The sequence below is a fragment of the Bradyrhizobium sp. IC4060 genome (genome assembly GCF_020193715.1).
GTDB lineage: Bacteria > Pseudomonadota > Alphaproteobacteria > Rhizobiales > Xanthobacteraceae > Bradyrhizobium > Bradyrhizobium yuanmingense.
The window spans coordinates 901,962-957,773 of the sequence record NZ_JADYVJ010000002.1 but is presented as its reverse complement, the minus strand read 5'-3'; the positions used below and the strand labels follow the sequence as shown (position 1 = coordinate 957,773).

Here is a 55,812-nt window from a genome sequence, read left to right as displayed (position 1 = left end):
GACGACGAGCAGCAATTCCGCTTCACCATGCGCATCAAGGATCCCCTGAAGCAGTGGAAGCTGAGCCCGATGGACGTCGAGTCCCGCAGTCGCTGGGAGGCGTACACCAAGGCCAAGGAGACGATGCTGGAGCACACGCATCTGCCGGATAGCCCGTGGTGGATCGTCGATGCCGTGGACAAGAAGCGCGCCCGGCTCAACTGCATCGCACACCTATTGACTCAGATCCCGTACCAGGAGGTCGTGCGGGCTCCGGTGACGCTGCCGCCGCGCGTGCGACATCCCGACTATCAGCGAGGCCCGGTCCCGCCGGAGATGTACGTGCCGGCGAAATATTGACACTCCTACCGCCACGGCTGCACGATGATCTTGGTGTGGGCTTCGGGGTTGGCGAGATCGGCGAAGGCCTTTGCGACGCCGTCGAGGCCGACTTCGGCGGTGACCATCGCGGCCGCGTCCACCTGCCCTTCGGCGATCAGGCGCAGCGACGCAGCAAACTCCTCCGGGGTGTAGCCGAGCACGTATTGGACGTTGAGCTCCTTCATGATGCCGAGCATGGGCTCGCTTCTGTCGCTCTCCATGCAGACGCCGACCACGACGATGCGTGCATCGCGCGGGGCACCCTCGAACACCTGTTGCAACAGGCCGGGCACGCCGACGCATTCGAAGATGATCGCGGGCTTCAGCGCGGGCAGCATGGCCTGGAACGGCGGCCGCGCCGCCTTCTCAGCCTCCGACATCTGCGCGTGCTCAGCCCAGGTCGCGTAAGGCTGCGACGTGCGGGGATCGACGACGATGTCGGCACCGAGCTTTGCGGCGAGCGCGCGCCGCGCCGGCGAATAGTCGGCCGCGACGATCGGATGCAGCCGTTTGAGCTTCAGCGCGGCGATCACCGCGAGTCCGACCGGGCCGCAGCCGATCACGAGCGGCACCTCGCCGCCACGGATATTGGCTTTGGCGACGGCATGAACGCCGACGGCGAGCGGCTCGGTCAGCGCGGCATGCTCCGGCGCGGGGCCGTTGGGCACTTCGAGCAGCAGCGCTTCGCTCAGCAGCATCGCCTCGGCATAGCCACCGACATTGTCGTTGGAATAGCCGATCCCTTCGATGCCCTGCGGCGTCACCAGCGCGGGAAGCGAGCAGACCTGGGTTCCCGGCTTCAGCTTGCGCGATGTGCCGGGGCCGTAATCGACGATCTCACAGCAGAATTCGTGGCCGAACACGACGTCGCGGCTGAGGTCCATCGGCTTGCGCCCGGTCTTCCGCGCCATCTCCACCATGCGATGGGCGTGCTGGCGCGCGTGCAGGTCGGAGCCGCAGATGCCGCAGGCGAGCGTCTTGACCAGAACCTGGCCGGGGCCCGGCGTCGGCTCGGCCATCCGACCTACGACAATCTCACCGTTCCTGAAAATCGCGGCGCGCATCCGGCTCCTCCCCTTTGGAGCGAGTGATAGCACGAAGCAGGACGTGCAAACTTGCGTCAGGGGTTCGGGGACCGCTCTTCCAGCACCAGCAGCTGGGCGCGGCGCACCCGCTCGCGATGGGCGATATAAAGACCGCTGGCGACGATGAAGGCGGCGCCGACGACCGTCCAGATATCCGGGACCTCGCCGAAGATGAAGAAGCCCAGAATGCTGACCCAGAGCAACTGCGTATAGGAGAACGGCGCCAGCACCGAGGCATCGCCGTAGCGATAGGCCAGCACGATGATCCACTGGCCCACGGTCGAGGCGACGCCGATCACGATGCCCAGCCCGATCGCGGTCCAGCTCGGCGTGACCCAGACGAACGGCACCATGACGCTGAGGATCGCAACGCCGGTCAGCGCGGAATAGGCCATGGTGGTGAGCACCGCTTCGCGACCGCTCATCATCCGCGTCAGGATCAGCGCGGCGGCCCAGCAGAACGCCGAGATGATCGGGAAGAATGCGGCGGCATGGAACGCGCTCGTGCCGGGCCTCAGGATGATCAGAACGCCCGTCAAGCCGATCGCGGTCGCGATCCAGCGCCGCATGCCGACCTTCTCGCTCAGGAAGATGATCGACAGTGCGGTGACGAATAGCGGCGAGACGAAGCCGGTGGCGGAGGCTTCGGCGATGGGCAGAAATGCAAGGCCGGTGATGAAGAACAGCGACGAGCCGAGCAGTGCGGCGCCGCGCATCAATTGCAGACCGAGCCGCTCGGTGCGCATCGCATGCAGTGGCGAGCCCGGCAGCATCACGGGCGTGAATAGCAGCGCGAACGTGACGAAGCGGATCCAGGTGATCTCGATCGAAGGCAGGCTGGTCGACAGATATTTCGCGGTGACGTCGGAGCAGCCGAGGAAGATCGTCGAGAGCAACACCAGCGCAATGCCCTTGAAGGGATGATCGACGCGCGCAGGCGCGCGGCGAGCCTGCTGCTTCTTCTCCGGAACGGGCATGGGAATACTGTCGAGCCTTGCGGCTGCGGCGGGCGGCGGTGTCACGGCTGGAACCCGGGCAAAATGCGAATCGAGAACAGCCGTAAAAAACGACATCTGCTCCGCATTCACAACTTCCGAAAACAGGATGCCGATATGCGCGAGCCGCCGCGCGCGTCAATGCTCCGTTAATCTTGCCCGTTGTGCACTACAGCATGGGCAGGCCGCGTGGCTTCGGCCCGCGCGGAAACGCCGCGTCGAGCGCGGCAATCTCGTCCTTCGTCAGCACGAGGTCGCCTGCCGCCGCATTCTCGCCGGCATGTTCCGCAGACGAGGCCTTCGGAATGGCGAACACCGTAGTCGCACGGGTGAGGAAGCTCAGCGCGACCTGACGCGGCGTCGCACGATGCGCTTCTGCGATGCGCGCCAGCACGGCACCGCCCTTGCTGCTGCCTGCGGGGAAATCGTCGTGGCCGAAAGGGGAGTAGGCAACGACGGCAACATTATGCCGTTCACACCACGGGATCACCGCATGCTCGATCGCGCGTTCTTTCAGGTGGTAGAGCACCTGGTTGCAGGCGATCCGCCCCTCGCCGGAGACGTCGAGAATCTCATCGAGATCGTCGGCATCGAAATTGGAGACGCCCCAGGACTTGATCTTGCCTGATTGCACCAGCTCCTCGAACGCAGCGACGGTGTCCTCCAGCGGATAGGAGCCGCGCCAGTGCAACAGATAACAGTCGAGCCGGTCGGTCTTCAGCCGCTTCAGCGAGCGCTCGCAGGCGGTGATGGTGCCGCGGCGCGAGGCGTTGCTGGGCAGCACTTTCGAAACGAGGAACACTTCATCGCGCCGGCCTGCGATCGCATCCGCAATGACGAGCTCGGCATCGCCGTACATCTCGGCGGTGTCGATGTGGGTCATGCCAAGATCGAGCCCGCGCTGCAGCGCCGCGATCGCGCGCTTGCGGTCGCCGTGGTCGAGATACCAGGTGCCCTGCCCGATGACGGAGACGCTGGCGCCGATCTTGCCGAAGGGTTTCTTGTTCATGGTCGCTCCGATCTCCGCTGTTATTTTTCCCTCTCCCCGTTCTTACGGGGCCGCGACGAGCTTCGCTCGCGCTGAGAGGGTCGGGGTGAGGGGCTGCTTCCGCAAACTCGATAGCAAAGAGACTCGCGGAGGCCCCCCTCACCCGCCGCGCTTTGCGCGTCGGCCTCTCCCCGCAAGCGGGGAGAGGCGAAGAGTCCGCGCTACAATCCCCCGATATCCGCCACCAGCACGCTGCCGGTCGCGGACTCCGTGATATAGAGCCGATCCTTGTTTTCGCCACCGATCGCGACATTGGTGCAGTTCGGTCCCGCGCACGATTTGATGCGCGCGATCAGTTCCCCGTTCGGCGCGAACACGAAGACGTGGCCGAGCGAGGGGTGGCCGACGAACAGGCGGCCCTTGGCATCCATGGTCAAGCCGTCGGGGCCGCTGGTGCCGAACAGCGAGCAGAAGCGGCCGACCTTGGACACGCTGCCGTCCTTCATGAACGGCAGCCGCCACACCGCGTTGTCGCGCGTCATCGCGACGAACAGCACGGTTTCGGCTGGGTCGAGCACCAGGCCGTTCGGACTGATGCCGGTGTCGAGCAGGCAGTCGAGCCGGCCGTTCGATCCCAGCCGATAGACCCGGCCACTTGGATCGTGCAGGCCGGTCTGGCCCTGATCGGTGAAATAGATATCGCCGTTTGAGGCGAGATGCAGATCGTTGCAGCCGCGGAACGATTCCGAATTGCGCCCGGTCACGACCGGCTTGACGCGGCCGGCTTCGGCATCGAGCTCCATGATGCCATGCCTGTAGTCGGCGACCAGAATGCGTCCGTCGGATGCGATCTTCAGCCCGTTCGGCCAGCCCTCATATTCGATCACGAGCGACCATTCGCCATGGGGCGCGATGCGAAAGATGCGGCCGAACGGAATGTCGACGATATAGAGATTACCGTCCTTGTCGAATGACGGCCCCTCGATGAAGCTCTCGGTCGGTATGTTCGGCCGATTGGCATCGGCCCAATCGGTTCGCACGCCCTTGCGGCGAAACTTTTCGGGCATGGCGGTGAACAGCCTGGTCTCGATCAGGCGCGGCGGCGTTTCCAGGTACATCATGGTTGTTGTGGATGTTGAAAGGAGCGCGGCACCATACGGCACATTAGCCGGCGCGTCGATTGGGGTGGTCCACATTGCAATGGTGCGGGCGCTGCGTAGGGTGGGTTAGCCCCGGGGCTGCGCGAAGCGCAGTCCCTTGGCGTAACCCACCTCTTTCGCTTCCGCATTGACGAAGAGTGGTGGGTTACGCTGCGCTAACCCACCCTACGAGACCTATCCCGCCGCGCTCGCGACCTCCGCCTGCTGTGCAGGCACTTCCGTCATCGCAATCAAGCGTTTCAGCTCGGGAATGCAGGAGCCGCAATTGGTGCCGGCCTTGAGCTTGGCGCCGATGTCGGCGGTCGTGCGCGCGCCGCCAGCGATGCTGTCGCAGATGGTGCCGCGGCCGACGCCGAAGCAGGCGCAGACGATCGGGCCGGTCGAGGCCGCGCCTTCACAGGATTTGCCCGACAGCAGCATGCGGCGCTGTTCGTCCGTGACCTGATCGGCCACGAACAGGCTCTTCACCACCTCCCAGTCGCCGGCATCATGCGCGGGGCCGACGAACAGGCAGGTCTCGATGCGATCGCCTACGAACGAAGCTGCGCGAAAAACCCCGCCGCCGAAATCGCGATATTCGGCAACGTCCTCGCCGGCGACGCTCTCGAGCCAGGCGGGCCAGCGGGCGAGATCGGCATTGTCGGCGAAGAGATAGCCGAAGCCGCCGCTGACGGTCACGCGCGTCCACAACAGGTTCTGCGGCAGATCGAGCGGCTTGCGCGACAATGCAAAGCCGCGGAAGACGAATTCGTAAGGCGCGATCGCGGCCGGCGTCGCCTTGGCTTCCGGCTGTCCCGAGAACGGATCGGTGAACGGTGCTACCATCGCCCCGACGCGGCCGTGCGAGGCGTTCATCGCGCTCCAGTGGATCGGCACGAACAGCGTGCCGCGCTGCTGCCACTCGCTGACGACGACTTTCAGGATGCACTGGCCGTAATCGGTGGTGATGCGGGCATAGCCGTCATGGACGATGCCGTATTTGCCGGCGTCGTCGGGATGGATCTCGACGAAAGGCTCGGGCAGATGCGCGCCCAGGCGCTGGCTCAGGCCGGTGCGCGTCATGGTGTGCCACTGGTCGCGGATGCGCCCGGTGTTCAGCCTTAAGGGGCGCGACGGACCGGTCTCGCCGCGCAGCGCCGGCACCTCCGGCGCAACGAAGCGGCCCTTGCCGTCATTGGTGAAGAAGCCGCCAGCAGCGAAGAAGCGCTCGCCGGGCGTCCCGCCCTCGCGCACCGGCCATTGCACCGGCTTCAAACCATCGAAGGCATCGTCCGACAGCGAGGTCAGCGCGCCGATGTCGAAATCGCGGCTGCCATTGTTCTCGAACGCCGAGAGCGCGGCATGCTCGCGGAAGATATCGGCGGCCGATTTGTAATTGAAGCTGTCGCCGAAGCCGAGGCGCTTTGCGGTCTCGCTCAGGATCCACCAGTCAGGACGCGCTTCGCCCGGCGCCGGCAGGAACGCGCGCTGGCGCGAGATGCGCCGCTCCGAATTGGTCACCGTGCCCGACTTCTCGCCCCAGGCCAGCGCCGGCAGCAGCACGTGCGGGCCGGCCGCGACGGTGTCGTTGGAGAGCACGTTCTCGGACACCACGAACAGCTCGAGCTTCTTCAGGGCATCGCGCACCATGTCGGCATCGGGCAGCGACACCGCGGGGTTGGTGCCCATCACCCAGAGCGCCTTGACCTCGCCGCGATTGATCGCCTCGAACAGCTGCACCGCCTTCAGGCCTTCATGGGTGGCGATGCGCGGCGCCTTCCAGAACCGTCTGACGCGGTCAATGTCGGGCGGCGTGAAGCCCATATGGGCGGCGAGCATGTTGGCGAGGCCGCCGACCTCGCGGCCGCCCATCGCGTTGGGCTGGCCGGTCAGCGAGAACGGCGAGGCGCCCGGCTTGCCGATGCGCCCCGTGGCGAGATGGCAGTTCAGGATGGCGTTGACCTTGTCGGTGCCCTGCGCCGACTGGTTGACCCCTTGCGAATAGAGCGTGACGACCTTCTCGGTGTCGCGGAACATCCTGAAGAAGGCGGCGACGTCCTGCTCGGAGAGGCCCGTGGCGAGCGCGGTCGCAGTGACGCTGCCGGCGATGCTGCGCGCGCGCGCCAGCGCTTCGTCGAAGCCAGACGTGTTCTGCGCGATGTAATCCTGGTCCAGCACGCTATTGTCGGCGAGATGCACGAACAGGCCGGAGAACAGCGCGGTGTCGGTTCCGGGCTTGAGGCCGAGGAACAGGTCGACATCGCTGGCGGTATCGGTGCGGCGCGGATCGATCACGATCATGCGGGCGCCGCGCTCCTGCCTGTTCTTCAGCATGCGCTGGAACAGCACCGGATGACACCAGGCCGCGTTCGAGCCGACGAAGACGAGCAGATCGGCCTGGTCGAGATCCTCATAGCAGCCAGGCACCGTGTCGGCGCCGAAAGCGCGGCGATGGCCCGCAACCGAGGACGACATGCAGAGCCGGGAATTGGTGTCGACATTGGCGGTGCCGACAAACCCCTTCATCAGCTTGTTGGCAACGTAATAGTCCTCGGTCAGCAGCTGACCGGAGAGATAGAACGCGACTGCGTCCGCGCCGTCGCGCGCGACGATGTGCTGCATGCGGTGGGCGACGTGGTCCAGCGCATCGCTCCAGGCGACCCGCTCCAGCACGCCCTTGCAGCGGATCATCGGATAGAGCAGCCGCCCTTCCAGCCCGACGGTCTCGCCGAGCGCGGAGCCCTTTGAGCACAGCCGGCCGAAATTGGCGGGATGATCGGGGTCGCCCGCGATCGCCGCGCCGCCCTTGCCGTCGGGCGTCGCCAGGACGCCGCAGCCGACGCCGCAATAGGGACAGGTGGTCTTGGTGGTGCGGAGATTTGGATCGATCGCCGTCATATCACGCCGCTTTCGAAGGCTGCGCCAGCGCGCGGCCGAACATCATGTCGGTGCGGATCGAAGCGACCTTGTCGCGATTGCGGATCAGCTCGAGGTACCAGAGCGCATCGATCGTATCGCCGATCAGCACCGCCCCGGTGAGCCGACCGTCGGCGATGACGAGCTTCTTGTAAGTGCCGCGCCTGCGATCCGACAGCACGAGGCTCTCGCTGCCCTCCCCGCCCATGAAGTCGCCGGCGGAGAACACGCTGACGCCGGAGACCTTCAGATTGGTCGAGACCACGCTGCCCTGATAGGCGGCGGGCCGGCCGGCCAGATGCCGCGCCAGCACGCGCGCCTGCTCGTAGGCGGGCTCGACCAAGCCATAGCAGGTGCCGCGATGCTCGGCGCATTCGCCAAGCGCAAAGATGTCGGACGCGGAGGTCTGCATCACGTCGTTGACGACGACGCCGCGGTTGACCGCGATCCCCGCCTCTTTCGCCAGCGCGACGTTCGGCTTGATTCCGGCGGCGAAGATCACCGCATCGGCCTCGATGCGGCTGCCATCGGCGAGCTCGACGGCCTGGACTTGGCCCTCGCCGTGGATGCGGGCCGTCGCGGCATTGAGCATGACGCGGATACCCTTGCGCTCGACCAGCGTCTTGAGCAGGTCGGCCGCGGGCGCGTCGAGCTGACGCTCCATCAGTCGATCCATCAGATGCAGCAGCGTCACCGGCGCGCCGGCCTTGGCGAGACCGTAGGCCGCTTCCAGCCCGAGCAGGCCGCCGCCGACCACGACGACGCGCTTCCTGGCCGCGGCCAGTGTCAGCAGCAGGTCGACGTCGCGGGTGTCGCGAAACGTGTGCACGCCGGCAAGATCGGCGCCTGGCACGTTGAGCCGCAGCGGCGTCGATCCCGTGGCGAGCACGAGCTTGGAATATTCCATGCTCTCCTCGCCCGCGATCTTGAGCTCACGGCGGCCGACATCGATCTCGCTGACGCGATAGCCGTAGCGCACCGTGACGCCGCGGTCTCGCCACCAACCGGCCGGCCGCAGCTCGATCTCGTGCGAGCCGGTCTCGCCCGCCAGCACGGAGGAGAGGAGCACGCGATTGTAAGCGAGCCGCGGCTCTTCGCCGATCACGGCGACCGCATAGCGGCCGAGCGCGGTCTTGGCGAGCTCGTCGACCAGACGCGCGGCCGCCATACCGTTGCCGACGATGACCAGCGGTTCACTCACAACGCATCTCCTATTCGGCGGCCTGCGCTTGCGCGCCGTAGGCCTCGGACATCATGTAGCCGGACAGCACGCCATAGGCGTCGGTCCAGGCTGCGGCGAGTTCAGGCGTCCAGGCTTCGCCAAGGCCCTTCTCGAGGGTCCACAGCAAGGTGGCGCCGACCACGGGGTAGTGCTCGGCCTTGGCGCCATAATCGACGTGACGCTTGGCGAGCGCGGAGGCCGCGGGAAGAATCGATTCCAGGTTCGACAAGCCGCCGACTACGGCGGCGAGCATGCCCATCAGCTTCTTGCGCTGCTCGGTCATGTCCTCGGGAAACATCGCGCGCACGGACGGCGCCACCTCGAACAGTCGGTCGTAGAACAGCACCGCGGCGGCTTCCGAAATCGGGGCGACCTTGGCGAAGCTCTGCTGAATGAGAGTAATCTGCTCGGGCGTCATAATGTTCTCCTGTCTGTTTCGGTCTGCCTTCGTCCGCGCCATTGCGGACAAAGTTCATGGATCAAACGTCATCAGAGAGACTTCTCCCCGCGTACGGGGAGAAGCGACATTCGTGCCAGTTTGTCGTGCTCACACACGCGCCTCGGCGAGGCTTGGCGCGCCTTCGCCCTGCGGGCTGCGACGCAGGTAGAACCACCAGGTCAGAGCGAGGCAGGAGGCGTAGAAGGCGAGATAGACCACGAGCGCGAGCTGCGGCCCGCCGGTCATGGCGATCGACTTGCCGAAGCCGCTCGGGATCAGATAGCCGCCGACGGCACCGACCGCGCCGATGAAGCCGACCGCCGCGCCGCTCTCGATGCTCGCGGTCTTCAGGGCAGCGCTGCGTGCCGCATCGCCCTTGCCGCGCACCTTGAACAGGTTCTCCTCGCGGAAGATCGAGGGGATCATGCGGTAGGTCGAGCCGTTGCCGATGCCCGTCGTCACGAACAGGATCAGGAACATCGACAGGAAGCCGATGAAATCCTTGTGTCCGACGAAATAGAGCGCGCCGACCGTGGCGCCCGCCATCACGATGAAATTCCAGAACGTGATGATGGAGCCGCCGACCCGGTCTGCGAGCCAGCCGCCGAGCGGACGCGACAGCGAGCCGACCAGCGGGCCGAGGAAGGCGATCGAGATCGTCACGGTGGGGAATTGCGTCTTCAGCAGCAGCGGAAACGCCGCCGAATAGCCGATGAAGGACCCGAACGTGCCGATATAAAGATACGCCATGATCCAGGTGTGCTTGCGCTTGACGATCGCGAGCTGGTTCTTCACCGACGATTTCGCCGTGGTGAGGTTGTTCATGAAGAACACCGCGCCGAACACCGCGATGCCGATCGGCAGCACCCACATCAGGCCGGCATTCTGCAGGAAGATGCCGTCGACGGGCGTCGCCTGATATAGGTTGAAGACGGCGAGCGTCATCAGGATCGGGGTCAGGAGCTGCACGCTGGAGACACCGATATTGCCGCCGGCCGCGTTGAGGCCGAGCGCCCATCCCTTCATCCGGTCGGGAAAGAAGAAGGAGATGTTGGTCATGCTGGAGGCGAAGTTGCCGCCGCCGAGACCCGCGGTCGAGGCGACCAGCAGCATGAGCCAGAACGGCGTGTCGGGCTGGCTGACGAAATAGGCGAGCGACAAGGTCGGGATGAACAGGATCGCCGCGCTGAAGATGGTCCAGTTGCGGCCGCCGAACGTCGTCACCGCGAAAGTGTAGGGAAAGCGCATGAAGGCGCCGATCAGGCCCGGCACGGCGACGAGCTGGAACAGCTGGTCGGTGGTGTAGTGGAAGCCGGCCTGCGGCAGCTTGGTGGTGACGATGCTCCAAATCAGCCAGACCGAGAAGCCGATATGTTCGGCTACGATCGACCAGATCAGGTTGCGCCGCGCGATCGACTTGCCGGTCGTGTTCCAGAACGCCTCATCCTCGGGACGCCAGTCTGAAATCCAGCTGGAGTTCGGGGTCGGATTCTTCGTCATTGCGTATCCCTTCCAGGCTCACCGCTGCGTCGTTGCAGGCTCTGCCTCCGGTCACAGAGGCGCGCTCCGAGGCTTCACCCCCGGTGGCGAGATCACGATGCTGATTGATGATGTTGAGGGACGTCGTCGTTGGCGTCGCGCAAAGACGTTTCAATTTCCGTGCCAGTTGCGCGCATACGGGAAACACAGGGATTTCAGGATGTTATTCGTATTGCCCGAATTGTTTGCAGGGCTTTTCCGCACGCAAAATTTGCGTTTCGCTCAATCCCTGTGCGACGCACAAGGATTGAGCTTGATGTCGATTAATTGGGCGCGGGCAGATCTCGCGTGAACGCGTGACTTACGCGGCTTCGACGAAGCGATGACGCTCGTAGAGGAATTCGAGCACGCGCTGGCGACACTTCAGATATGTGGCGTTGGTCGCGAGGTCGAGCCGCTTGCGCGGCCGCGCCAGCGGCACTTCCAGCACCTCGCCGATGCGCGCGCTCGGTCCGTTGGTCATCATCACGATGCGGTCGGACAACAGCACGGCCTCGTCGACGTCGTGGGTGATCATCAGGATGGTGTTGCCGAGCTTCTGATGCAGCGCCATCACCGAATCCTGCAAGTGGGCGCGGGTCAGCGCGTCGAGCGCGCCGAACGGCTCGTCCAGCAGCAGCACCTTCGGCTCCATGGCCAGCGCCCGCGCGATGCCGACGCGCTGCTTCATGCCGCCGGAGATCTCCGATGGACGCTTGTCCCTGGCATGGGCCATCTGCACGAGGTTGAGATTGTGCATCACCCAGGCGTCGCGCTCGGCACGGGACTTGGTCTTGGCGAAGACCTTGTCGACGCCAAGCCTGACGTTTTCGTAGACGGTCAGCCACGGCAGCAGGCTGTGGTTCTGGAACACCACGGCACGATCGGGCCCTGGCGAGTTCACCTCGCGGTTTTCCAGCAGCACGCCCCCCATCGTGGCGCCGGTCAGCCCTGCGATGATGTTGAGCAGGGTCGACTTGCCGCAGCCGGAATGGCCGATGATCGAGACGTATTCGCCTTTCTCGATCGTCAGATTGATGTCCTTGAGCACCTCCGTGGTGGCGGTGCCGCGGGTGAAGACCTTGTCGATGTGGTCGAGTTTCAGGTAGGCGGTCATGTCCCCTCTCCTCAGTTCTGCGCGGTGCCGCGGGTGACGACCTTGCCGAGCCCCGCGATCAGGCGGTCAAGCACGAAGCCGATGATGCCGACATAGAACAGCGCCAGGATGATCTCGCTGATATGCGAGGAGTTCCAGGCGTCCCAGATGAAGAAGCCGATGCCGACGCCGCCGATCAGCATTTCGGCGGCGACGATCGCGAGCCACGACAGGCCGATGCCGATGCGCAGGCCCGTGAAGATGTAGGGCGCCGCCGCCGGGATCATGATCTTTGCGAAGAATTCCAGCGGATTGAGCTGCACCACCGCGGCGACGTTGCGATAGTCCTGGGGGATGTTGCGGATGCCGACCGCGGTGTTGATGATGATCGGCCAGATCGATGTGATGAAGATGACGAAGATCGCGCTAGGCTGGCCGTCGCGGAAGGCAGCGAGCGAGAGCGGCAACCAAGCCAGCGGCGGAATCGTGCGCAGCACCTGGAACAGCGGATCGAGCCCGCGCATCGCCCAGACCGACTGCCCGACCAGCACGCCGAGCGCGATGCCGGCGATCGCCGAGAGCGAATAGCCGAAGGCGACGCGCTGGAGACTGGCGGACAGATGCCAGAACAGGCCCTTGTCGATGCCGCCACGGTCGAAGAACGGATCGAAGATCAGCTCCTTGGTATCCGCAAACACTTTTGAGGGCGGCGGCAGCGCCGAGCCGGCTCGGCGGCAGACCAGCTCCCACACCAGCGTCAGCAGAGCGATCACGACCAGCGGCGGGATCACGCGCACGGCGGTCTCGCGTGCCATGCGTGCGTAAGCCTCAGTACGCGGGGGACGCTTCGGCGTCAGCGTGACGACCGGCGCAATCGTTGCAGCAGGCGTCGCGGTCTCAACCTCGATCTTCGTGGCAGTCATGTTCATCGCTATCTCTCTCCGGCGTGGCAGGGACGATGCGGCCGCCCCTAAAGGCGGCCGCAGGGCTCCATCAGACTTCGACGCGCTTGATCGCGAGCGACTTCAGATAGGCGGCCGGATTTTCGGGGTCGAACACCTTGCCGTCGAAGAAGGTCTCCTTTCCGCGCGAGGTGGTCGCCGGAATGTCGGCGGCGGCGACGCCGAGGGTCTTGGCCGCATCGCGCCACATGTCCTCGCGGTTGACCTTGGCAATCAGCGCCTTGGTATCGAAGTTCGGCTCATACTTGCCCCAGCGGATGTCCTCGGTGAGGAACCAGAGATCGTGGCTCTGGAACGGATAGGAGGCATGATCGCGCCAGTACTTCATGACGTGCGGCGAGTTCTCGACCACCTTGCCGGGGATGCCATAGTCGAACTTGCCGGCGGTGCGATCGTAGACGTCCTCGACCGGGCAGTTGATCCACTGCCGCTTGGCCATTATGGCGGCCAGCTCCTGCTTGTTTTCCGCCTTGTCGGCCCATTGCTGGGCTTCCAGCACGGCCATTAGGATCGCCTTGCTGGCCTTCGGGTATTTGTCGACGAAGGCCGCGCGCATGCCGAAGGACTTCTCCGGATGCTTATTCCAGATCTCGCCGGTGTTGACGGCGGTGTAGCCGATGCCCTGGTGGATGAGCTGGAGATTCCAGGGCTCGCCGACGCAGAAGCAGTCCATGGTGCCGACCTTCATATTCGCCACCATCTGCGGCGGCGGCACCACGATGGTCTCGATGTCCTTGTCGGGATCGATGCCGCCGGCGGCGAGCCAGTAGCGGATCCACAGATCGTGGGTACCGCCGGGGAAGGTCATCGCAGCCTTCACGGCCTTGCCGGACGCCTTCTTCTTCTCAAGCGCCGCCTTGAACGGCGCCGCATCGGTGCCGAGCTTGAGGTCGGCATATTCCTTGGCGACCGAGATGCACTGCGCATCGAGATTGAGCCGCGCCAGGATGTACATCGGCGTCGGCTGGTTGTTCTGCGTCACCTTGCCGGCCGAGATCAGGTACGGCATCGGGGTGAGGATGTGCGCGCCGTCGATGCCGTTGCCTTCGGAGCCGAGCACGAGGTTGTCGCGCGTGGTGCCCCAGGACGCCTGCTTCTGCACGTCGGTGTCAGGCACGCCGTGCTTGGCGAACAGGCCCTTGTCCTTGGCGACGAACAGCGGGCCGGCATCGGAGAGCGCAATGAAACCGAGCTTGGCTCCCTTGACCTCGGGGCCTGCGTCCTGCGCGAAGGCGCCGGCGGGGAAATTCAGCTTGGCGGCGGCGAGCAGTGCGGCGGTCGAGCCGGTGGCTTTCAACAATTGACGGCGGCTGAGGCCAGTCTCGGAGGGCCGGCGAATGCGCTTGGTCATAGGTCGTGTCGTCCTTTTGCGTCGTTGCGGAATGATTGCGTCAGTGCGCACGAGCAGCCCGTCCGTCCGTGACGCCAGAAAAAGGCGCATGCGAACGCGCGACGGGGAGACCCCGTTTGGGTGCGTCAGCAATTCGGATGAGAAGTCTCGCGGGACGGCTTCAATGGCGTCGGCCTGGAACTATTCAAGCTTCATGCCAAGCCTGCCACCGCCAAAAATGATGGATAATCAGATGCTTGGTAATTCCGCGTCTGACTAACGCAGCCCTGTTCCGCACGCGAAGTTTGCGATCTGCTCAATCCTTGTGCGCCGCACAAACGTTGTGCAGTCGCTCAAGCAAGAGGCGGCGCAGTTCTGCCAATCATCCCCCTGCAGCTGACATCCAGCTGAATTTGCTCGCTTTTTCGATCGACGCACCACGGCACACAAATTGCTTCTAAGGTTGCGTCAACGACGACTGCGGCTTGGCCGCATTGATGCAGCCTCTGGCGGCTGCATCCCGGAAGCTCACCTGCTTCGCGGTCTCCGGCTTCAGAGTCCTCGTGACGCGATTCCCAAGGCTTCCAGACTTTCCATAGCCCTCGTGCGCGGCAGGCTGCCCGCACGGCCGATGACGTTCAGCCGCGCCCTCGTCGGGGGCGTGTCGATCTCACTTACCAAGCAAAAGGAACCATTGATGTCGTATCTCGCGCCTTCGGAATTCGTCACCAAGATGGTGGATGCGGGCGAGTCCAAGATCTTCATGTCCACCCGGGATACCATCATCCGCGCCTACATGGCCGGCGCGATCCTGGCCCTCGCAGCCTGGTTTGCCGTCACGATCACCGTGAACACCGGCCAGCCGCTGGTCGGCGCGCTCTTGTTCCCGGTCGGCTTCGTCATGCTCTATCTCCTGGGCTTCGACCTCCTGACCGGCGTGTTCGTGCTCTCGCCGCTCGCGCTGATCGACAAGCGCCCGGGCGTTACGCTCAACGGCGTGCTGCGCAATTGGGGTCTCGTCTTCGTCGGCAATTTCGCCGGCGCCTTCACCGTCGCCTTCATGATGGCCTTCGTCACGACCTTCGGCTTCACGCAGGCGCCCGACAAGGTCGGCGCCGCCATCGGCAATATTGGCGAGGGCCGAACCCTTGGCTATGCCGCGCACGGTGCGGCCGGCATGGCGACGCTGTTCCTGCGCGGCATGCTCTGCAACTGGATGGTCTCGACCGGCGTCGTCGGCGCCATGATCTCGACTTCCGTCCCCGGCAAGGTCATCGCGATGTGGATGCCGATCCTGGTGTTCTTCTACATGGTGTTCGAGCATTCCGTCGTGAACATGTTCCTGTTCCCGTCGGGCCTGCTGCTCGGCGCGAAGTTCTCGATCATGGATTATCTGATCTGGAACGAGATCCCGACCGTGCTCGGCAACCTCGTCGGCGGCCTCGCCTTCACCGGCATGACCCTCTATGCCACCCACGTCATGACCCTGCCGAAGCGACAGGCGGAGAAGCCCGCGAAGCCCCGCGTCGCGGCCTGATCGAATAGGTATCGACAGGGGAGCCTCGCCCAAGCACGGTGAGGCTCCCCTCTCCCGGTGATGACGATGCCCCGCGGACTCCAGATCTCGGTCGGCCAGCATTCCGACAAGGGTCGCAAGCCCATCAACCAGGACTTTCACGGCGTCCTGATTCCGGAAGAGCCGCTGCTCAGCTTGAAGGGCATCGCGGCCGTTCTCGCCGACGGAATTTCCTCGAGCACGGTAAGCCAGATCGCCAGCGAGTCGGCGGTCAAGAGCTTCCTGATGGATTATTACTGCACATCGGAATCGTGGACGGTGAAGACCTCCGCCCGCCGCGTGCTGGAGGCGACCAATTCCTGGCTGCATGCGCAGACGCGCAAGAGCCAATATGCCTATGACCGCGACAAGGGCTATGTCTGCACGCTCAGCGCCATGGTCATCAAGGCAACCACCGCGCACATCTTCCATGTCGGCGATTGCCGCGTCTATCGCGTCGCCGGCAAGGCGCTGGAGCAACTGACCGACGATCACCGCATCATCGTCTCGTCCGAGCAGACCTATCTCGGCCGCGCGCTCGGCATCAATCCGCAGCTCGAGATCGACTATCAGGCGATCGAAATCGAGGCCGGCGACACCTTCCTGCTGGCAACCGACGGTGCGTACGAGTTCGTCGATGCGCGTTTCGTCACGAGTGCAATCGACGAGCACGCAGCCGAGCTGGACGGGGCGGCGAAGGCGATCGTGGAGGAAGCCTATCGGCGCGGCAGCGACGACAACATCACCGTGCAGATCCTGCGGATCGATGCGGTGCCGCAGCGCGATCCGGCCGGCATCTTCAATCAGAGCTCGGAATTGCCGCTGCCGACGCTGCCGGAGCCGCGGGCGATCTTCGACGGCTACCGGATCGTCCGCGAGATCCACGGCAGCAGCCGCAGCCATATCTACCTCGCCGTCGACACCGAGACCGAGCAGCCGGTCGCGCTCAAGCTGCCGTCGGTCGACCTACGCGACAACGCCGCCTATCTCAAGCGCTTCTTGATGGAAGAATGGATCGCACGCCGGATCGACAGCCCGCATGTGCTCAAGCCGCTGTCGCAGTCGCGGCGACGCGGCTATCTCTACGTCGCGACAGAGTTCGTCGAGGGGCAGACCTTGAAGCAGTGGATGACCGACAATCCGCGGCCCGATCTCGAAACCGTGCGCGGCCTCATCGAGCAGATCGCCGCGGGCCTGCGCGCCTTCCATCGCATGGAGATGCTGCATCAAGACCTCAGGCCCGACAACATCCTGATCGACAAGACCGGCACCGCCAAGATCATCGACTTCGGATCGGTCAGGGTCGCCGGCGTGGCCGAGGCGGCGCCGCCAGGGGAGGCCGACGAAATCCTGGGCACCGTCCAGTACACGGCGCCGGAATATTTCCTGGGGCATGGCGGCTCGCCGCGCTCCGACATGTTTTCGCTGGCCGTGATCTGCTACCAGATGCTGACGGGAAAGCTGCCCTACGGCACCCAAATCGCCAAAATCCGGCGCAAGGCGGATGTGCGAAAGCTTAAATATCGCGCCGCCGACGATGACCGCAACGTTCCTGCCTGGGTCGACGGCGCGCTCCGGCGCGCGCTCCATCCCGATCCCTACAAGCGGCACGAGGATCTCTCGGAATTCATCTTCGAGCTTCGCACGCCCAACCCGGCCTATCTCGACACGCGCATCACACCGCTCCTGGAGCGCAGCCCGCTGATGTTCTGGAAGCTGACAACGGCGGCGCTCGCCTGCGCCGTCGTCGTGCTGCTGGCCTTGCTGCATGCGCGCTGATCGAGATTGCCGCTCGCCACATGATTAATAGCGAGCGGCGCAGCCAGCCCGCCTGCGCTTCTGCTCTGGCAAGCCTCAAACGGGGGCCGCGATCTCGGCGACGAAGTCGCGATAGGAGCGCAAGGGACGGCCCAGCATGCCGGTCAGACGCTCGACGTCGCCGGGCTCAGGGATCATTCCCTCGGTGAGGAAACGCTCGCCCATCACCCGCATGTCGAAAGCCATCCAGGGCGGCATGAACTGCCTGAGGTTCTTCTCGAACCCCGCGGTGTCGTCTCCGCCGTAGGCGATCGCGCGGCCGAGCACCTCCGACCAGATCGCGGCGGCCTTCGCGCCAGTGAGTGTCTCAGGGCCAACAAGATTGATGCGTTCGAGCGGAAGCGGCGCTGCGGATGTCTCGCGGCGGATCAGTTCGATCGCAGCAATCTCGCCGATGTCGCGCGCGTCGATCATCGCAAGGCCCTTGCTGCCGATCGGCATCGGGTAGACGCCATATCCGGTCACGGCATCCTTGATCATGAGTTCGTTGTTCATGAAATAGGCGGGCCGCAGGATGGTCGCCTTGAAGCCCATCTGCTCGATCATGCGCTCGACCCCGAACTTGCCGGCGAAGTGCGGCACATTCACGTAGAGGTCGCTGTGAATGACCGACAGATAGACGAACCGCTCAATGCCGGCTTCGCGGGCAAGGTTGAGCGCAGTCAGCGCCTGAGTGAATTCGTCCGGCACCACGGCGTTGAGCAGGAACAGCGTCGAGACGCCCGAAAACGCAGTGCGCACGGAATCGACGTCCAGCAAGTCGCCCTGGGCGACGGCAACACCTGCCGGAAGGTTGGCCTTCTCGGGATTTCGGACGAGTGCGCGCACATCGGCGCCGCGCTTGACGAGTTGCTCGACGACGTTGCGGCCGATGGTGCCGGTGGCGCCGGTAACGAGGATGGTCATGGGATCACTCCGGTTGGGTATTGGAAGACACCCGGAAACTAATGATCCACATGCGAGCCGATAGGCGTTATATTTGGACAGACCGTCTCATTGGTGGAACAGATGGATTTGCTTGCGCTCGCCGATTTCAATCTCGTCGCCCGTCACGGAGGGTTCGGAAAGGCCGCGCGAGCAGCGGGGCGTCCGAAAGCGACCTTGTCTCGACGTGTGTCCGAACTGGAGAGCAGTCTTGATCTGCGTCTGTTCGAGCGCGGCGGGCGCACGCTCAAGCTCACCCAGGAAGGGCGCGCGCTCTATGAGCGGACGGGCGCACTCCTCACCGAGCTCGACGAGACCGCGGCCGCGATCGCCTCGGGCGGGGACAAGCCAAAGGGCAGGTTGCGGATCAGCGCACCCCTGCTCTTCTCGCAAACCGCGATGGGCCGTCTCGCGGCCGGCTTCGCCCTTCGGCATCCGCAAGTCCGCCTCGAAGTTACGACCGATGACCGCTACGTCGACATGATCGAGGAAGGCTTTGATCTCGTGATCCGGGTCAATCCCGATCCGGATGAAAGCCTGGTCGGCCGCATCTTCTTGCGCGACCGAATGCTGGTCGTCGCCAGCCCCGCTCTGAAGCACCCGAGAGGAAACCTCGCCGTTCCGGCCATCGTGCGCGGCGATGACAAAGCTGCGGTTTGGGACATCAGACGGCCAAGCGGCCCATCGCGCATCGCGATCGATCCCGTGCTTCGACTGTCATCCCTGATGATGGTTCGCGATGCCGTGAGAGCCGGTATCGGCGCCGCGAGGCTGCCGCTGTCGCTCGTCAGCCACGATCTTGCCGCCGGCACGCTCGTTCGCTGGGGCGACGTCGAGGGAGCCGACATCGCCCTATGGACGCTCTATCCCTCGCGGCGATTGCTCAGTGCGCGCGTCTCCGCTTTCCTCGATCATCTGAAAGACGCCTTTCCAAAGGGTACGCCCGACGAGTTGGCAGCCTATATCGGGGGATGACTGAGATTTCGCATCCTCACGCCGGCTCGGTCGCCTTCATCCCGAGCGGCTTCGGCGCCATGCCGCCGCCCGGCTTGAGGTGGAATTCGTAAGTCATCAAATGCCACCGCCCGTTCGCCGTGGTGCCGTCGGGCATCTCAAGGTCGTTGCGCGGCTCGACCTTGGCGACGAGGTCGTCCTTCACGCCGAACACCACGTCGGAGTCGAGATATTTGTCACCGTCCATGAAGACGTGCGTGATCAGCGGCTCATAGCCTCTGGCATTGACCAGGAAGTGCACATGCGCCGGGCGCATCGGGTGGCGGCCGGTCTGCACGATCATCTCGCCGACCGGACCATCGGTCGGGATCGGATAGCTGCACGGCAGGATGGTGCGGAAGAAGAAGCGGCCATCGTCATCGGTGATGAAGCGCGCCCGCGCCGAGGCGCCGACCTCATCGTAGTTCGGCTTCTGGGAATCGTAGAAGCCGTCGTCATCGGCGTGCCAGACGTCGACGGGAACGCCGGCGAGCGGCTTGCCCGCGAGATCGGTGACGCGGCTCTGCACGAACATCCGCTCGCCGGTCTGGTTGTTCGGCGAGATGTCGGTGCCGTGCGCAGTCACCTTGTGCTCGCCGACATAGAACGGACCGAGCACTGTGGTCTCCGTGGCGCCGTCGCGATCCCTGTGATTGACGGCGTCGACGAGCATGGAGACGCCGAGCACGTCGGACAAGAGGATGAATTCCTGGCGGGTGTCGGTGCATTTCTGCCCGGTCCGGGTCAGGAAATCGATGGCATATTCCCATTCCGCGAAGGTGAGACCGGTCTTGCTCACGTAATCGTGCAGCGAGCTCACCAATTCCTGCAGCAGAAATTTCGCGCGCGTATCGGGCGTGTGGTCGAAGCTCCTGACGACGGCTTCGGTGAGTTCGGTCTCGGTGAACTGAGTCATGGTGCGTTTGCCCTCGCGTTCTTCTCGTTGGCCCTGGCGGGCTCTTTGCGTTCCGAGCCCGAGTCTACACCAGCCGGCCCGGCCTCGTTAAGCGCAACCGGCTTGGAATGCGGCCGTCATTTCGGTATCAACTTTCCGACAAAACGCCCCGGAGGAACTGATGCTCGCCCCCACCCCCGCTTCGCCCGAATCCGTCGGCATGTCCAAGGCCGCGCTCTACCGTGTCGATGCGCATCTCAAGCGGCGGTACATCGATGCCGGCCGTTTCCCGGGCACGCATCTTCTGGTCTACCGCCGCGGCAAGGTCGCGCACAGCTCGGTGCAGGGCTTTGCCGATGTCGAGCGCAAGGTGCCGGTGAAGGACGATACGATCTATCGCATCTATTCCATGACCAAGCCGCTCACCAGCGTCGCCTTCATGATGCTGGTCGAGGAAGGCCTCGTCGCCATCGACGAGCCCGTCGCGAAATATATTCCGGAGTGGAAGGACCTCGGCGTGTTCGTCGCCGGCACCTATCCGGCGTTCCTGACCCGGCCGCCGTCGCGGCCGATGCTGATCGTCGACCTCTTGCGCCACACCTCCGGCCTAACCTATGGCTTCCAGCAACGCTCCAACGTCGATGCCGCCTACCGCAGTGAAAAGATCGGCGAGGTCGAAAAATCAGGCACACTCCAGACCATGGTCGAGGGCCTGGCCAAGATCCCGCTGGAGTTTTCGCCGGGCGAGGCCTGGAATTACTCCGTTGCAACCGACGTGATCGGCTATCTCATTGGCAAGATCTCCGGCATGCCGTTCGAGCAGTTCCTGAAACAGCGCATCCTCGATCCACTTGGCATGACCGACACCGACTTCCACGTCCCGGCCTCGAAGGCGCATCGCTTCGCCGCCTGCTATTCCGCCGATCCCGGCGGCGGCATGACCTTCCATGCGGGCCAGCGCCGCGAGGGGCTGACGCTCCAGGACGACCCGGCAACGAGCTCGTTCCTGTCGCCGCCCTCGTTCATCTCCGGCGGCGGCGGGCTGTGCTCGACCGTTGCCGACTATCTGACCTTCTGCCGTGCGCTGCTCAATGGCGGCGAGCTCGGCGGCGTCAGGCTGATCGGGCCGAAGACGCTGGCGCTGATGACCACCAACCACATTCCGGGCGGCCGTGCGCTGCCGGACGTCTCGCGCTCGCTGTTCTCGGAAGCGACCTATAACGGCATCGGCTTCGGTCTCGGCTTCGCCGTGACCATGCGCCCGGCTGAGACATTGATCGCCGGCAGCCCCGGCGAATACAATTGGGGCGGCGCCGCCACGACCTCGTTCTGGATCGATCCGGCCGAGGACCTGATCGCGATCTTCATGACGCAAGTGCTGCCGTCGAGCGCCTATCCGATCCGCCGCGAGCTGCGCAGCATGGTCTACGCCGCGATCACTGAAAGCAATCTGTAGCCCACCGCGACGACCCCGCGGCCGTCGGCCGCGGCAGCACGATCGCATATGACTCGCTGCGGCGGCCTGCGAGCACGCCTCGTCCTTCGAGACGGCGCTTACGCGCCTCCTCAGGATGAGGCTAATCGGCGTCAGTGCCCGTTTCGACTGCTGCCGCACACTTCGTCCTCATCCTGAGGAGCCCGCCTAAAGCGGGCGTCTCGAAGGATGGCCACGGGGAAAATCCCTCAGATGCGATAGCCCTGCCCGGCTGCGGGGTCCTCCTATCAGGCGGTCACTTGAGCATTTCCGGCACGATCAGGCGCGGCAGGAACAGCGACACGCTGGGCCAAATGATCACCGCCGCCAGCACGAGTAGCATCGGGATCAGCATGATGACCGTGTCCTTCAGGGCATAGCGCAGCCGCACGCCCGCGATCGAACAGGCGATCATCAGACAGAGGCCATAGGGCGGCGTCACCAATCCGAAGGCCAGCGAGACGATGGAGATGATCGCGAACTGGACCGGATGCAGATCGACGGACCTGGCGAGCGGCTCCAGCACGGTGCCGACGATGATGATCGCGGGGATGGCGTCGAGAAAGCAGCCCACCACCAGAAAGCAGAAGGCGATGAAGAAGCCGGCCGCGACGGGACCCATGCCCCATGTCGAAACGTTCGCCAGCAGTTCTTGCGGGATCTTGTAATAGGCCAGCAGCCAGCCGAACGCACTGGCGGTGCCGACGCAGAACAGCGCCACGCCGGCGAGGCGCCCAGTGTCGAGCAAGGCTCTGTACAATTCACGGATTCCCGTCTCGCGGTAGAAGAACGCCGAGAGCACGACGGAATAGAGCACGGCAACGCAGGCGGACTCGGTCGCGGTGAACCAGCCGAGCAGAATGCCGCCGACGATGATGAACGGCGTTATTAACGCGGGTATCGACCGCCAGATGGCGCATCGCATGTCGACCCAGGTCGACTTCGGATAGGTCGGGTAGCCGCGGCGCACCGCATAGACGTGCACCGTCGCCATCTGCGCGCCCGCGATCAGCAGCCCGGGCACGATACCGGCCAGATACATCGCCGCTATCGAGGTCGAGATCAGACCGCCCCACACGATCATCAGGATCGAGGGCGGAATGACGACCGCAAGAACCGCGGAGGCCGCCGTGATGGCAATGGAAAACGAGAGGTCGTAGCCCTCCTTGGTCTGCGCATCGATGAAGATCTTCGATTGGCTCGCCGCATCCGCAGTGGAGGAGCCGGAGATGCCGGCAAAGAACACCGACAGCACGACGTTGATCTGCGCCAGCGACCCCGGCCAGTGCCCGACCATCGAGCGCGACAGCGCCACCAGGCGATCCGTGATACCGCCGATACTCATCAGGTTCGCCGTCAACAGAAAGAACGGCACCGCGAGCAGGATGAACGAGTTGTACGCGTTGAAAGTCTCCTGCGCGAGCGTCATCAGCGACAGGCGCGGCTCGATCAGAAGGATCGGCACGCAGGCAAGGCCCAGCGCGAAGGCGACCGGCACGCGCACGATCAGCAGGCCGACGAAGACCCCGAACAGCACCATGGCGGCCTGTCCGGCAGAAAGTACAGTGCCGTTCATTGCTGTGCCCCGACCAGAACGCGCAGTTCATCGAGTATCTGTTCGCCCGCAAACACGATCCAGGTCACGCCGGCCACCGGCCAGGCAACGTGGATCAGCCAGAGCGGCAGATCGGCCAGCTCCGACGTCCTGTTCCAGGCGAAGCGTGTGAATTCGATGCCGGCCGACACGAACACGAGGGCCAGTGCCAGCACGCCGATCCGCGCGATGATCCGCACTGCGGCCTCCGACCGCCGCGACAAATCGGGCCACACGTCGACCTCGAAATGCTGAGCCTCGCGGATGCCGACCATGGCGCCGATCATGATCGTCCAGATGAACAGGAATCGCGCCATCTCCTCGGTCCAGATGTAGGAGGGAATGAACGGCGTGTAGCGCGAGACGATCTGCAATGTGACGGGGATGACCAGGATGCCGACGCAGGCGGCAAGCAGGAATTCCAACAATTTCGCATAGGCCGCGGTGACGCGACGCCACAGCGACGGTGTGGACGGGACGTGCATTTCGGACATTGGAGCTCCGTACGGCGCTCATCCGCCATGTCCGGGCAGGAAGCGGGGCCTGCCCGGAATGCTGTCGGCGGACAGGGCGGCCTCAGACGACGTTGATCTTCTCGAAAATGCCCTCCGCGCCGATCTCCTTGGCGTAGGTGGCCATCACGGGGTCGGCGAGCTTCTTCATGGCGTCCCGCTCCTCGAACGGAACGCGCTTGAGCTTGCCGGCCTTCTCCAGCGTGTCGAGCTTGACGACCTCCTCGCTCGACTCGAGCTGGCGGCCGTAATCGCCGGCCTCCTTGCCCGCTTTCATGATCGCGTCCTGCAGATCCTTCGGCAGGGTCTTCAGCGTCTTGACGGAAAAGCAGATCGGCCGGATCGACACGGCGTGCTGGGTCAGGTTGAGATGCGGCGCCACTTCATAGAACTTCATCGCCTCGACGCCGGCCGCTTCGTTCTCGCCGGCTGATATCACCCCGTTCTGGATCGCGTTGTAGACTTCGTTATAGGCGATCACCGTGGGGCTCATGCCAACGGCCGCAAAGGTCTTCGACCAGATCGGCGCGCCCTGCACGCGCACCTTGAGGCCCTTGAGGTCGGCGAGGTTCTTGAGCGGCTTGTTGGCGAAGATGTTGCGGATGCCGCCGCCGGCATAACCGATCAGAACCACGTCCGCCTTGGCCGCGACCTCGTCGGCGACTGGCGCCAGGATATTGGCTTCGACCACCTTGTTCATGTGCTCGATGCCCTTGAACACGAAGGGCGCATCGATGAACGGGGCGGCCTTGGCGAAGGTCGACATGTGAGCCGGCGAGACGATGCCGTAATCGACTGCCTTGCCTTGCGACATGTACTCGAAATACTGCTTCTCGAGGCCGAGCGAGGAGTTCCTGTGCAGGGTGAAGTTGACGGGCTTGCCGTAATATTTCTTCACCAGCTCCTCGAACCGCAGCAGGGCCCGATTGAAGGCATGGTCGTCATTGAACTGCACGGCACCGTTCAGTGTGATCGGGGCTTGCGCCCTCAGGATCGACGGCATGCCGATGGCAGCTGCCGCAGTGGTTGCACCGATCCCAGCGAGAAATGACCTTCGCTTCATCGTCTCCCCTCCCTTTGATGCTCCGGCCCTGTCGCCGGGCCGTGAGCGCAGCCGTTATGCGGCTTGCGAGAGGCAAGCGTATGAAAAACCTCGGCGGGACGGAAGTCATTTCGCGTGGGCTGGAGCTACCCCTTCGTCGCAGGACTGCACGTAAGCGCCTGCTGCACTGCAACTCGCCGCTTCGGTATGCGGCGGAGGCGCGAGGTCTCCGGCGATCAGGAGCGCGCTGGACGGACAGCGAAAATTCGTGGCGCAGCACAATTCCTGCGCCTATGGTCTCTTCAAAATCATTGTCCGGTGCTGCCGCGCTGGAACCGGGACGCCTGCGTTCGCCAAAGCTTACCTTGCCCGTTCGGCTCGCCTCCTTGTCGCCGGAACGACGCTACCGCTGATCGTTTTCGCGGTGGGCCTTGCCTGCTACAACTACCATCAGGATCGCAGCGAGGCTGCGCGCCGTTTGCTGGAGCGGTGCGTAGCATGCGCATGGTGCTCGATGCCGAGGTGCAGCGGATCACGGGGGCTTGCCCCTGCCGCGCGGCGTCGTCTGCACTGTGACCTGCACGCTGGAGGAGACGCTTTGATCCGCGGTCCACGCGCATATCGCAACGCAACACGGGGTGTGCTGCGACAATTGCGCTTGCCCTCATCCATTCATCCGATGTTAAACATCCGATGATTGCAGCTGCCGGGGCGTGGCAGCCAAATACAAACGAACCAGCCGCGACAGGCCGGACGGGAGAAACGTACGAGTGGCAAGAGCGCGCCCGAGCCCCGTCGACAAGCCGATCAAGCCCGGCCGCATTCGCGCCGTGCTGACGACGCTCGGCCGGGAGATCGCGCAGGATCTCATTCCGGTCGGGACAGCCCTGCCGCCGGAACCTGAGCTCGAAGCCCGCTTCGGAGTCGGGCGCGGCGTGGTGCGCGAAGCCATCAAGACGCTCGCCGCTAAAGGTCTGGTCAGCGTGCGGCCGCGCCACGGCACGCACGTGCTGCCGCGCCACGAATGGAGCCTGCTCGACCGCGACGTGCTAAGCTGGCTGGTCGGTCAGGACGAGCCGGATCGGGACCTTCTGCTGGCAATCCAGGAGGTGCGCTCGATCATCGAGCCCGCTGCCGCAGCGCTTGCGGCCGAGCGTGCAACAAAGAACGACCGCTGGCGGATCGACACGGCCCTGGCGGCGATGCAGACTGCAAAGGACCAGGCCAGCGCCCTCGCTGCCGACAAGGCTTTCCATCTCGCCATCCTGGACGCGACCCACAATCCGGTCCTCCAGGGCTTTCGCGGGGCGATCGATACCATTCTGGGCACCGTCTTCACCGTTGCCGTCGGCGGCCCCGGCGGCTGGTTCAAGGACAATCTGCCGAACCACGTCATAGCGGCGCGGGCCATCGAGAGCGGCAACCCGGAGAAGGCGCGCGCCGCGATGGAACGGCTGCTGGGCTACACCCGATCGAAGCTGTCGAACCGAAAGACCATTATCGCCGCGGCGGCTCGCAAGGCGGATGGATCGACCCTGCGCGCCGTCAGGAAGCCGAGCCTCAACCGCAAGAGAAAGCGCCATGCACCGTGACATGAGGGGGCTCGGCCCGGATCCCCGCTCCGCGCGGATCGCGAGGAGGGTCGCAACCGATACAGATATGCGATTGCGCGAGACGCGGCTACGATACCAGCAATGATCAGTGGGAAATGCCGGTACAGGCATAGCTGAGCGTCAGGGAGGTCGAATGCAGCTGACGGGCAGTCTGAAAGGCCGATCGTCGCGGCTGATGCGCAGCGTCAACTCTCTGGCCGGCGCTGCAATGTTCGTCGCGCCGCTGCTTGCGCTGGTCGCGGTCTGGGCCGCCGTGGTCCCGCTGTTCAACGTCAATCCCCGCGTGTTTCCCTCGGTCGGCGCGGTCGGCACCGCCGCGCTTGACTCGATCCGGGACGGCACGTTGTTCGCGCATGTCGGCGCCAGTCTTTTGCGCGTCGGCCTGGGCACACTGATCGGCATCGCCACCGCGGTGCCGCTCGGTATCGCCATGGGCGTCAGCCCGACGGTCGCGGCCTTTCTCACGCCGCTGTTCCGGTTCTTCTCGGTGCTCGCCGGCATTGCCTGGATCCCGATCGCGACGCTGTGGTTCGGTTACGGTTTCGGCGCGATCGTCTTCGTGATCTTCAACGCCGTATTCTTCGTCGTCGCCTACAACACGCTTCTCGGCGTCAGGACCATCCCGCACACGCTGCGCAACGCTGCCGCCTCGCTCGGCGCCGGCCGCTGGGCGCTGCTGACCGAAGTACTGCTGCCGGGCGCGCTGCCCAATATCGTCACCGGCATTCGCACCGGCCTGGGCTTTGCCTGGCGCGGCCTGATCGCCGCGGAGATGATCGCGACCAATGTCGGGCTCGGCTACATGCTGTTCGTCGCGCGCGATTTCTACCGCACCGAGGTGATCGTGTTCGGCATGATCGTGATCGGCGTGCTCTGGCTTCTGATCGACCGTTTGCTGCTGGTCCCGCTGGAACGCGCGACCATCGAGCGCTGGGGCATGGTGAGGCGCGCATGAACGTCCTGCTGCAAATCTGGGCCGGCTATGCCCGCCTGACCCGGCGCTGGCCGGGCATCGCCGCGATCATTCCCTTCATCCCGGTGCTGGCGCTGTGGACCGCGGTCAGCGAGGCCGGGCTGTTTCCACGCGCGTTCTTCCCCGGCCCGGCCGACGTCATCCGCGCATTCTTCACGCTGACCTACAAGGGCATCCTGCCCGACTATCTCCAGGACAGCCTGATCCGGCTCGCGACCGGCGCCGCGGTCGGCATGGCGCTCGGCATACCCTTGGGCATCCTGATCGGCACCAGCCGCTGGGCGCATCGCATCTGCTGGCCGGTGCTGCTGTTCTTCCAGGCCATCGGCGACATCGCCTGGCTGCCGATCCTTCTGATCTGGTTCGGCTTCGGTCTGACGACGATGACCTTCGTCATCGTCTACACCGTGCTGTTCCCCGTCGTGCTCAACACCGTGCTCGGCGTCGAATCGGTACCGCGCGATCTGTCACGCGCCGCCTTGAGCCTCGGGGCTTCGCGGGCGCGCGTGCTGTGGGAGGTGACGCTGCCGGGCGCCCTGCCCAACATCATCACCGGCCTGCGCAACGGACTCGGCTACGGCTGGCGCGCGCTGATCGCGGTCGAGATGATCGTCGGCACGTCGGGCATCGGCTTCATGATGTTCGATGCGCGCCGCGCCGGGTCGACCGTCGAGATCATCCTCGGCATGATCATTCTCGGACTGCTCTGGTACATCGTGGACGCCTGGATTCTCGCCCCGCTCGAGCGTGCGACCGGCCAGCGTTGGGGATTAGTGACATCATGAAGACGCTCTCGCTGCGCAATCTCGGCAAGACCTATTTCGACCCTTATGCAGGCGCGCATGTCACCGCCGTCCACGACGTCTCACTCGACGTCGAGCCCGGCGAGTTCATCTCGGTGGTCGGCCCCTCCGGCTGCGGCAAGACGACGATCCTGAACATGATCGCCGGCTTCATTCCCTATTCGAAGGGGGACATCCTGCTCGACGGCAAGCCGGTGCACGGGCCCGGCCCCGAGCGGGGCGTCGTGTTCCAGTCGTTCGCGCTGTTTCCCTGGAAGACCGTGCTCGACAATGTCGGCTTCGGGCCGAAGATGCGCGGCGTTCCGAAGGCCGAGCGCGACCGCATCGCGCATGAATATCTCGCGCTTGCCGGGCTCTCGCATGCGGCGCACCGCTATCCCAACGAGCTTTCCGGGGGCATGCAGCAGCGCGTCGGCGTGGTGCGCGCACTCGCCAACAACCCTGACGTCCTCTTGATGGACGAGCCGTTTGCCAGCGTCGACGCGCAGACGCGCATGACGCTCCAGGAGGAGCTGACGCGCATCTGGCAGGAGCGCAAGCCGACGGTGATCTTCATCACCCATGACGTGTCGGAAGCGGTGTTTCTCGCCAATCGCGTGGTCGTGCTCTCGAAGGGACGCGTGCTCGACGAGATCGCGGTCGACCTGCCGCGTCCTCGCATCTGGGACGATCTCGTCAGGGATGATGAGTTCAAGCAGCTCTCGGCGCGCGTGCTGCAGATGGTGCGCGCAGCATGAGCATCGCCTCCGAAGCCTTGCGATCACCCAAGCTGCGCATCGCGCTCGGCGCAATTGCGGCATGGGCGCTGTTTCAGCTCTGGCTGACCATCGCGGCGCCCGGAAAGATCTCGCCGCAGCTCACGGGCACGTCGGAAAAGGTGAACGTGCAGATCGAGCTGCCGTTCACGCCGGAGCGTTTCCACGTGCTCGCCTTCCAGCAATACGGACGCGTCTCGGGCACGGACGAGCATTCGATCGAGCTGCGCGGTGTCAAAAGAACGGACCTCAATGCCGTGGCCCGGCCCTATTGGGTGACGGCGGTGGGGCCGATAAAAGAGGGAGGCTGAGACTATGAAACGACTCTTGCTGCTTGGATTGGCGCTTCTGGCCGGCATGGTGCCGGCAAGCGCCCAAACCCTGACGAAACTCAAGGCCGGCATGGTCACCGGCATCGACCAGATCGGCCTGCCCATCGCGCTCGAGCGCGGCTTCTTCGAGAAGTACGGGCTCGACGTCACGATCGCACGCCCCTACGCCACCGGAGTCGACGCGCTGAACGCGTTGCAGGCCGGCGAGAGCGAGATCGTGCAGGTCGGCGTACCCATGATCGGCGCGGTGCTGCGCGGCATGGACCTCGTCGCGCTGGGCAATTACAGCGGCAACGCCACCAAGGCCGGCTCCGATGCCACGATGGCGATCATCGCGCGCGAAGGCTCGGGCATCGTCAAGGGCGACCTGTCGACGTTGAAGGGCAAGAAGATCGCGGCGTCGTTCGGCACGATCAACCATCTCTATATCCTGGCGACGCTGGAGAAGGCCGGACTGAAACCCGACGACGTAACATTGGTCAACACCCCGCCCCCGGACATGACCGTCGCCCTGCTCGCCAAGGGCATCGACGCGTTCTCGGGCTGGGACCCCTGGCCGATCGTCGCGGGCAAGGACGTGCCGGGCGCCGTCGAGATCATTCGGGGCGGCGACGTGATCTCTTATATCGGCTTCAACGTCGCGCTGCGCCCATGGGTGCAGGCCAACGGCGAGACCATCGAGAAATTCCTCGCCGCCGTCTCCGAGGCCGACCAATGGATGCGCAAGAACCCGAAGCTGGCGGCACAAGTCGCGACGCGCTGGATTCCAGGCCTGAAGCAGGAGGTCGCGGAGGCCGCGATGCAGTTCAACATCCAGCAGGCGGACCGCCGGCTGTCGGCGAACAACTACCGCGCGCTGTGGAGCGCCCAGGACCGGCTCACCCGGCTCGGCATCCTCAAATCGACCTTCGATGTCAACGCGCATATTGAGCCGAAGCACATTCTCAAGGTCATGAAAGACCGTCCTGAGCTGTTCGCCGACCTGCCGCCCATCCCGGAGACGGCGGCGATCACGCCGGGCTACGTGTTCAAGCCCTGAGCATTGTTGCAAACGTCCAGACCGGCGCGCCATGCACGCCGGTCCGGCCCATCGTCTGCAACGCTGGCAGGCGTCTGGTCTAGACCGTCGAGATGCCGTCGATCGGGCTGACATCCCCGACGAAACGCAGCAGGTCGGCCATCGTGAATTCGCCCGGCACTTGCGACGGCAGCGTCGGCTTCCAGGTCTTGCCCTTGAGCCAGAGATACGACTGGTGGTCGCCATGGACGAGGCCGACGAAGACTTCGGCAAGCAGGGTCGCGCCGACCGGGCCGAGCCTTTCGCCGCTGCCCCGCTGCTCCGCCTCCTTGAGGATGTAGTACCAGAGCGGGGTGTTTTGGTGCAGGCCATGCTTCTTCGCCACGGCGCCGTCGCTCCCCTTCGAGATTTCCTCCGGCGTCAGCGGATTCTTGATCTTCATGGCCTTGGCGACGTCCTGCCCGGACGGCAATCCGAGCAACACGCCGCGCTTGAGGTTGCGGAACGGCAGGCTGCCGCCGTCACCAGGCAGGGTATGGAGTTGCGGCACGATGAACGGGTCGATCTTGCGGGAGGGATTGAAGCCCACGCCCGCAGGATTGTTCGGCAACAGCTTATAGTAGCGCCGCCAGTCGATGATCCAGTTGCTCGAAAGCACCGGAAGCGGGAGCGGCGGCTGAATCGGGTTTGGTGCCAGATCGCCGATGATGCCGCCCGACAGCCCGGTGAACCTGAACAGCAGGTCCAGGGTCGCCGGCGCGAGGCCACCGGGCGTGAAGATCCGGTTGTGGCTATAGACCTGGCGCACCATGCTGTGGCCGAGACGATAGACGGCGCCCGAAAACTCGACGGGCATGTAGGGGATCTTCTTGAAGCGGTAGAAGCGCCGCCCCTGCTCGAGGATCTTCGCGACGATCCCTTTCTCGGTGATCCGCTCCACGAAATCGTGCAGGACCATCCATTGGTAGTGCCAGGTCACGATCCGGCGCGCTTCCTCGAAGATCTCGCCCGCCGGCTTGCCGGACGCCGCGAGCTGATCGCAGACCTTGTTGTGAAACTTCAGCATCGCAAGGTGGGTTTGCGCGACGACCAGGTTCTCGTCGTTGCGGTGATCGCCGATCAGGGCAAACCCCTCGGGATTGCGCGGCAGGTCGTTGCGATGATCGCCGGTGATGTCATCGACGTTGACGGTCTTGCCGATCAGCAGCTTGGGGCCCGGTGTCTTGCCGCTGTCGCTGGCCGAATTGCGCGCGTAGAGATGACGGCTGCCGTCGGGGCCGAGACCATAGACGCTGTCGAGATCGAGTGCGGGCGTGCGGAAATTCGTGACCGCCGTCGGATCGGCTTCCTTCTCGCCGAAGGAGGTCAGATCGAGCGTAATGTCGTGATCGACGAATTGGCCGAGATAGGTGAAACCCGCGGGGACATTGAGGTTGTTTCCCGCGGCGTCGCCGGGGGCGGGATCCTTCATCGCGTCGGCGAGCTCGCGCAGCGGACCGTCGTCGACAGCCAGCGGCTCCAGGGTCGGAAACATCCGGCCAAACATGCCCGGATCGTCGTGTCCGGAAAGCGTATCCAGAAATTGTCGCGTCGGTTGACGTCCGGCCTTGCCGTGACCGGGATGAACATTCACGTCGGTTCCCATCGCTTGCTCCTGCTCAAATGCTTTAGGGGAGAGGGGCGCCGAAGATGTCGCTTCCAAAATTCTCGTTTCAGTATACGTTCAGAAGAATTGCCCCTCAGGGTGTAGTACCATGAAATATTACTACAGATTGCATTCTCTGGGCGGCTCCTACCGCGAGGCTTTTTGCCCCACCAGCCACACAGGCTTTTGATCGTCCGAAGCTCGAGCAGGAAAGACTAAGGCGCGATCGACGCGTCGGCTGAATCTCTCAGCGCGTCAGCGCTTGGCAGCGAACCGCGACCAGATCTCAGCGTCCGTGTAGAAGTCCACGCCGCCATCGAGATCTCTCACCAGCCACTCGCCGAGATAGACGATCTGGGTGCCGCTGCGCCGCTCGTGCCGAAGCTCGAATTTTCCGTCGGCATCCTTCTGCAGTGAGCAATTCGACTGAACCCAGCTCGGCCACTCCTGCAACGGCTGCCCCAAAAATTGCCAGGCAACCAACGCCGCGTTGTCCGACAGGGGTTCTAAGCGCAGTGTCTTGGTCACGTGATCTCCACCATGCGAGTTGTCCCCCGATGAAACGCCTCGGGACCGGAAAGGTTTGGAATCGTCGTTCCGTGGCAGCATGCCTGACCGATTTCAACGGTTCCTCTACTTTTTCGTCCGTGAAAACCCGGTCCCCGCGCGCCCTAACCGATCGTCTGCAGCACCGGAAACGTCTCCAGCAGCCAGATGCTCACATTCGAGACCGCGCCGGTGAGAAAGCCGATGCCGGTGAGCACCATCAGGACGCCCATGGCGCGCTCGACGTTGACGAGGTGGCCCTTCATGCGCGCGAACAGCGCGGAGAACTGTTCGATCATCAGCGCGGCGATCAGGAATGGGATGCCGAGGCCCGCGGAATAGACCGCGAGCAGGCCGGCGCCCCTCGTCACCGTGGCTTCCGCCGCGGCGACCGAGAGGATCGCGGCGAGGATCGGGCCGATGCAGGGTGTCCAGCCGAACGCGAATGCGAGGCCCATGATATAGGCGCCCCACAGGCCGACCGGTTTGGGGATCGGCAGGCGTCCTTCCCGCATCAGAAAGCCGATGCGCGTCAGGCCGAGGAAGTGCAGGCCCATGATGATGATGACGATGCCGGCGAGGATCGACAGCTCCGCCGACCAGGCACGGATCAGCCCGCCGATCAGCGAAGCGCTGGCGCCGAGCGCCACGAAGATGGTGGAGAAGCCGAGCACGAACAGGAGCGCCGACATCATGATCGCGCGCTTGGAGGCCGCGACCGGCTCGTCGCTCTCGACATGCTCGATCGTGGCGCCCGTGAGGTAAACCAGATAGGGCGGAACCAGAGGCAGGACGCAAGGCGAGAGGAAGCTGACGAGGCCGGCAATCAGTGCGGCCGGAATCGAAACATTTTGCATGATGCAATCGGAGCCATCTCAGGCCCCGTCAGGGCGCGCAGGGAACGCGCCCCGCCCGGAGCCGAACCGGCTCTGGTGTAGCCCATGCCGGAGAATGCGCAACAGAGGCGCACAAAGCCAGGGCTCCGCCCGATGCCCTCCGTGATCACAGATGCGGCATCGGGACGCGCACAAACCTCGCCGGAAAGCGAGATTGGGCGGCGCGGCTACTTCACCACGCGGAGCAGCGGACGCCGGGGCTGGTCCTGCGTCTGCTTGGAAGGGGGCGGCGGCTCGCTGGCAGCGCTCCGCAGCATTTCGTCGCACAGCGCCTTGAGATCGGCACTGTCGATTCCTTTCAGTTTCATCCTGACGTCGAGGATGACGATGGACAGCATCTCGGCCGACTCGCGGCTGTTGCAGGCATTGAGAACCCTGCGGCACTCCTCGAGCGTTTCCAGCACCGACTGCAACTGTTCGTCTGAATGCGACACCGGCGTTCTTTCCGTTAATTCGGCCTGCGAGACGTATCTGTCACGCCCCCTTCGGCCCCCATGGAAGACGATAGATAGCACGAGGCGACTGCGCCTTCGAACCTGATTTCAGTGTGTTTCTGCTGTGGAACCGGGTTCCCGCTCGCATCGCCATGCGGCGCCTTTGGCGACCGCAGCAATGCTCCGGGAGCGAACGCCTGACGCGGTGCGATTGATCCAGCAACGGCGAAGAGCACCGACTCCTGCGCAAGACCGTTCATTGCAGTCAGCGCCGGCACTCCCGCAGCCATCTCGCGGCTCGCAACGGAACTCACGTCATACCCCTCACTCGAGCCGATTAGCCTCGCCCGAATTCCCAGCCCATGGGAGCATCCAAATACCGCCCTAAGGTAGTAAGGATGACGTTCAAAACTCGTCGTTCCCCAACCCGTCGTGGTTGTGGTTTGCGCCAGATTCTGCCAGTTTAGCGTTCCAAAGGGAATTGTATGCACTCCTTGGCGGAAAGGGGCGTTCCTCTGGAGGAACGCCCAAAGACAAATATCAGCGGCCTCTCCGACTGGGACGCCGCCCGCATATTCTTGGAAGTCGTCCGATGCGGAAGCTTTCGCTCGGCGGCCGAGCGCCTGTCTCTGTCGATCAACGCCGTGCGGCGCCGCATCGACGATTTCGAACGCCAGACCGGCACTACGTTATTCACGCGCGACGTCCACGGCACCCATCTGACCGATGAGGGCGCCCTGGTGGTCTCCGCCGTCGAGCGCATGGAGGCAGCCACCTTCGACGTGCTGCGCGCCAGCGATTCGATGGCCAACGCGCTGTCGGGCGAGGTCCGCGTCGCCGTCACCGAGGGGCTCGGCACATTCTGGCTTGCCCCCCGCCTGGTCGAATTCCAGCAGGCCTATCCGAAGATCCTGGTGGACCTGCATTGCGCGATGCGCTCGGCCGACGTCTCGCGCCACGAGGCCGACGTCGCCATTCATCTGTCCCGTCCCTCGGCGCTGGACATCAAGCTGGTGCGGCTCGGCCGCATGCATCTGATGTTCTGGGCCTCGGAGAAATACATCGCAAAGCATGGCGCGCCGCGCTCGGCGGCGGAATTGATCAAGCATCGTCTGGTGCTGCAATTCGCCGACCAGCTCGCCGCCAAGGAATCCTTCGAAAGCTTCTTCCCGGGCGTGTCCGAACGTGACCTTCTGGTCATGAAGACCAACGTCTCGAGCGCCAACTATTGGGCGGTCGCGAATGGCGCCGGCATCGGCGTCTTCCCGAGCTACGCCATTGCGCTCGGCGGGAAATTAATTCCACTGGAGGTCGAGCTGAACCGACCGCTGGATATCTGGCTGTCCTACCACCCTGGTAGCGGCCGTATCCCGCGCGTGCGGCACATGATTGACTGGCTGATCGAGGCTTTCAATCCGGCCCGCTTCCCGTGGTTTAAGGAAGAGTTCGTGCACCCGCATGAATTCAAGGACTCGTATATGGGCGAACCCCTGACCCAGCTCTTCGGGGGATTTTCAACCGAAGAACAAAGGTGAAAACAGAGATGAAAGCAGCGGCCAAAAGAATGAAGCAGCGCAGCGCGGGCAAGCCGGACATCGAGCTTGGCAAGCGGATCCGTCTGCGGCGCGTCGAGATGAAGATCTCGCAGGCCGAGCTCGGCGAGAAGCTCGGCGTCAGCTTCCAGCAGGTGCAGAAATACGAGAAGGGCGTCAATCGCGTCGGCGCGGCCCGGCTTCAGCAGATCGCCTCCGCCCTCGATGTGCCCGTGACCTTCTTCTACGACGGCGACAACAAGGCCCGCGAAGTCGAGAGCCTGCTCTTTCTCGATTCGGCCTTCAGCCTCCGCCTGCTGCGCGCCTACAGCAAGATCAAGGATCAGACGGTGCAGCGTCAGCTCGTCTCGCTGATGGAATCGATCGCGGCGAACGAGAGCTGAGGCCGGTCGACGGTCCGGCCTTCACGGCCGACGTTCAATCCGCCGCGTCACGGGGGCGCGGCCGGATTGCACGAGATCGGCCGAAAGATGTCTGCGCGCAACCGCGCGCGGCCGGTCTCGGGGCGGCATGGCCGCCCCTTTTGTTGGCGGTCTTCCCCCGACCTTTCCGCCTCCGTCGAACGCCGCGCGCCATGCAATCGCAGCACGGGCGGATGCAGGCTCTCCTCTCCCGCGCCGGTTGACCGCGGCGGTGCCTGCGCCGCACATTGCGCCTCGCCACCGAGCAGCGAGCGCGCGATGCCAGACGTTATCAGCACGACCGGAACACCTTACGCCGACGGCAAGATTCTGACGCACACGGCCGATGGCGTCGGCGTGATCACCTTCAACAATCCCGACAAGCGCAACGCGATGTCGCTGGAGATGTGGGAGGGATTTGGCGAGGCGTTGACGGCCTTGCGCGACGACGACACGGTGCGCGTCGTGATCCTGCGCGGCGCCGGCGGCAAGGCGTTCGTCTCGGGTGCCGACATCAGCCAGTTCGAGAAGGTGAGGCACAATGCGGCGGCATCCGAGCAATACGCCAAGCGCAGCGCCGCCCAGCGCGCGCTGCTCGCCGATTATCCCAAGCCGACCATCGCCTGCATCGACGGCTATTGCCTCGGCGGCGGCATGCAGGTCGCCATGCTCGCCGACATCCGCCTCGCCTCGCATGAAAGCCAGTTCGGCATTCCCGCCGCCAAGCTCGGCATCGCCTATGGCTATGACGGCCTGCGGCATCTGGTGTCGCTGGTCGGGCCGTCCTGGGCGCGGCTGCTGATGTATACGGGCATGCGCATCGATTCCGCCGAGGCGCTGCGCATCGGCCTCGTCGAGCGCGTGTTTCCGCAAGGCGAGCTCTGGGGCGAGACCATGGCGATGGCCGAGACGATCGCGCAGAACGCCCCGCTCGCGATCAAGGCGGCCAAGATCACAATCGCGCAGGTGCTGAAGGACGAGAGCCGGCGCGACATGGAGGCGATCAAGGTGATCGGCAATGCCTGCATGGACAGCGCGGATTTCCGCGAGGGCCGGCAGGCCTTCATGGAAAAGCGGAAGCCGCAGTTTAGGGGGAAGTAATTTCGTCGTGGAGAGAGGCCAGGAGCACAGCCCCTACAGCGCTCCCAGCACCGCTTTCGTGATGTCAGCCGTGCCATTGCCGCCGCCGAATTCCATCGGCTTGATGCCGCCGGCATAGACCTGGTCCACCGCACGCTCGATCGTCTCGCCGGCTTCCGCAGCGCTCTCGATGCCGTGCTTGTCGGCGAGCCAATCCAGCATCATCGCGGCGGACAGGATCATGCCGGTGGGGTTGGCCTTGCCCTGCCCCATGATGTCAGGCGCCGTGCCGTGGCACGGCTGGAACACCGCGTACTTGTCACCGATGTCGGCGGACGGCGCCATGCCGAGGCCGCCGATCAGGCTCGCGGTGATGTCGGAGACGATGTCGCCGAACATGTTCTCCATCACCATCACGTCGAAATCCCAGGGACGCTTGACCAGCATCGCCGAGCAGGCATCGACATAGAGCCGGTCGGTCTTCACGTCAGGATGGTTCTTCTCGATCTCGTCGAAGATGCCGCGGAAGAACGCGAACGCCTTGAATACGTTCGCCTTATCGACGCAGGTGAGCGCGCCCGGCTTGCCGCGCGCCTTGCGCCGCTCGGCAAGGCGAAACGAGAACTCGAACAAACGCTCGGAGGTTTTGCGCGTGATCACCATGGTCTCGCGCGCGTCCTCGTGGGTGACGACGCCCTTGCCCATCGAGGCGAACAGGCCTTCGGTGGACTCGCGGATCACGACGAGATCGATGCCGCGCTGGTCGGCACCGACGATCGGGCTCGGTACGCCCGGAATGAGGCGCGCCGGACGCACGCCGGCATAGAGATCGAAGATGAAGCGCAGCTCGATCTGCGGCGCGATCTCGGTGTTGTCGGGGTAGCGCACCGACGGCAGGCCGCAGGCCCCGAGCAGGATCGCGTCCGCCTCCTCGCAGAGCTTGATGGTGCTATCCGGCATCGACTTGCCGGTCGCGAGATAATGGTTGGCGCCGGCCGGCGCCTCGGTGAAGCGGAAGCCGAGGCCGGACTTCTCGCCGACCTTGCGCAGCACCTCTAGCGCCGGCGCCATGACTTCAGGGCCGATGCCGTCACCGGCGAGCACGGCAATGTGGAAGGCGTTGTTTGCGGACATTTAAGGCCTCAAGGGAGGTGTCAACCAGGTCGTCATTGCGAGCGAAGCGAAGCAATCCAGAACTGCATCCACGGAGACATTCTGGATTGCTTCGTCGCTTCGCTCCTCGCAATGACGAGGGAGAGAGCATTCGTTACGGCGTCAGCACCGTACGCCCGACCACCGCGCCCTGCTGCAATTGCAGCAGCGCGTCGTTGGCCTTGGCGAGCGGTTGCGGCGTCACCGGGATCGGCGGCACCTTCTTCGACCGCACCAGGTCGAGCAGCTCCTGCGTCTCGCGCAAGTTTCCGACATAGCTGCCCTGGATCGTCACCGCCTTGATCGGAATCAGCGGCAACGCCCAGGTCGCGCCGCCGCCGAACAGGCCGACAAGGACGAGCTTACCGCCCTTGGTCAGGCAGTCGAAGCCGAGCTGCGTCGTAGCAGCGTTGCCGACGAGGTCGATCACGGCGCGGATAGGGCCGCCCGCCTTCTTGGCAAGCTGCTCCAGCGCGTCAGGGGCCTTGGGATCGACGGTCGCAAGCGCACCGGCCTTCTCCGCCGCCTCGCGCTTCCTCGCGTCGATATCGACCATGATCGCGCCCTTGCCGCCCATCGCCTTGAGCAGCGACAACGCCATCAGGCCGAGGCCGCCGGCGCCGAACATCACGATCGGCGTGTCGAAATGCTGCTCGACCTTCTTCAGCGCGCTGTAGGTGGTGACGCCCGAGCAGGCATAGGGCGCGGTCGTCGCGGGATCGAGGCCCTTCAGATTGAGCAGGTAGCGCGGATGCGGCACCAGCATGTGATCGGAATAGCCGCCGTCGCAATAGACCCCGAGCGAGCGCGGCGTCAGGCACATGTTCTCGTCACCGGCGAGGCACGTTGCACATTTGCCGCAGCCGATCCAGGGATAGACCAGCCCGACATCGCCGACCTTCAGGTCGCCCTGGTCGGTCGGCTTCACGTCGGGGCCGAAGGCGAGGACTTCGCCGACCGTCTCGTGGCCCATGGTCAGCGGCAGGTTGATGCCGCGGTCCTTCAACGAGAGCGGCTTGCGGCCATGGCCGAGATCGTAGCCGCCTTCCCAGATGTGGAGGTCGCTGTGGCAGACGCCGGCGGCCTTCACCTTGATCAGCACCTGCGTGCCCGAGGGCTGCGGCGTCGCCTCGTCGACCTCCTGCAGCGGCGCCTTGAAATCGGCAACCTTGAAACTCTTCATCGGCGTCCTCCCGCATGCTTCTTGTTGTCGCGCCACCATGCCATGGTCGGCGCGACCAGACAAACCGGTCTTAGTTCAGGCCAGCGGATGATGGCAAGCCGCGAACTGGCCGGGTGCGACCTGGCGCAACTCCGGTATCTCCGCGCTGCAACGCTGATCCGCGCGCGGGCAGCGGGTGCGGAAGCGGCAGCCGGACGGCGGCGCAATCGGCGATGGCGGCTCGCCGGCCGCCACACTTTCGGCGGGTCGCACGTCCGGATCCGGCACCGGGATCGCCTGCAACAGCAGCGCGGTGTAGGGATGCGCAGGCCGCGCGAACAATTGCTCGGAGGGGGCGACCTCGCAGAGCCGGCCGAGATACATCACCGCGACGCGGTCGCTGACCGCTTTGACCACCGCGAGGTCGTGCGCGATGAACAGCAGCGTCAGACCGAAGCGCGCCTTCATCTCCTCCAGCAGGTTGAGGATCTGCGCGCGGATGGAGACGTCGAGAGCCGACACCGGCTCGTCGCAGACGATGAATTCGGGGTTGAGCACCAGCGAGCGCGCGATGCAGATGCGCTGGCACTGGCCGCCGGAGAATTCGTGCGGCAGGCGGTTCGCCACGAGATCGGGGTCGAGCCCGACCGCTGAGAGCACCTCGTGAACGCGCCGTTTGCGCTCGGCGGCATCCTTGATCCCGGCGATGATCAGCGGCTCGGCGACGATGTCGCCGATGCGCCGGCGCGGATTGAGCGAAGCAATCGGATCCTGGAAGATCAGCTGCACGCGGCGGCGCATCCGGCGCAGCGCCTCGCCCTCCATCGCGGTGAGGTCCTCGCCGTCGAACATCACGCGGCCGGACTGGGCGCGGCGCAGTTGCAGCACCGCGCGCCCGAGCGTCGACTTGCCGCAGCCGGATTCGCCGACCAGCCCAAGCGTCTCGCCGCGCGCGACCTGGAGGCTGACACCGGAAACGGCATGAACAATCTTGTTGCCGAGGCCGTATTCGACCACGAGATTGTCGACGTTGAGAAGCGGCGCGGGGCGCGCGGCAAGCTGCATCATGCCTCGATCCCCTCCGTCATCCGGATCGGATGGAAGCAGGCATAGAGATGTCCCGACACCTCTGCGCTGGTCAGGACCGGTTTGGCCTCATGACAGCGCCCGCCGGCATAACTGCAGCGCGGCGCGAAGGAGCAGCCCTTCAGCGGGCGCGTCGGATCGGGTGGACGGCCCGAGATCGCCGGCAGCGGCGTATGCGGCGCGGTATCGAGCTTCGGGATCGCCGCCAGCAGTGCCTCGGTGTAGGGCATGTGCATGCGCTTGAACAAGGCTTGCGTCGGCGCGCGCTCCACCACCCGGCCGGCATACATCACCGCGACCTCGTCGGCCCGGCCGGCGACGACGCCGAGATCGTGGGTGATGATGATCATCGCCATGTGGCGGCGGCGCTGCTCGCGCGCGAGCAGATCGAGGATCTGCGCCTGGATGGTGACGTCAAGCGCGGTGGTCGGCTCGTCCGCGATCAGGAGCTTCGGCTCGCAGGACAGTGCGATCGCAATCGCGATGCGCTGGCGCATGCCGCCGGAGCATTGATGCGGATATTGCGCGAGCCGCTGCTCCGGGGCGGGAATGCCGACGGCGGCGAGCAGCTCGATGCTGCGGGCCTTCGCGGCGGGAGCGTCAAGCTCGAGGTGCTCCTGGATCGTCTCCATCAGCTGCGTGCCGATGGTGAGCACAGGGTTGAGCGAGGTCATGGGGTCCTGGAATACGACCGCGAGGTCGCGCCCGCGCAGCCGCCGCAGGCTTTCAGGCTCGAGCCGCACCAGATCCTCGCCGTCGAACATCACCCGGCCCGTCAGCTTCGCCTTCTTCGGCAGCAGCTGCAGCACGGCGCGCGAGAGCATGGTCTTGCCGCAGCCGGATTCACCGACGATTCCGAGCGTGCGGCCGGCCTGCAGCGAAAGGTCGACGTGATCGACCGCGCGCAGGTTTCCGCGCGGGGTCGGCAGCTCGACCGCGACATCCTCGATGGCCAGGAGCGGCGCGGTCACAGTGCCCCCTGACGTGGGTCGGTGAGAGCCCGCAAGGTGTCGCCGACGAGGTTGAACGCCAGCACGGTCGCAAACAGTGCTGCCGCCGGCAGAAAGGCGAGGCGCGGCGCGACGTCCAGACTGTCACGTCCCTCCCCGATCATGCTGCCCCAGCTCGGCATCGGCGGCGGCACGCCGAGGCCGAGGAAGGACAGCGCGCCCTCGACCACGATGGTGACGGCGACGCCGAGCAGGAAGAAGGCGAGCAGCGGCAGGATGACGTTCGGCAGCAGCTCGCGCAGCAGGATGCGCGCATGGCTAGCCCCTAACGCCTCGGCGGCGATCACGAACTCGCGCCGCGCCAGCGTCAGCGTCGCCGCGCGCGCCACGCGCATGAAAGCGGGAATGCCGAGCACGCCGAGGACAATAGTGAGGTTGGGGACCGACTGCCCGAGATAGGCGACCACCGCGAGCGCGAAGATCAGCGGCGGAAAGGCGAGCAACACATCCATGCTGCCGACCACCAGCGTCTCGAACCGGCCGCGGAAATAGCCGGCCAGCAGGCCGAGCGCGCCGCCGATGACGAGGCCGATCATGGGCGCGATCAGCCCGACCGTTAGCGACACCCGCGCGCCAAAGATCAGCCGGGCGAGCTCGTCGCGGCCGAGCCCGTCGGTGCCGAGCCAATGTTCCCCGGAGAAGGCGGCGCGCCGTTCCAGCATGTCCATATCGGTCGGGTTCTGCAGCGGCAGCACCGGCGCCAGGATTGCTAGCGAAAGGATGATCGCAACCCAGGCGCTTGCGATCCAGAACAACAGGCCGAGCTTGGGCTTGCGGCCGACCGGCGCAGCTACCTCCTCGTCCTGGATCGACAGCTCAAGCGTGGCCATGGCGGATCCTGGGGTCGAGCACGGCATAGAGCATGTCGACGATGAAGTTGACGATGACGAAGCCGCAGGCGACCAGCAGCACCACGCCCTGGAGAATGACGAGGTCCCGGGTGTAGATCGCCCCGACCAGCAGCCGGCCGATGCCGGGCAGCGCGAAGATCGTTTCCACGATCAGCGTGCCGCCGAGCAGGCGACCGATATTGATGCCCGTCACCGTCACCAGGGTCAGCGAAGAAGGCTTCAGCGCATGCACCAACAGGATGCGCGATGGCTTGAGACCCTTTGCTTTCGCCAGCGCGATATAGTCCTCCTGCAACGTCGCGATCATGTCGGAGCGCAGCACCCGCATGATGCCCGGCCATTCCGCCAGCGCCAGCGTCAGCGCCGGCAGCACGAAGAAGCGCAAATTGGCCAGCGGCGCCTCGGTGAACGGCACATAGCCGGTCGCCGGCAGCCAGCGCAGCTCGACCGCGAACAGATAGATCAGCAGGATCGCAGTCAGGAACGACGGCATCGACAGCATCGCGAAAGCGCTGCCGGTCATGAAGCGGTCGAACGCACCGCCGGCGCGCGCGGCACAGGCGATCGCAACGGGAACACCGATCAGGAGCCCGATGAACTCGGCCATCAGCATCAGCTGCAGCGAGACCGGGATGCGCTCGGCCACCGCCTGCAGCACCGTCTGCCCGGTGCGAAACGAGCGGCCGAGATCGCCCTGCACCACGTGGCCGAGCCAGCTCAGGTAACGCCACCACAGCGGCTGGTCGAGTCCCATGTCGCGGCGCAGCGCCGCGACGTTCTCCGGCGTTGCCTGATCGCCCAGGATGACGAGCGCGAGATCGCCCGGCAGCAGCGAGGCGATCAGGAACGTCAGCAACGAGACGGCGAGCAGGACCGGCAGCATGGCAAGCAGCCGCCGCGCGACGAAGTTCAGCATCGCGCGGTCATTCCAGCCAGGTGGTCGAGACGTCGATCACGCCGTTGTAGATCTTCGGAAAGCCCTTCAGCTTGGCGCTGGACAGCGCGTAATAGGTATTCTGGAAGGTCCAGAACCAGATCGCCTCCTTGTTGATCAGACGGCTGATGGCGCAATAATCCTCGGTGCGCTGGCCGATGTCGGCGGTGACGCGCGCATGGTCCAGAAGCTTGTCGAGCTCGGGGTTCGCGTATCCGGCGAGCGCCAGCGGGCTGCCGCTGCGGAAATTCGCGTACATCTGCGGATCGGGATCGGCGAGATCGACGATGCGCCACGGCGTCAGCTGGAACTGCCGGGTGAAGGCGCGCGTCGGAATCGTGGCCTGGTCGACCTGCTCGATCTCCATGTTGGCGCCGACGCGCTTCCAGAATTGCTGCAGCACTTGGCCGACCATGCGGCCGCGCGGCGTCGCCGTCACCAGCATCTTGAACTCGACCGGCTTGCCGTACTCCTTGATCAGCGCCTTGGCCTTCTCGACGTCGAACGGCAGCGCCCCGTCGTCCTTGCACTTGACCCAGGAGCCGTCGCCGTAAGGATTGCTCGCGGGCCGGCTCAGGCCGTTGCTGATCGCTTGCGACATCTTGGGACGGTCGATCGCCATCACCAGGGCCTGCCGCACCCTCACGTCATCGAACGGCGCCACCTTGGTGTTGAAGGCGTAGACCTGCGCGCCCGAGCCCTTGTAGGTGTGCACGGTGAGCTTGGGGTCCTTCTGCGCCCTCATGATGTTGTCGGCGTCGTTCTCGTCATCCCAGATAATGTCGGCCTCGCCCGATTGCAGCGAGGCAAAGCGCGACTGCGCGTCGGGCAGCGGCTTCAGGACGATGCGGTCGAGATACGGGCGACCCTTGTCCCAGTAGTTCGGGTTCTTCTCCAGCACCATGCGGTCGCCGGCGGTCCATGATTTCAGGATGTACGGGCCGGTGCCGACGGGATTGCGGTTGTAATCGTCGCCCTTGGTCTTCCAGGCGGTCGGCGAATGGATGACGTTGTTCTGGCTCTGGATGGTGATCGTCGCCGGCAGGTTCACGGAAGGATCGGTGAGATTATAGACGATTGTGTATTCGTCCGGCGCCAGCACCTCCTTGACGTTGGTGATGTAGAAGGCGCAGCGGCACTTGTTGGCGGGGTCCTTCTGCCGGTCGAAATTCTCCTTGAAGGCCTGCGCATTGAACGGCGTGCCGTCGTGGAATTTGACGCCTTCGCGGAGCTTGAAGGTCCAGGTCTTGTAGTCCTCGGAATGGCTCCAGGACACCGCGAGCTTCGGCGCGGCCTCGCCCTTGTCATTCAGTGTCGTCAGCGTGTCGAAGATCGCGGCGGCAGCGGTGAAGGTCGAGGTGTCGTAGACGCCGACCTTGAGCGGATCGAAGCCTGCGATCTCCAGCTCCTGTCCGACCGTGATGCTGCCGCCTGATTTCTGCGCCTGCGCTGGCGTTGCCAGTGCAAATGCCGCAACGAGGAAAATAGGCACGCGCCTGCGTGCCAAGGCCGCCGCGTTCGTCATGGTTCCTCCCGGGATCCCTCGTCCGATGTTTCGGATCGTGAATGACTCGGAGGCGAGCTTGGCGACAAATGCCCGCCTCGGCAAGAGGAACGAACGAGAGTTCGAACGCCGCATGTGGCGGCGATGAGACTCAAGATGTCGCGGCCGTTTTGCCTGGCGGAATTGCCGTACCGTCCGCAAGGCCGATCTCCTGGCGCAACGCGTCGGTGTGCTCCCCGAGCACGGACACGGTCTTGGCCGGCGCCGTGTCAGCCCCCGACATCCGAAACGGCAGGTTGAGCACCTGGAACGAGCCGCCCTCGTCCCGCACCTCGGAGAGTGCCTGGCGGTGCGCAAGCTGCGGATCGGCCAAGGCCTCGGACACGCTGCGATAGGCCGAGGCCGGCACGCCGGCAGCGCCAAGCACGCGCAAGCACGCATCGGTCGAAAGCTGCCGCGACCAGATTTCGACGCCGTCCATCAGCTCGGCCCAGTTCGCGCGCCGCGCGGCATAGGTGGCGCAACGCGGATCGGAGACCCAGTCCGGGCGGCCGATCACCCCCATCAGGGCCTGGAACGTCTTCTCGCTGGCGATCGTGATCATGACGTAGCCGCTTGCCGTCTCGGTCGGTCCGAACATCGGGCGTGGCGGCGGCGGCACCGCGAATTGCGAGCTCTGCAGCTCGGTCAGCGTCAGCGACAGCATGGTTTCCAGCATGGAGACATCGATGTGCTGGCCGGCGCCAGTCACGCTGCGTTGATAGAGCGCCGACGCGATCGCGCCAAAACCATAGGTCCCGGTGACGACGTCGGCGTGGTAGATACCGCAATAGTCGGGACGGTTGCGGCCCGGCTGGTAGGCGAGATGGGCCATGTCATAGCCCGAGGCCGCGTGGATCACCGGGGCGTAGGCCGGCAGCTCGGCCGAAGGGCCGGTCTGGCCATAGCCCGAGATCGAGCAATAGATCAGCCTCGGGTTGACCTGACGCAGGCTGTCGTAGTCGAGCCGAAGGCGGCGCATCACGCCGGGACGGAAGTTCTCGACCAGAATGTCCGACGTCGCGGCCAGCCGGCGCACCGCCTCCTTGCCATCCTCGGACTTGAGGTCGAGGACCACGCTCTTCTTGCCGACATTGAGCTGACCGAACGCGGTGCTGCAGCCGTTGCGGAGGGGAGGCCGCGTCCGCATCGTCTCGCCGCCATCGGTCTCGATCTTGATGACCTCGGCACCCATGTCGGCGAGCATCCGCGTGCAATGGGGCCCGGCGATGGTGGTCGAAAAATCCAGCACCCGCAGGCCCGCGAAGGCCTTTGTCGTCGTCCCCTCATGCTTATCTGCTAGCTGCATGCCTGCCTGCGCCCTTGAACTCGTGGAACCATCGAAGATCTTTGTTGTTGATGCGGCGACCCTAGAGGGCGGCGGCTGAGTAGGAAAGTGTTTACCGAACAGACGTGCCGCGTGGGCGGGCTTTGGATTTCCAGCACAACTGGACCCGTTCTTGCATAGCAGCAAGCGGGGTCGAAAGAGGGCGGTTGTTCTTGAGGGTCTTGTTCGTCACCACGGAGATGGACGACTTCGTCCGCGTCGGCGGACTGGGCGCCGTTTCCGCCGCCCTCCCCCGCGCACTTCGCTCCTTCGCCGATATCCGGATCATGCTGCCCGGCTATCGCGACATCATCGAGCAACTCACGCATATTCAGATCGTTGGCCGCTGTCCCGCATTCGCGGAGATGCCGGCCTGCTCGCTCGGCCGTGCCGCGACCAAGGACGGCCTGCCGGTCTATGTGCTGTTGTGCTCGCAGCTCTACGACCGACCGGGCAACCCCTATGGCGACGAACTCGGGCGCGATTGGCCCGACAACGACATCCGCTTCGCGCGCTTGGCCTCGGCCGCGGCTGAGCTCGCCATGGGCAAGCTGGACAAGAATTGGGCAGCAGACCTGATCCATGCCAACGATTGGCAGGCCTCGCTCGTGCCGGCCTATCTGGCTTGGCAGGGCGCCAAGCTGCCGTCCATCCTGACCATCCATAACCTCGCCTATCAGGGCCTCTTCCCGAAGGACTCGCTGCGGCGGATCGGCGCACCGGAGAGCTCCTTCCACATCGATGGCGTCGAGTTCTACGATCAGGTCTCCTTCCTCAAGGCGGGCCTCGTCTACGCCTCGCACCTCACCACGGTCAGCGGCACCTATGCGCGGGAGATCACCACGGCCGAATTCGGCTGTGGCCTCGAGGGCCTGCTCCGCCTGCGCTCGGACGCCGCCGAGCTCACCGGCATCCTCAACGGCATCGACGAGAGCTGGGACCCGCGCTCCTGCGCCCAGCTCGCCCAGCAATTCGGCGCCGGCGACTGGGTCGGCAAGAAGGCGAATGCGGATTACGTCCGCAAGCAGTTCGGGCTGGCGGTCTCGCGCGGGCCGATGTTCGGCATCGTCGCGCGCCTCGTGCACCAGAAGGGGATCGACCTCGTGCTGTCGGCGGCGGACGAGATCGTCGATGCCGGCGGGCAGATCGTGGTCACCGGCTCCGGCGAGCCGGCGCTCGAGCAGGCCTTGATCGACGCGCACCGCCGCCGCCCCGACGCCATCGGGGTTGCGATCGGCTTCAACGAGGCCCAGGCGCGGCGCATCTTCGCCGGCAGCGACTTCACCTTGATGCCGTCGCGGTTCGAGCCGTGCGGGCTCAGCCAGATGTACGCCCAGCGCTTCGGCTCGCTGCCGATCGGTCACCAGACCGGCGGCCTCGCCGAGACCATCAGCGACGGCGAGACCGGCTTCCTGTTCTCGAGGCCGTCGCGCGAGTCCTTCCTCGGCGGCGTGCGGCGCGCCTTCTCGGCCTTCATGGCCCACGACCAGCTCGACACGATGCGCCGCAGCGCCATGGGGCGCTCGTTCTCCTGGAGCATCTCGGCCGGCAGCTACAGCGCGCTGTACCGCAAGCTGGCGTCGGTGTGAGGCACCGCTGTCATTCCGGGGCGCGCCGTTTGGCGCGAGCCCGGAATCCATCGTGCGGCCGGAACGCTCGGAGAAATGGATTCCGGGCTCGCGCTCCGCGCGCCCCGGAATGACAAGCTGCAACGAGCTTGCCCTCGAGTCCCTATTTCCCGCGCACATCCATCTGCGGACGGCCGATCCAGGCGCGATTAAGACACCGCGTCATCCAGTCGGGCCGCGCTTCGCCCCGCAGCCGCGCCTGCGCTTCCTGGTAGGGACCGACATAGCGCAGCCGGCCAGGCAATTTCGGATAGACGCGCCGGATCCACCGCAGCGCGTTATCGGCGGATCGGATCGCACGCGCGTCGAGCTCGAAGCCGAAGCCCGCGCGCAAGCGCTCGGGCAGCATGCTCGCGGTGAGCGCGCAATACCAGCGCGGCGGCCGCAGCCACGGGCGCGCGCCGCTGAATATCTGCGCGGCGATCTCGCGCGCCGCAGGGCCAACGGTTAGCGTCTCCGACTGCGCCATTGCCTTGGTGTAGGCGACGAAGCCGGACCAGTCCGCCGGCAAATCATCCCCCTTTAATCCGAAGAGGGCGCCGTACAGCCTGGCCTCGCTCCAATAGCGATCGCGCTCCTCCGCCGAGAGTGGCGGCAGCACCAGATCATGTGCCATGAGCGCGGTCTCGACCAGCGTGGCGTGGACCCAGCGCAGCGCGGGGATGTCGTTGGCGCAGTAGCGCGAGCCGGCCGCGAACGGCCCCACGGTCTCGGGCATCTCGCCGACGATCATGCTGTGACGCCGATGCAGCTGCCGGGACGACAGCAGCGCCCGGTCCAGCGAGCCGAACACCATCGTAAAGACGATGTCGAAGGTGCGATGGAAGCGGCCGATCGGATCGGCGAGGGTACGCGAATGCTCGGCGATCGCCGCCGCCACCCAGGGATGGGCCAGTTGCAGCAGCAGCGCACGGCCGGCGCCGAGAAAGAGCACGGCCTCCCGGTCGATCTGCCAGGTCAGTGAGGCCGGACCGAATACGCCCGCGACCGGTCCCGCCGCGTTGGCACGCAGCGTCTCGAGCGACTCCTCCAGATCTTTCTCAGCGACCAATTGCAAGCCTCGCGACGAAGATACGGCGACCATACTCCGGACCGCGCGCCTGCAAAATCGTCGTCGTGCGAGGCTATGACGAACAGAGCCTCACTCCGCCGCCATCGGCATCTCGTCCATATGCTCGTGCAGCACGACGCCGGCGAGCGGATCGAATTCGCCGATCCAGGGCTTGCGCGCCAGCACCGATTTCGTGTGCGCATAGCCGGCGTGCCAGCGCCGCGTGATCCCGGACGGACTGAAGTCGATATCCTTGGTATGGGTCTCGTGCTCGAGCTGAGGCGCCAGCAGCCGCACCACGTGCATGCGGGTCGGGCAGCCGTAGCTCGTCAGTTCCCTCACCGCGGGATCGTTGCGCTCGCTCTCGGGCAGCCGCGCCGCGAGCTGGTTAATGACGTGGCGCAGACGATGGGCCTGCTGCTGTCGCACGATCTGGCTGGCGATGCGGCTGGAATATTGCACGTCCTTGTGCCGGTTCAGCACCTCCGCCATCGTGGTCGGCTCCGGCCCGACCGGATTCCACAGATGCACGGAGAAGATCAGCGAGTTCCTGCGTGGATTGTCGTCGAACACGGCTTCGGTCGGCGTGTTCGACAGGATGCCGCCGTCCCAATAGAGCTCGCCGTCGATGCGCACGGCGGGGAAAGCCGGCGGCAGCGCGCCCGAGGCCATCACATGCTTCACCGTCAGCTCGCCGTCGCGGCTGTCGAAATAGCGCATTTCGCTGGTGCCGACATGAGCCGCACCGACCGTCAGACGCGGTGCGCAGCGGTTGGCGAGATCAAAATCGACGAGCTCGCTCAGCGTCTTCTCCAGCGGCGCGGTCGAATAATAGCCGGCGTAATCGGCGCCCAGCGGATAGGAATCGCCGGCATGGGCCAGCGGATTGGGCCGGAAGAAACCGGCAATGCCGTGGGTCACGGTCGACCAATAGGCCAGCTTCTCGTTGAAGCCGGGAAACGCGGCTCGCCAGTCCCAGACCGGCTTCTGCTCCATCCGCTTCCAGAACTCCCGCAAGCGCGCGAGCCGGTGCTCGGGCGCGTTGCCGGCGATGAGGCTCGCATTGATGGCGCCGATCGAGGTGCCGATGATCCAGTCCGGCTCGATGCCGGCTTCGTGCAAGGCCTGGTAGACCCCGGCCTGGTACGAGCCGAGCGCGCCGCCGCCCTGAAGCACGAGCACGACCTGACCCGGCAGGTCGTGCTGCTTATGCTGAGAATTGTCCTGCGTGCCCATGTCTCGCTCCTGGTGAGCTTGCACTGTTCGAGTATTCGACTTGCTGCGCCGGCCCATGTCAATGCGCGGTCCAACCGCCGTCGACCGGCAGCGCAACGCCGGTGATCGAGGCCGCCGCGTCCGTCGACAGGAACACCGCGAGTGCACCGAGCTCCTCGACCGTAACAAAGCGCTTGTTCGGCTGTTGCGCCAGCAGCACGTCGCGGATCACCTGATCGCGGGAGATGCCATGGGCCTTGGCCTGGCCGTCGATCTGCGCCTCGACCAGCGGCGTATGGACATAACCAGGGCAGATTGCGTTGCAGGTGATGCCCTGCTCCGCCGTCTCCAGCGCCGTCACCTTGGTGAGGCCGACGATGCCATGCTTGGCGGTGACATAGGCTGCCTTGAACGGCGAACCGACCAGGCCGTGCGTGGAGGCAATGTTGATGATCCGGCCGAAACCGTTCTGCCGCATTGCCGGCAACGCGAGCCGCGTGGTGTGGAAGGCCGAGGACAGGTTGATTGCGAGGATCTGGTCCCACTTCTCGACCGGAAACTGGTCGAGCGGCGCGACATGCTGGATGCCGGCGTTGTTGACCAGGATGTCCAGCCGGCCGGATTGGGCCACCGTCGCCGCGATCATCTCGGCGATCGATTTCGGCCTCGTCATGTCCGCCGGCGAATAGCTGGCCTTGACGCCGAACTCGGCGGCGATCTGCTCGCGCGTCCGGCCGATCTCGCTGGCGACACCAAGGCCATTGAGCACGATGTCGGCGCCTGAGGCGGCGAGGGCCCGCGCGATACCGAGACCGATGCCGCTGGTCGACCCGGTGACAAGCGCCACCTTGCCGGCAAGCACGCGCGATGAAGCGGACGTCTGCGTCTTGATGGGAATATTCATGATCCAGACCTCTTCTCGGCGCGACACCGCGCCAGGCTGGAGCGAAATGTGCGGGATCTCCGGGATTTGCGGAAATGCCGGTTGGCTTCCGAGTCGATACGTCCGCGCTATCGCAGGCGGGATGTCATTTTTCGCCCTGATCGGCTAGATTTCCGGTCGATTTTTGCTGGGAGCCGATCCATGGAAATGCACCAGGTCCGCTATTTCCTCGCGGTGGCGCAGCTCTTGAACTTCACGCGCGCGGCCGAGGAATGCAACGTCACGCAGCCCTCGCTGACGCGAGCGATCAAGCAGCTCGAGGCCGAGCTGGGCGGCGACCTGTTCCGCCGCGAACGCCCCGCCGCGCAATTGACTGAGCTCGGCCAGCGCATGCATCCACTCCTGAAGCAGTGCTATGACGCGGCCATCGGCGCGCGCTCGCTCGCCTCCTCGTTCAGGAGCGGAGAGATCGGTGCGCTCCGCATTGCGCTGACGCATTCGATCGACCTCGCTTTGCTGATTCCGCATCTCAACGAGATCAAGCGGCAGTTCAACCGGCTCGAATTCCGCTTTCTGCGCGGCTCGGGCCGGGAGGTCGGCGACTTCCTGAAGAAGGGCGAAGCCGAGCTCGGCATTGCTGCCGAGATCGACGAGGCCTGGGACCGGCTGGATGTCTGGCCGCTGTTCACCGAGAGCTTCGAGCTCGTCGTCGGCGACGGGCACCGGCTGGCCGGCCGCAGCTCGGTCGAACTGGACGATCTGCGATCGGAGCTGCTGCTGAGCCGAACTTTCTGCGAGCACGCGCGCCGCATCTCCGCGAGCCTGCGCGAGCACGGCATCGACATCGAACAGGGTCATGAGGTCTCGAACGAGCGCGACTTGATCGAGCTGGTCGAGGCCGAGATGGGCGTCGCCATGATGCCGCACACCTCGCCCGTGCCGGAGCGGCTGACCCGCGCCGCGGTCACAGGGCTGGACGCCCGCCGCACCGTCAATCTCTATGGGGTCGCCGGCCGGCAACGCACCGCCGTGGGCAACGCCGTGATGCGCATGCTGCGCGGCGCCGACTGGCGCGAGATCGCGGGGTAGTCTTTACAGTGTCGACCGCCCTTCCCCTCTCCCCCTGTGGGAGAGGGTGGCTCGCCGCATAGCGGCGAGACGGGTGAGGGGTATCTCTCCGCGACTCCAATCCTCATTTGTGATTGCGGAGGCAACCCCTCATCCGGCGCTTCGCGCCACCTTCTCCCACAAGGGGAGAAGGAAGAAAGCGTAGCTCAATTCTCCTGGCTCGCGCGCTCCAGCGCTTCGATCAGATCCTCGATCTCCATGCGCTTGCGGAAATCCGGATCGACAAAGCGGGCTTTCACGATGCCGTCGCGTCCGACCAGGAACACGGCCGGGATCGGCAGCATCCAGCCGTCATTGCCGTGGAATTTCGCCATGTCCTGATAGGACAGCAATTGCTGGATCTCGGCACCTAACCAGATCGCGAGGTCGAGCGACAGCGCATAGCCGTTGTCGAGATCCGTCAGGATCGGAAACGGCGCGCCGGATTCGGCCTTGAGCTGCCCGGTATATTCCTGCGTCTCCGGCACGATCGCGACAACCTGCGCCCCCATCGCCTTGATGCGGTCCAGCGCCTGGACCACGGCGCGGACATTGAGCCGGCAATAGGGACACCAATGGCCGCGGAAGAACATCACCGCGACGGGGCCTCCCTCCAGCAGCGAGGGCAGCGACACGAGACGGCCACCCTCGTCGGGCAGCATGAACGGCGGCATCGGGTCGCCCGGCCGCGGCGCGGTCTCGCCGCCGCCGTTGTCGCTCAATCGCGCGACCAGGCGATCGACCGCCTCGCCATAGGCCGGAAAGACCTCGCGGCTGGCATCTGCATAGGCGCGGAGCTGTTCGTTCAGCGTGCTGTCCATGTCGCGGCAGCGCTGGAACGCGAGCCTGAGCTGTTCGGCATCGGCTGGCGAGAGAGACGTCATCTTCCTGCTCCGGCTTCCTTGCGGGCGAATATTAGTTTCCCGGTTCGTCCGCCCGCAAGGGGCGACCGCAATCGGGCGTGCTGGCATCGGACGCCGGATGCTGCGAAAGCGGAAATGCCGATGCCCAATCGGTTCGATAGCTGCCGCCTATCGGCATAGCGCGGGGCTATCGCATCGAAAGCAAGCCGGCATTTCAACATGGAAAAGGTCTCGACGAAGCTCCTGCCATAGCCCGCGGCCATCAGGGCTCGCGGCCAACAGAGGAGACTTTCCATGTCTAGCCATCTCACAATGTCGCGCGTGGTTTGGACAGGCGTTGCCGTTCTCGGCGCGCTGACATTTGCGACGCCGGTTTTCGCCGGCGAATGTCCGGCCGGCAAGACCAAGCCGAATGCGCAGCCGATGGTCGACTACAAGCCTGTCGGCGTTACCGACGTGACGCTCGGCGCGATCGATCTCGGCAAGCAGCCCGCCCGTATTGAGGGCCGCGAGCTGCGCTTCCGCAAGCTGACCATCGAGCCCGGCGGCATCGTGCCCTGGCACAGCCATGACGACCGTCCGGCCCTGATCTTCGTGCAGCAGGGCGAGATCGTCGAATACGCCTCCAACTGCGTCGACCCGATCGTGCACAAGGCCGGCGACATCCGCCCCGAAGTCCACGGCACCTCGCACTGGTGGAAGAACCTCGGCAAGGAGACCGTCATTCTCTATGTCGGCGACGTCCGCAAGGATCCCAACGACCGCCATATGTAATTCCGTGCGGCCATCCTTCGAGACGCCCGCTTCAGGCGGGCTCCTCAGGATGAGGACGGAGTGTGCGGCAGCAGCCTCGGCGGCCACGATGTCGCTTAGCCTCATCCTGAGGAGACCGCCACCGGGTCGGCGCAGAGCGCGGCCCGATGACAGGCTCCGCGGTCGTCTCAAAGGACGAGGCGCGCGCTCGGGGCATGCCGGGGCATGAGGGAGCGCAACGACATGACCGATCTTTCCGCATCGATCAAACCGACCGCGACGACGATGAATGCGCATTCCCCTGGCTTCGCGTTTCGCTCGCTCGTGATCGGCCTCACCGCATTCCTGACGGTCGTCGATCTCTTCGCGACGCAGGCGATCCTGCCCTCGCTGACACGGCACTACGGCGTCACACCCGCGGCAATGGGCTTTGCCGTCAATGCCAGCACCTTCGGCATGGCCGCAGCCAGCCTCGTCGTCGGCTTCTTCAGCCCGCGTATCGACCGGCGAACGGGCATCCTGCTCAGCCTGGTCCTGCTTGCGGTTCCCACCAGCCTGCTTGCTGTCGCGCCCAATCTTGCCGTCTTCACCGCGTTGCGGGTCGCGCAGGGCCTGTGCATGGCGTCCGCCTTCGCGCTCACCCTCGCCTATCTCGGCGAGCAATGCAGCGCCATGGACGCCGGCGGCGCCTTTGCCGCCTACATCACCGGCAATGTCGCCAGCAATCTCGTCGGCCGGCTGATCTCGGCCGCATTGGCCGATGGCCTCGGCCTCGCCTGGAACTTCTACTTCTTCGCGGCGCTCAATCTTGCCGGCGCGGCGCTGGTCTATTTCACCGTCAACCGCGTGCCGCCGATGCATGCGATGACGCCGGCGGCTTCGCCGCTCGCCGCCACCATCGCGCATTGGCGCAATCCGCAGCTGCGCGCCTCTTTCGGCATCGGCTTCTGCATCCTGTTCGCCTTCATCGGCACCTTCACCTACGTCAATTTCGTGTTGGTGCGGCCGCCGCTGTCGCTCGGCATGATGGATCTCGGCCTCGTCTATTTCGTCTTCCTGCCGTCGATCGTCACGACGCTTCTGGCCGGCAGGGTGGCCGCGCGGCTGGGAACGCGGCCCACGATCTGGGGCGCGCTCACTGTCGCCGGGCTCGGTCTGCCCTTGATGCTGTCGCCGCGTCTGAGCGAAGTGCTCACCGGCATGGTCCTGGTCGGGGTCGGCACATTCCTCGCACAGGCCGCCGCCACGGGTTTCGTCGGACAGGCCGCAGCCGACAACCGCGGCATCGCCAGCGGGACCTATCTTGCGTGTTACTTCTGCGGCGGACTGGTCGGCACCGCCGTGCTCGGCCGCCTGTTCGACGCTTTCGGCTGGCAGGCGTGCGTACTCGGCGTGGGCGCGGCGCTCGCTGCCGCAGCCCTGCTTACATTCGCCCTGAAACGCTAGCGCTTGGCCGGCGCTTCCTGCGGCGGCTCGTCGTCGGCGATCGCGCGCCAGGCGGCGCCGTCGAGATCGTCGTACTGGCCGCTCCTGAGCGACCACAGGAAAGCGACGAGACCGGCACCTCCGAGCATCAATGCTAGCGGGACCAGGATGACCAGTATCTCCATTACACGATCTCCCGCGAGGCGCTGCGGGCGCGCAGCGAGTTCAGCATCACCAGGATCGACGATCCGCTCATGGCGGCAGCGGCGATCAGGGGCGTCACGACGCCGCTGATCGCAACCGGCACCGCGAGCACATTGTAGCCGATCGCAAGCCAGAGGTTCTGCCGCATCAAATGCAGCGCCTTGCGCGAGGCGTCGATGGCGGCAACCACCGGCGCCAGCGGCCGGCCGAGGAAGACGAGATCGGCGGTGGCCTGGCTGAGATGCGCGGCCGAGATCGGCGACATCGAGACATGGGCCGCCGCGAGCGATGGCGCATCGTTCATGCCGTCGCCGACCATCAGCACTTTCGCACCGCGCCGTTTCAGCTCCTCGATCCGCGCGATCTTGTCGGCCGGGGTGACGCTGGCGCGCCACTCGGGGATGTCGAGCGATTGGGCCGCGGCCTTCACGGCCGGCTCGCGATCGCCGGACAGGATCTCGATGCCGATGTTGCGCGCCTTCAGAGCCGCGATCACCGCCTTGGCATCGGGTCGCAGGCCTTGGCGAACCGAGAGGATGAATCTTTCGCTGCCCTTGCTGAAAGCCACGATGGAGGCTTCGGGATCAAGCGCGGCGCTGCCGACCAGCGCCTCGGCGCCGCAGAAGGAGGGACGGCCGAGGCGAAGCTCGACGCTGTCGACGGTCGCACGGACGCCCTGCCCGGCCTCCTCCACCGCACTGAGGATCGGAGA

53 protein-coding genes and 1 pseudogene (2 of these 54 running past the window's edge) are annotated in these 55,812 nt (G+C 65.0%); 20 read left to right on the top strand and 34 right to left on the bottom strand.

What is annotated here, in order from left to right:
• Positions 1-339: the 3' portion of a polyphosphate kinase 2 gene (gene ppk2 / locus I6F16_RS11385; protein ID WP_036004675.1), read on the top strand. Its footprint begins 582 nt before the window's first position; only the last 339 of its 921 coding nucleotides appear in the window; its start codon lies off the left edge, out of view; it ends in the stop codon at positions 337-339.
• A gap of 5 nt (positions 340-344) precedes the next feature.
• On the opposite strand, the gene I6F16_RS11380 is transcribed toward ppk2, so the two are convergent.
• The 8 genes from I6F16_RS11380 to I6F16_RS11345 form a co-directional block, all read right to left on the bottom strand.
• Complete coding sequence (locus I6F16_RS11380; protein WP_036004594.1) at positions 345-1,424, bottom strand: zinc-binding dehydrogenase; 1,080 nt, start codon at positions 1,422-1,424, stop codon at positions 345-347.
• 56 nt (positions 1,425-1,480) lie between these two features.
• A complete protein-coding gene (locus I6F16_RS11375) occupies positions 1,481-2,422 on the bottom strand; it encodes a DMT family transporter (protein ID WP_057027221.1) in 942 nt (313 codons plus the stop codon).
• A 187-nt stretch (positions 2,423-2,609) separates the two neighbouring features.
• Complete coding sequence (locus I6F16_RS11370) at positions 2,610-3,449, bottom strand: aldo/keto reductase (RefSeq protein WP_036004591.1); 840 nt, start codon at positions 3,447-3,449, stop codon at positions 2,610-2,612.
• A 200-nt stretch (positions 3,450-3,649) separates the two neighbouring features.
• Positions 3,650-4,546: an SMP-30/gluconolactonase/LRE family protein gene (locus I6F16_RS11365; RefSeq protein WP_225112734.1), complete on the bottom strand. Its 897-nt coding sequence runs from the start codon at positions 4,544-4,546 to the stop codon at positions 3,650-3,652.
• A 216-nt stretch (positions 4,547-4,762) separates the two neighbouring features.
• Positions 4,763-7,465 (bottom strand): nitrate reductase, encoded by a 2,703-nt coding sequence (locus I6F16_RS11360; RefSeq protein WP_225112657.1) that lies wholly within the window; start codon positions 7,463-7,465, stop codon positions 4,763-4,765.
• A gap of 1 nt (position 7,466) precedes the next feature.
• On the bottom strand, positions 7,467-8,684 hold the full coding sequence (locus I6F16_RS11355) for an FAD-dependent oxidoreductase (RefSeq protein ID WP_225112658.1): 1,218 nt from the start codon (positions 8,682-8,684) through the stop codon (positions 7,467-7,469).
• A 10-nt stretch (positions 8,685-8,694) separates the two neighbouring features.
• A complete protein-coding gene (locus I6F16_RS11350) occupies positions 8,695-9,123 on the bottom strand; it encodes a globin family protein (protein WP_036004577.1) in 429 nt (142 codons plus the stop codon).
• Between the two features lie 129 nt (positions 9,124-9,252).
• Positions 9,253-10,644 carry an MFS transporter gene (locus I6F16_RS11345; protein WP_225112659.1) on the bottom strand — a complete coding sequence of 464 codons (1,392 nt, stop codon included), beginning with the start codon at positions 10,642-10,644 and terminating at the stop codon, positions 9,253-9,255.
• A gap of 97 nt (positions 10,645-10,741) precedes the next feature.
• Between I6F16_RS11345 and I6F16_RS11340 the strand changes: the two genes are divergently transcribed.
• Positions 10,742-10,975, top strand: coding sequence for a hypothetical protein (locus I6F16_RS11340; protein WP_141697547.1), 234 nt, complete (start codon positions 10,742-10,744; stop codon positions 10,973-10,975).
• A gap of 9 nt (positions 10,976-10,984) precedes the next feature.
• Here the strand turns inward: I6F16_RS11340 and I6F16_RS11335 are convergent, their stop codons facing one another.
• The 3 genes from I6F16_RS11335 to I6F16_RS11325 all read right to left on the bottom strand — a co-directional run bounded on the left by I6F16_RS11335 (position 10,985) and on the right by I6F16_RS11325 (position 14,071).
• Positions 10,985-11,779 (bottom strand): ABC transporter ATP-binding protein, encoded by a 795-nt coding sequence (locus I6F16_RS11335; protein ID WP_036004558.1) that lies wholly within the window; start codon positions 11,777-11,779, stop codon positions 10,985-10,987.
• Between the two features lie 11 nt (positions 11,780-11,790).
• Complete coding sequence (gene ntrB / locus I6F16_RS11330) at positions 11,791-12,687, bottom strand: nitrate ABC transporter permease (protein WP_074447510.1); 897 nt, start codon at positions 12,685-12,687, stop codon at positions 11,791-11,793.
• A 64-nt stretch (positions 12,688-12,751) separates the two neighbouring features.
• Complete coding sequence (locus I6F16_RS11325) at positions 12,752-14,071, bottom strand: CmpA/NrtA family ABC transporter substrate-binding protein (RefSeq protein ID WP_036004553.1); 1,320 nt, start codon at positions 14,069-14,071, stop codon at positions 12,752-12,754.
• 676 nt (positions 14,072-14,747) lie between these two features.
• On the opposite strand from I6F16_RS11325, the gene I6F16_RS11320 reads away from it, so the two are divergent.
• The gene (locus I6F16_RS11320) at positions 14,748-15,587 is read left to right on the top strand and encodes a formate/nitrite transporter family protein (protein ID WP_036004575.1); all 840 of its coding nucleotides are present in this window, start codon (positions 14,748-14,750) and stop codon (positions 15,585-15,587) included.
• A gap of 60 nt (positions 15,588-15,647) precedes the next feature.
• Positions 15,648-17,384: a bifunctional protein-serine/threonine kinase/phosphatase gene (locus I6F16_RS11315; RefSeq protein ID WP_225112660.1), complete on the top strand. Its 1,737-nt coding sequence runs from the start codon at positions 15,648-15,650 to the stop codon at positions 17,382-17,384.
• A gap of 75 nt (positions 17,385-17,459) precedes the next feature.
• Here the strand turns inward: I6F16_RS11315 and I6F16_RS11310 are convergent, their stop codons facing one another.
• Positions 17,460-18,329, bottom strand: coding sequence for an NmrA/HSCARG family protein (locus I6F16_RS11310; protein WP_057026771.1), 870 nt, complete (start codon positions 18,327-18,329; stop codon positions 17,460-17,462).
• A 102-nt stretch (positions 18,330-18,431) separates the two neighbouring features.
• On the opposite strand from I6F16_RS11310, the gene I6F16_RS11305 reads away from it, so the two are divergent.
• Positions 18,432-19,322, top strand: a complete 891-nt coding sequence (locus I6F16_RS11305; RefSeq protein ID WP_036025875.1) for a LysR family transcriptional regulator — start codon at positions 18,432-18,434, stop codon at positions 19,320-19,322.
• 16 nt (positions 19,323-19,338) lie between these two features.
• Here I6F16_RS11305 and I6F16_RS11300 read toward each other — a convergent pair whose 3' ends face one another.
• Positions 19,339-20,256: a dioxygenase gene (locus tag I6F16_RS11300; RefSeq protein WP_225112661.1), complete on the bottom strand. Its 918-nt coding sequence runs from the start codon at positions 20,254-20,256 to the stop codon at positions 19,339-19,341.
• Positions 20,257-20,416: 160 nt separating this feature from the next.
• Here I6F16_RS11300 and I6F16_RS11295 point away from each other — a divergent pair, with 160 nt between their 5' ends.
• On the top strand, positions 20,417-21,691 hold the full coding sequence (locus tag I6F16_RS11295; protein ID WP_225112662.1) for a serine hydrolase domain-containing protein: 1,275 nt from the start codon (positions 20,417-20,419) through the stop codon (positions 21,689-21,691).
• 274 nt (positions 21,692-21,965) lie between these two features.
• On the opposite strand, the gene I6F16_RS11290 is transcribed toward I6F16_RS11295, so the two are convergent.
• From I6F16_RS11290 to I6F16_RS11280, 3 genes are all read right to left on the bottom strand, one after another.
• On the bottom strand, positions 21,966-23,285 hold the full coding sequence (locus I6F16_RS11290; RefSeq protein ID WP_036025880.1) for a TRAP transporter large permease: 1,320 nt from the start codon (positions 23,283-23,285) through the stop codon (positions 21,966-21,968).
• Positions 23,282-23,797: a TRAP transporter small permease gene (locus I6F16_RS11285; RefSeq protein ID WP_036025883.1), complete on the bottom strand. Its 516-nt coding sequence runs from the start codon at positions 23,795-23,797 to the stop codon at positions 23,282-23,284. Before I6F16_RS11285 ends, I6F16_RS11290 begins: the two co-directional genes overlap by 4 nt.
• A gap of 82 nt (positions 23,798-23,879) precedes the next feature.
• On the bottom strand, positions 23,880-24,878 hold the full coding sequence (locus I6F16_RS11280) for a TRAP transporter substrate-binding protein (protein WP_036004529.1): 999 nt from the start codon (positions 24,876-24,878) through the stop codon (positions 23,880-23,882).
• Between the two features lie 272 nt (positions 24,879-25,150).
• Between I6F16_RS11280 and I6F16_RS11275 the strand changes: the two are divergent.
• The 7 genes and pseudogenes from I6F16_RS11275 to I6F16_RS11245 form a co-directional block, all read left to right on the top strand.
• A pseudogene (locus I6F16_RS11275) lies at positions 25,151-25,397 on the top strand (hypothetical protein); the annotation flags it as partial.
• Positions 25,398-25,627: 230 nt separating this feature from the next.
• Complete coding sequence (locus tag I6F16_RS11270; RefSeq protein ID WP_036025887.1) at positions 25,628-26,449, top strand: FadR/GntR family transcriptional regulator; 822 nt, start codon at positions 25,628-25,630, stop codon at positions 26,447-26,449.
• A 154-nt stretch (positions 26,450-26,603) separates the two neighbouring features.
• Entirely contained in the window at positions 26,604-27,425 is an 822-nt protein-coding gene (locus I6F16_RS11265) for an ABC transporter permease (RefSeq protein WP_225149946.1), read from the top strand.
• Positions 27,422-28,228, top strand: coding sequence for an ABC transporter permease (locus I6F16_RS11260; protein WP_036004520.1), 807 nt, complete (start codon positions 27,422-27,424; stop codon positions 28,226-28,228). Before I6F16_RS11265 ends, I6F16_RS11260 begins: the two co-directional genes overlap by 4 nt.
• Entirely contained in the window at positions 28,225-28,983 is a 759-nt protein-coding gene (locus I6F16_RS11255) for an ABC transporter ATP-binding protein (RefSeq protein ID WP_036025889.1), read from the top strand. The genes I6F16_RS11260 and I6F16_RS11255 overlap by 4 nt, the downstream gene beginning before the upstream one ends.
• Positions 28,980-29,312 (top strand): hypothetical protein, encoded by a 333-nt coding sequence (locus I6F16_RS11250; protein ID WP_036025891.1) that lies wholly within the window; start codon positions 28,980-28,982, stop codon positions 29,310-29,312. The genes I6F16_RS11255 and I6F16_RS11250 overlap by 4 nt, the downstream gene beginning before the upstream one ends.
• A gap of 4 nt (positions 29,313-29,316) precedes the next feature.
• On the top strand, positions 29,317-30,372 hold the full coding sequence (locus tag I6F16_RS11245; protein WP_036037747.1) for an ABC transporter substrate-binding protein: 1,056 nt from the start codon (positions 29,317-29,319) through the stop codon (positions 30,370-30,372).
• Between the two features lie 79 nt (positions 30,373-30,451).
• On the opposite strand, the gene I6F16_RS11240 is transcribed toward I6F16_RS11245, so the two are convergent.
• The 4 genes from I6F16_RS11240 to I6F16_RS11225 form a co-directional block, all read right to left on the bottom strand.
• Entirely contained in the window at positions 30,452-31,996 is a 1,545-nt protein-coding gene (locus tag I6F16_RS11240) for a heme peroxidase family protein (RefSeq protein ID WP_225112664.1), read from the bottom strand.
• 255 nt (positions 31,997-32,251) lie between these two features.
• Positions 32,252-32,524 (bottom strand): hypothetical protein, encoded by a 273-nt coding sequence (locus tag I6F16_RS11235; protein WP_036025895.1) that lies wholly within the window; start codon positions 32,522-32,524, stop codon positions 32,252-32,254.
• 143 nt (positions 32,525-32,667) lie between these two features.
• A complete protein-coding gene (locus I6F16_RS11230) occupies positions 32,668-33,399 on the bottom strand; it encodes a cytochrome c biogenesis protein CcdA (RefSeq protein ID WP_036004503.1) in 732 nt (243 codons plus the stop codon).
• A 206-nt stretch (positions 33,400-33,605) separates the two neighbouring features.
• The gene (locus I6F16_RS11225) at positions 33,606-33,842 is read right to left on the bottom strand and encodes a hypothetical protein (protein WP_225112735.1); all 237 of its coding nucleotides are present in this window, start codon (positions 33,840-33,842) and stop codon (positions 33,606-33,608) included.
• A gap of 515 nt (positions 33,843-34,357) precedes the next feature.
• Between I6F16_RS11225 and I6F16_RS11220 the strand changes: the two genes are divergently transcribed.
• From I6F16_RS11220 to I6F16_RS11210, 3 genes are all read left to right on the top strand, one after another.
• Positions 34,358-35,407, top strand: a complete 1,050-nt coding sequence (locus tag I6F16_RS11220; protein ID WP_036025896.1) for a LysR family transcriptional regulator — start codon at positions 34,358-34,360, stop codon at positions 35,405-35,407.
• 29 nt (positions 35,408-35,436) lie between these two features.
• On the top strand, positions 35,437-35,808 hold the full coding sequence (locus tag I6F16_RS11215; protein WP_020608151.1) for a helix-turn-helix transcriptional regulator: 372 nt from the start codon (positions 35,437-35,439) through the stop codon (positions 35,806-35,808).
• 297 nt (positions 35,809-36,105) lie between these two features.
• Positions 36,106-36,927: an enoyl-CoA hydratase gene (locus I6F16_RS11210; protein ID WP_225112665.1), complete on the top strand. Its 822-nt coding sequence runs from the start codon at positions 36,106-36,108 to the stop codon at positions 36,925-36,927.
• Between the two features lie 33 nt (positions 36,928-36,960).
• Here I6F16_RS11210 and I6F16_RS11205 read toward each other — a convergent pair whose 3' ends face one another.
• The 8 genes from I6F16_RS11205 to I6F16_RS11170 form a co-directional block, all read right to left on the bottom strand.
• Entirely contained in the window at positions 36,961-38,040 is a 1,080-nt protein-coding gene (locus tag I6F16_RS11205) for an isocitrate/isopropylmalate dehydrogenase family protein (protein ID WP_225112666.1), read from the bottom strand.
• Positions 38,041-38,173: 133 nt separating this feature from the next.
• A complete protein-coding gene (locus I6F16_RS11200; protein WP_036025902.1) occupies positions 38,174-39,241 on the bottom strand; it encodes an alcohol dehydrogenase in 1,068 nt (355 codons plus the stop codon).
• A 75-nt stretch (positions 39,242-39,316) separates the two neighbouring features.
• On the bottom strand, positions 39,317-40,288 hold the full coding sequence (locus I6F16_RS11195) for an oligopeptide/dipeptide ABC transporter ATP-binding protein (protein WP_225173689.1): 972 nt from the start codon (positions 40,286-40,288) through the stop codon (positions 39,317-39,319).
• Positions 40,285-41,277, bottom strand: coding sequence for an ABC transporter ATP-binding protein (locus I6F16_RS11190; RefSeq protein ID WP_057026784.1), 993 nt, complete (start codon positions 41,275-41,277; stop codon positions 40,285-40,287). The genes I6F16_RS11195 and I6F16_RS11190 overlap by 4 nt, the downstream gene beginning before the upstream one ends.
• Positions 41,274-42,146 carry an ABC transporter permease gene (locus I6F16_RS11185; RefSeq protein ID WP_036004454.1) on the bottom strand — a complete coding sequence of 291 codons (873 nt, stop codon included), beginning with the start codon at positions 42,144-42,146 and terminating at the stop codon, positions 41,274-41,276. The genes I6F16_RS11190 and I6F16_RS11185 overlap by 4 nt, the downstream gene beginning before the upstream one ends.
• A complete protein-coding gene (locus I6F16_RS11180; protein WP_036025925.1) occupies positions 42,133-43,083 on the bottom strand; it encodes an ABC transporter permease in 951 nt (316 codons plus the stop codon). The genes I6F16_RS11185 and I6F16_RS11180 overlap by 14 nt, the downstream gene beginning before the upstream one ends.
• Positions 43,084-43,090: 7 nt before the next feature.
• Positions 43,091-44,626, bottom strand: coding sequence for an ABC transporter substrate-binding protein (locus I6F16_RS11175; protein ID WP_109144553.1), 1,536 nt, complete (start codon positions 44,624-44,626; stop codon positions 43,091-43,093).
• A 130-nt stretch (positions 44,627-44,756) separates the two neighbouring features.
• Positions 44,757-45,953: a CoA transferase gene (locus tag I6F16_RS11170; protein ID WP_225112668.1), complete on the bottom strand. Its 1,197-nt coding sequence runs from the start codon at positions 45,951-45,953 to the stop codon at positions 44,757-44,759.
• A gap of 191 nt (positions 45,954-46,144) precedes the next feature.
• Here I6F16_RS11170 and glgA point away from each other — a divergent pair, with 191 nt between their 5' ends.
• Positions 46,145-47,560: a glycogen synthase GlgA gene (gene glgA, locus I6F16_RS11165; protein WP_225112669.1), complete on the top strand. Its 1,416-nt coding sequence runs from the start codon at positions 46,145-46,147 to the stop codon at positions 47,558-47,560.
• A gap of 142 nt (positions 47,561-47,702) precedes the next feature.
• Here glgA and I6F16_RS11160 read toward each other — a convergent pair whose 3' ends face one another.
• From I6F16_RS11160 to I6F16_RS11150, 3 genes are all read right to left on the bottom strand, one after another.
• A complete protein-coding gene (locus I6F16_RS11160; RefSeq protein WP_225112670.1) occupies positions 47,703-48,650 on the bottom strand; it encodes an oxygenase MpaB family protein in 948 nt (315 codons plus the stop codon).
• Positions 48,651-48,740: 90 nt separating this feature from the next.
• Positions 48,741-49,886, bottom strand: a complete 1,146-nt coding sequence (locus I6F16_RS11155) for a patatin-like phospholipase family protein (protein WP_036025933.1) — start codon at positions 49,884-49,886, stop codon at positions 48,741-48,743.
• Positions 49,887-49,944: 58 nt separating this feature from the next.
• Complete coding sequence (locus I6F16_RS11150; RefSeq protein WP_128263540.1) at positions 49,945-50,769, bottom strand: 3-hydroxybutyrate dehydrogenase; 825 nt, start codon at positions 50,767-50,769, stop codon at positions 49,945-49,947.
• Between the two features lie 180 nt (positions 50,770-50,949).
• Here I6F16_RS11150 and I6F16_RS11145 point away from each other — a divergent pair, with 180 nt between their 5' ends.
• The gene (locus tag I6F16_RS11145) at positions 50,950-51,837 is read left to right on the top strand and encodes a LysR family transcriptional regulator (protein WP_225112671.1); all 888 of its coding nucleotides are present in this window, start codon (positions 50,950-50,952) and stop codon (positions 51,835-51,837) included.
• A gap of 185 nt (positions 51,838-52,022) precedes the next feature.
• On the opposite strand, the gene I6F16_RS11140 is transcribed toward I6F16_RS11145, so the two are convergent.
• Positions 52,023-52,739: a peroxiredoxin-like family protein gene (locus I6F16_RS11140; RefSeq protein ID WP_225112672.1), complete on the bottom strand. Its 717-nt coding sequence runs from the start codon at positions 52,737-52,739 to the stop codon at positions 52,023-52,025.
• A 273-nt stretch (positions 52,740-53,012) separates the two neighbouring features.
• On the opposite strand from I6F16_RS11140, the gene I6F16_RS11135 reads away from it, so the two are divergent.
• Both I6F16_RS11135 and I6F16_RS11130 read left to right on the top strand, forming a co-directional pair.
• Positions 53,013-53,492: a cupin domain-containing protein gene (locus tag I6F16_RS11135; protein ID WP_225112673.1), complete on the top strand. Its 480-nt coding sequence runs from the start codon at positions 53,013-53,015 to the stop codon at positions 53,490-53,492.
• Between the two features lie 222 nt (positions 53,493-53,714).
• The gene (locus tag I6F16_RS11130) at positions 53,715-54,917 is read left to right on the top strand and encodes an MFS transporter (protein ID WP_225112674.1); all 1,203 of its coding nucleotides are present in this window, start codon (positions 53,715-53,717) and stop codon (positions 54,915-54,917) included.
• On the opposite strand, the gene ccoS is transcribed toward I6F16_RS11130, so the two are convergent.
• Entirely contained in the window at positions 54,914-55,081 is a 168-nt protein-coding gene (gene ccoS, locus I6F16_RS11125; RefSeq protein ID WP_008550618.1) for a cbb3-type cytochrome oxidase assembly protein CcoS, read from the bottom strand. The two genes, I6F16_RS11130 and ccoS, sit on opposite strands and share 4 nt — an antisense overlap.
• Positions 55,081-55,812: the 3' portion of a cation-translocating P-type ATPase gene (locus I6F16_RS11120; RefSeq protein WP_225112675.1), read on the bottom strand. The gene runs 1,458 nt beyond the window's last position; the window shows 732 of its 2,190 coding nt (coding positions 1,459-2,190); its start codon lies off the right edge, out of view; the stop codon is at positions 55,081-55,083. The genes ccoS and I6F16_RS11120 overlap by 1 nt, the downstream gene beginning before the upstream one ends.

Excerpts from the sequence above, each read along its gene's own strand:
- I6F16_RS11380 (WP_036004594.1), bottom strand. The coding sequence starts at position 1,424 with ATGCGCGCCGCGATTTTCAGGAACGGTGAGATTGTCGTAGGTCGGATG.
- I6F16_RS11375 (WP_057027221.1), bottom strand. The coding sequence starts at position 2,422 with ATGCCCGTTCCGGAGAAGAAGCAGCAGGCTCGCCGCGCGCCTGCGCGC.
- I6F16_RS11370 (WP_036004591.1), bottom strand. The coding sequence starts at position 3,449 with ATGAACAAGAAACCCTTCGGCAAGATCGGCGCCAGCGTCTCCGTCATC.
- I6F16_RS11365 (WP_225112734.1), bottom strand. The coding sequence starts at position 4,546 with ATGTACCTGGAAACGCCGCCGCGCCTGATCGAGACCAGGCTGTTCACC.
- I6F16_RS11360 (WP_225112657.1), bottom strand. The coding sequence starts at position 7,465 with ATGACGGCGATCGATCCAAATCTCCGCACCACCAAGACCACCTGTCCC.
- I6F16_RS11350 (WP_036004577.1), bottom strand. The coding sequence starts at position 9,123 with ATGACGCCCGAGCAGATTACTCTCATTCAGCAGAGCTTCGCCAAGGTC.
- I6F16_RS11345 (WP_225112659.1), bottom strand. The coding sequence starts at position 10,644 with ATGACGAAGAATCCGACCCCGAACTCCAGCTGGATTTCAGACTGGCGT.
- I6F16_RS11340 (WP_141697547.1), top strand. The coding sequence starts at position 10,742 with ATGCTGATTGATGATGTTGAGGGACGTCGTCGTTGGCGTCGCGCAAAG.
- I6F16_RS11335 (WP_036004558.1), bottom strand. The coding sequence starts at position 11,779 with ATGACCGCCTACCTGAAACTCGACCACATCGACAAGGTCTTCACCCGC.
- ntrB (WP_074447510.1), bottom strand. The coding sequence starts at position 12,687 with ATGAACATGACTGCCACGAAGATCGAGGTTGAGACCGCGACGCCTGCT.
- I6F16_RS11325 (WP_036004553.1), bottom strand. The coding sequence starts at position 14,071 with ATGACCAAGCGCATTCGCCGGCCCTCCGAGACTGGCCTCAGCCGCCGT.
- I6F16_RS11320 (WP_036004575.1), top strand. The coding sequence starts at position 14,748 with ATGTCGTATCTCGCGCCTTCGGAATTCGTCACCAAGATGGTGGATGCG.
- I6F16_RS11315 (WP_225112660.1), top strand. The coding sequence starts at position 15,648 with ATGACGATGCCCCGCGGACTCCAGATCTCGGTCGGCCAGCATTCCGAC.
- I6F16_RS11310 (WP_057026771.1), bottom strand. The coding sequence starts at position 18,329 with ATGACCATCCTCGTTACCGGCGCCACCGGCACCATCGGCCGCAACGTC.
- I6F16_RS11305 (WP_036025875.1), top strand. The coding sequence starts at position 18,432 with ATGGATTTGCTTGCGCTCGCCGATTTCAATCTCGTCGCCCGTCACGGA.
- I6F16_RS11300 (WP_225112661.1), bottom strand. The coding sequence starts at position 20,256 with ATGACTCAGTTCACCGAGACCGAACTCACCGAAGCCGTCGTCAGGAGC.
- I6F16_RS11295 (WP_225112662.1), top strand. The coding sequence starts at position 20,417 with ATGCTCGCCCCCACCCCCGCTTCGCCCGAATCCGTCGGCATGTCCAAG.
- I6F16_RS11290 (WP_036025880.1), bottom strand. The coding sequence starts at position 23,285 with ATGAACGGCACTGTACTTTCTGCCGGACAGGCCGCCATGGTGCTGTTC.
- I6F16_RS11285 (WP_036025883.1), bottom strand. The coding sequence starts at position 23,797 with ATGTCCGAAATGCACGTCCCGTCCACACCGTCGCTGTGGCGTCGCGTC.
- I6F16_RS11280 (WP_036004529.1), bottom strand. The coding sequence starts at position 24,878 with ATGAAGCGAAGGTCATTTCTCGCTGGGATCGGTGCAACCACTGCGGCA.
- I6F16_RS11265 (WP_225149946.1), top strand. The coding sequence starts at position 26,604 with ATGCAGCTGACGGGCAGTCTGAAAGGCCGATCGTCGCGGCTGATGCGC.
- I6F16_RS11260 (WP_036004520.1), top strand. The coding sequence starts at position 27,422 with ATGAACGTCCTGCTGCAAATCTGGGCCGGCTATGCCCGCCTGACCCGG.
- I6F16_RS11255 (WP_036025889.1), top strand. The coding sequence starts at position 28,225 with ATGAAGACGCTCTCGCTGCGCAATCTCGGCAAGACCTATTTCGACCCT.
- I6F16_RS11250 (WP_036025891.1), top strand. The coding sequence starts at position 28,980 with ATGAGCATCGCCTCCGAAGCCTTGCGATCACCCAAGCTGCGCATCGCG.
- I6F16_RS11245 (WP_036037747.1), top strand. The coding sequence starts at position 29,317 with ATGAAACGACTCTTGCTGCTTGGATTGGCGCTTCTGGCCGGCATGGTG.
- I6F16_RS11240 (WP_225112664.1), bottom strand. The coding sequence starts at position 31,996 with ATGGGAACCGACGTGAATGTTCATCCCGGTCACGGCAAGGCCGGACGT.
- I6F16_RS11230 (WP_036004503.1), bottom strand. The coding sequence starts at position 33,399 with ATGCAAAATGTTTCGATTCCGGCCGCACTGATTGCCGGCCTCGTCAGC.
- I6F16_RS11220 (WP_036025896.1), top strand. The coding sequence starts at position 34,358 with ATGCACTCCTTGGCGGAAAGGGGCGTTCCTCTGGAGGAACGCCCAAAG.
- I6F16_RS11215 (WP_020608151.1), top strand. The coding sequence starts at position 35,437 with ATGAAGCAGCGCAGCGCGGGCAAGCCGGACATCGAGCTTGGCAAGCGG.
- I6F16_RS11210 (WP_225112665.1), top strand. The coding sequence starts at position 36,106 with ATGCCAGACGTTATCAGCACGACCGGAACACCTTACGCCGACGGCAAG.
- I6F16_RS11205 (WP_225112666.1), bottom strand. The coding sequence starts at position 38,040 with ATGTCCGCAAACAACGCCTTCCACATTGCCGTGCTCGCCGGTGACGGC.
- I6F16_RS11200 (WP_036025902.1), bottom strand. The coding sequence starts at position 39,241 with ATGAAGAGTTTCAAGGTTGCCGATTTCAAGGCGCCGCTGCAGGAGGTC.
- I6F16_RS11195 (WP_225173689.1), bottom strand. The coding sequence starts at position 40,288 with ATGATGCAGCTTGCCGCGCGCCCCGCGCCGCTTCTCAACGTCGACAAT.
- I6F16_RS11185 (WP_036004454.1), bottom strand. The coding sequence starts at position 42,146 with ATGGCCACGCTTGAGCTGTCGATCCAGGACGAGGAGGTAGCTGCGCCG.
- I6F16_RS11180 (WP_036025925.1), bottom strand. The coding sequence starts at position 43,083 with ATGCTGAACTTCGTCGCGCGGCGGCTGCTTGCCATGCTGCCGGTCCTG.
- I6F16_RS11175 (WP_109144553.1), bottom strand. The coding sequence starts at position 44,626 with ATGACGAACGCGGCGGCCTTGGCACGCAGGCGCGTGCCTATTTTCCTC.
- I6F16_RS11170 (WP_225112668.1), bottom strand. The coding sequence starts at position 45,953 with ATGCAGCTAGCAGATAAGCATGAGGGGACGACGACAAAGGCCTTCGCG.
- I6F16_RS11155 (WP_036025933.1), bottom strand. The coding sequence starts at position 49,886 with ATGGGCACGCAGGACAATTCTCAGCATAAGCAGCACGACCTGCCGGGT.
- I6F16_RS11150 (WP_128263540.1), bottom strand. The coding sequence starts at position 50,769 with ATGAATATTCCCATCAAGACGCAGACGTCCGCTTCATCGCGCGTGCTT.
- I6F16_RS11145 (WP_225112671.1), top strand. The coding sequence starts at position 50,950 with ATGGAAATGCACCAGGTCCGCTATTTCCTCGCGGTGGCGCAGCTCTTG.
- I6F16_RS11140 (WP_225112672.1), bottom strand. The coding sequence starts at position 52,739 with ATGACGTCTCTCTCGCCAGCCGATGCCGAACAGCTCAGGCTCGCGTTC.
- I6F16_RS11135 (WP_225112673.1), top strand. The coding sequence starts at position 53,013 with ATGTCTAGCCATCTCACAATGTCGCGCGTGGTTTGGACAGGCGTTGCC.
- I6F16_RS11130 (WP_225112674.1), top strand. The coding sequence starts at position 53,715 with ATGACCGATCTTTCCGCATCGATCAAACCGACCGCGACGACGATGAAT.
- ccoS (WP_008550618.1), bottom strand. The coding sequence starts at position 55,081 with ATGGAGATACTGGTCATCCTGGTCCCGCTAGCATTGATGCTCGGAGGT.